The following is a 52,349-nucleotide window of genomic DNA, read 5'->3' as shown; positions in this document are numbered from 1 at the left end:
ATCCTGACGTCCCTTATGCCGAACTCGGTCGTGAACGGGTGAGCCGAGACGTCGAGCCTTGAGCGAACGCCAAGCGGGAAGCCGAACTTCTTGAGAATCCAGATGTTAACGCGCTCCATCTGCTCCTTCTCATACTTCTCCTTCTCAAGAGGGTGCTCCCTTGGAACTTTGCCCTCCTCCATTATCTTCTCAAGGAGGGGCTTGAGCTCCTTCTCCAGCTTGTCGAACATCCTCTCGACTTCTTTGGTGGTTAGTCCCTCCTCGAATAGGTCGAGCAGGGCATCGTAGGGCTCGTCCTCATAGCCGAGGTACTCGGCGGCGCGCTTCGCAAGGTCTATGATTCTGTCGAGCCACGGCTCAAACTTGGAGTAGTCGTTGCTCTTCTTTGCCTCCTCCCATGCCTTTGTTGCCTGGCTCGTTACCTCGCTCATCTCCCTGAGGAACTCGGGCGGGAAGGCCCTGCTTATCCTTATTTGCCTGTCGAGAACCCTCACAACGCCACGCTCGTACTCGTTGAGCTCCATGCCCTTAGCCTTCTCAACGAGCTCCACAAACTCCGGCTTGAGGAGGAACTCCTGGCTCAGAACGCTTAACTCGCCCTGGGCCACACTCCTCTCAAGGATTCCCTCCTTGGGCATGTTAACTTCCATGTCCCAGCCGAGAACGCTCTGGGCGTGACCGATGGCCCATATCCTCTTATACTTTTCAAGAATCTGCTTTACGGTCTCGTTCTGGAAAACCTGCTCCATGCTAATCACCACCTGAATTCTGGGAGCCTAACTTTTAAACCTTTTCGATGAGCATCTGAACGAGGGTTCGGAAACTTTTTACTACGTTCTTAATTGGAAAGAATTCAGTCATCGGATGAGCGCCCTTTCATAAGCGACGCAAGAACCGCGAGCAGAGCCACGAACCCAGGTCCGCAAATTCCGCGGGTCTTTTTCTCCCCACCGTTCTTGTTTTCTTCGAGACGAGCCGGCGTTTTGGAGGCACCCTTCTTCTCACAGAGGGTCACGTTAACGGGCACGGCGCTTTTTGAGAGCCTGTAGTATGTGCCCGTCGAGTTCATCTCAAGGTAGGGCAGAGTTATGTTCTTTGCGTATGAACCTCATTTAAGCGTGATTTGAACCGGAATGACCCCAGATTTTTTGATTATCAGGCTTGCACAGGGGTAATCCAACCGCTTGGCATCCTCAAAGGGGGATGCGCAGACCCCGTAAACGTCTGCCGGCTCCCACTTCTCAGATTGCCTCTCGTAATGCGTTACAATCCGCCACCCGTTTATCGAATCGGCGTTCTTCGCTTTCTTCATGAGCCCGGACCAGCTGACGTTGACGGGTTCAATGCAGAACTCCCTCGGGTCGAACAGATAGATTTTGTCCTCGTATTCATGCGTGCTCCAGTTGAAAACCGTGACGTTAAGATACCAGCTTCCGTTGACAAAGACCGCACCGTTGTAGTCCTCGAGGGACACCTCCTGAGTGGGGATGGCCCCCGTTAGGTTGAGAAGGTAGAGGTGGGAGCCGTTGTAGTAAAAGAGATACTCGTACCCCTCGAGCAACGTCAGCATGGTCTGATTACTGCAGTCGAAACCACCGGCAACGAGGAGCGGGGGGCAGTAGGGGACGAACGTAGCCAAAAAAAGGTGGATTATGGCATCCCTACCGCTCGAAACAACGGAGTAGCGGGCATTGATAACCTCTACCTCCCACGGCGGAACTGAGGATGCGTTAGCGACCGGGCCAACGTTAACTATTCTGACATTATCCGGGAACCAGAAGCCCGCCAGCCCCGTCACCAGCCTTGAGCCGTATTCAGTCCACGAGGTGGGGGTTGTGTTAACGTAGAGGAGCGTGACGTTCCGGATTTCGTTTTCCCGCATGAGGAGGAAGTAAAGGGGAAACTCCGAAGAATTTGCCAAGACAACCCTGCCATGGTAGAGCCGAGCGTTTTCCTCTGTATTGGCAATTGCAACGTCAACTGTTGGGATGCTTGAGTTTAGCGGGCCAAAGTCCTTTGGAACGACTATCCTCCAGCCGTTGAGCTCGCTAACAACATGGTTTTCTTCCAAGAGTTTGAACCAACTCGTTTTTACGGGAACAACGGAGAAATTCTCCGGGTCCAGCCGGTAGACAGCGCTATCCGTGCCCGAGTATGTGTAAGTTGTGACGTTGAGATACCAGCTTCCGTTTACGAAGGCAACTCCGGGAGAGCGGGCCAGGAGATAGGTAAAGTTCAGGAGGTAGAGGCGAGAACCGTTGTAGTATAGAAGATAGTGCCACTTTCCGAACTTTGCCAGTGAATCGTTTGGATAGTAGAGGAAGTCGTACTGATAAACGGACAGGGGAATCAACGCGACGGTTCCGTTTGAGATGACCGAGTATTTAACCTCATACACCACACCCGGGGCGTTGACGGAGTAAACTGCTGAAACCAAGGAAACAAATAGGAGGAATACAAAAACGTAGCCCACAGGCTTTGGCATTCTCACCACCTTCAGTTAGGGAAATCTATCTGTTGCCATATGCAAACAATTACTACGTATACAAAAACCTTTCGTCAATATACAACACATAAACTGGACAAAAAGTTCCAAAACAATCGAATTTGAGGAGAGGTAACCGGTTACAACTGCTTAAACCACGACCACTTAACTTAAAACTCAAAAGAACATAAGGCCCCAGTTAAGGGAGGGGTTGTAGAATGGTCGAGCTTGTTGTCCTCGGTCACGTCTCCATAGACACGATAGTGTTTCCAGACGGAAGAAGGGTAGACATGCCCGGCGGAGCGGCCGCGGCAGTCGCCACCTCGGCCTCCCTGGCAGGGGCGAAGGTTGGCCTGGTAACTAAAATCGGTGAGGATTTCCCGAGGGAATGGCTGGAAAAACTCTCCCAATACGTTGACATCAGGGGCGTTCAGGTTCTCCCGGGAAAGACCATCCACATCTGGGTGATTTACAGGGAAGATGGAAGCGTTGAGTCGCCGGTCGAGATTGGTGTCGCCGAGAATATGGGCGAAACACCGATTCCTGAGGAGTACATGGGGGCAGAGCTCTTTCATATAGCGCCGATTCCACCGGAAGAGCAGTTGAAGGCCATGAAAAGGCTGGAAGGAAAACGGGTAAGTCTCGATTTTAACCCGACATATTACGACGACTACAGAAGAAAACCCGCGCTGATGCGGGAGCTGGTTTCAAGGAGCGAGATAATCTTTCCGAACGAGAGGGAGGCAAAGCTGATAACGGGCCTTAACGAGGTCAAGAAATCGGCCGAGAAGCTGTACTCCTGGGGAGCCGACCTTGTTGTTATAACGCGGGGCGAGAAGGGGATTCTGGTTTACGACGGTGACTTCCATGAGTTTCCAGCACTGCCCGTTGAGGGCGAAATAGACCCAACCGGTGCCGGGGACGCCTTTGCCGGCGGTTTTTTGGCGGGGCTCGTTAAGGGAAAAAGGCTCGATGACTGCGTCAAGCTCGGCCTTACCCGGGCCAGGGAGGTTTTGAAAAAGAAGGGGAGCTGGAGCATCAGCGTCTAACTATTATGTAGAACAGAACGTAGAGAAGGACTATAAACACCGAGGCAACTGCGGTGTTGACAAGGCTTGGCACGTAGAGGGACAGCAGGTAGGCGAAGTAGTAAACCGGGATGGCCAGGAGCGTTCCGGCGAAGAGGACGTAGTAATGCTCAGGAGGAGCGTTCCTTAAGGTTAGATAGACTGATTCCACGTACTGTATACCAAAGATCAAAGTGAAGAGCCCAACGAACCCACCTATTGAACGGTAGACCAAAAAGAATCCGAGAGCCATTAGGGCAAAATAACCCGCCAGTTCCCACAGAGGCGTTAATAGGCTAAAAATTAACACAATCATAGTTTCTGGACTAATCCCAAAGTCGAGATAAGTGAAAAGAACAAAGAGAACAAAAAGTCCAGTAGTAAAAACATTCCTAAAAAACTTCCCTATCATTTACGGAGCACCTCCGCTATTGCCACCTTCAGGGGCTTCTTAACGTCCCAGTCTATTATAATCCCGTAGCCTGCAAGGTTCCTGAGCATGACCTTTCTCTTTAGCTGAACGAGTTCCATAGCTATTCTTTCCTCCTCGGTTTTAGGCTCATAGACGCTGTTTGGGTTCGGACTTATGACAACAACGCTGTAGCCATAGCGGGCAAGGGTTTTTAGAGCGTTTCTGCTCTCCTCTGTCAGGAGAGGAGATAGGTAAACAATCTGGGCCCTCGGGGGAAGGGAAGTCTTAACAAGATGTTCCACCTGGTAGGCGATGAAGTTGTTGTTGTCGGGCCTCGCGGTGCTCAGGAAATCAATGCATTTGAAGAAGTGCCTCTTGCCATAGTCAACGCGAACCCACAGCGGAACTCTCTCAGCTAAGAGGAGTCCAAAGCTCGTTCCATCGTTCAGGGCATTAAGCATAAGCGAAGCTGTGGCCCTGATTAGGTGGTCAAAAACGGGTTCGTTCATTCTCGAGGCATCGACGACAAAAACTACGTCAACTTTCCTCTCACTTTCGAATTCGTTGGCCATTATCTTCCCCGTTCTCGCGGTGGCCTTCCAGTTTATGACTTTAAGAGGATCGCCAGGCTGATACTCCCTGATAGCATGAAACTCGATGCCACCGCCGGTGAGAGGGGAAGGAAGTGGGCCTATCGTTATCTTGGTTCCCTTGGTTGAGTACGGTGTTTGAACTTCATACAGAACTGGAACGCCTACTATTTCGGTAAAGTGGTCAACAAATCTATCTGACGAGAAGAAGCCAAGGGGATCGCGATAGGAAACATTAAAACCCTCAAACTTATGGATTCCACGTTTAACTTTAACCTTGTATTTAAAAACGCCCTCTTCACAAGGTCTTAAGGAAAAGACCTTCTCTGGACTTCCAATCACCTCAAGTCCCGGCACAAGATCGTGAACGTGGAGGTAATCGACACGAAAGTCCGTTTTCACGTGGACCTCTACTTCAACCTCCTGCCCCTCAAGGAAGCGGTTGTGACTAACGACACGCCAGATTTCAACTTTTCCCTTTGGTTTGAAGAAGAGATACGAGACTGACAGGAGCGTCAGATAGGGTAGGACAAGGTAGACCAGATTCCACCGGAGAAGGAGAAACGAAAAGGTCGGAATAACCCAGAGGGCCACTAAATAGAGGGCCAGCTTTGATGTCGGGGAAACCTCCTGTTCCACGTGCTTTTCTAGCAGAACGATCGAAGGCTGGTACTGAAATCCTCCAAAGCCGAAAATTCTCATACTCACCCCTCACTCGAACTTGGGAACGGGAACCTTCTCGAGTAGCTTTTCCATGACGCTCTCCTGGGAAACCCTCGTGTACCAGAGCTCGCGCTTGAGGATTAGCCTGTGGCTCAGCGCCGGAACGGCTACGGCCTTCACATCGTCGGGAATCACGTAGTCCCTGCCCTCTATAGCCGCGTAGGCCCTGGACAGCTTCAGCAAGGCGAGGCTACCCCTTGGAGAGGCTCCTATCTCAACGCTCCTCTTGTCTTTTCTTGTAATGTCCACGATGCTGACGATGTAATCGAGTATGGGCTCGCTTATGTAGACGTCCTCAATTGCTTTTTGCATCTCTATGAGTTCCTCAGGAGTGACGACGGGCCTCACGTCGGCCTCGTCCTTTCTGCGCTCGATTCTCCTCCTGAGGATTTCCTTTTCCTCCTCAAACGTCGGATAGCCAACGCGCAACCTGACGAGGAACCTGTCCAGCTGGGCCTCTGGCAGGGGATAGGTTCCCTCCTGCTCTATGGGGTTCTGGGTCGCTATGACCACAAAGGGCTTGGGAAGTTCGTAGGTTTTTCCCTCAACGGTAACCTGCCGTTCCTGCATCGCTTCCAGTAAAGCCGACTGGGTCTTCGGCGGAGAGCGGTTTATCTCATCCGCGAGAAGGATATTGGTGAAGACGGGCCCCTTTCTGAACTCGAACTCCAGCGTTTTCTGGTTGAAGACTGAGACGCCAAGTATGTCACTGGGAAGCAAGTCGGAGGTGAACTGGACACGCTTGAACTCGAGACCAAGGGCTTTGGCAAAGCTCTTGGCCATCAAGGTCTTGGCGAGTCCCGGCAAGTCTTCAATAAGGATGTGGCCATCGGCTAGAATCGTTGTGAGTATCATTCTCAGTACGTTTCTCTTTCCCACTATAGCCTTACCGACTTCGTTGAGAACGAGGTTTGACTTTTCGTGGACATCTTCAATCTTCATTTAGCTCAGCCTCCAAAATTTTTAGGGCCTGCTTTAGGCCCTCGTAGGGATCGGGGGAAGAGTAAAAAGCCTTCAAAGCAGGGGGAGGATTTGAACGTAACTCTTGATAGCTGTATTTTCCATCGTAGAGAGTATAGAGTATCTCGAGGAGCTCTTCCTCGGCAAGCTTTCTCGTGCCCTTTTGAGCTCGTTTAACAATTACTAAAGCTCTCTCAAAATCAGGTTTAAGAGGATTAGTAGCAGGATTATTCCTCATTCTAGCTTGTTGAATGTGAACATCCTCGTTTAATAGTACAATTCCAAGGAACACTGCCAAACTGAATACTGCAATCCACCTGATGTAGTACTCTCCAGGAACGACTGAGAGAAAAATTAAGAACCCAGCAACCATTAGCCTGCCCTTGAACGTTTCAATCCATTTTGGCAATCTCACGGGCTTTCCCCCTCAGTCTGTTATAAATCTCAAGAGCTTTCTCAGCATCTCTCCACTCAATTCTTTCGGGGGCGTATTTTGCCTTCTCGAAGAGCTTCGCCAATTCAACAAAGGCCTCGTGCATGTATTTAACGTGCTCTGCATGCTCCCAGTGAGTCCAGCTCTCCCTATAAGGAATTCCAAGGCCTTCTAACCATAGGACGGCGTTCTTGTATATCTCAACTATAGCCTCCCTTGGGTTTGAGAACCTTTCAAGGCCGAACTCGTTCAGCTTCCTATCGAATTCAATTGCCTTCTCAATTTTTCTCTTTCTTTTAAGTTCTTCTTGACCAAGACGATAGTAATAATAGCCAAGATAAACCAGTCCAAGGAAAATCGGTAAAAGAAAAACTAGCCACAGGTGCGTTGCAATTGGATTGTTTAAAAATTTTGTCGTATAATTACCATTTCCTCCCCCTTCAATAAGAGGTCTCACAGGGGGAACAACAGAGGAATTATTTGAATTATTTAAAAGCGTTGTGTTGTTACCTCTGTAAATTGAGACATTGGTAACATTGTTATTGTTTCTAATACTTGCTGTTATCCTCATCATCATAATAACCCAGGACGTACTTAGGAGGGAGTTGTAAAACAAAAATAGAGCAATATCTCTAATTGACACTGCATCTCCAAGTTTAAGATTAACTCTACTTTCTGCTCCAGGTATATCCTTTACATAGAGAGCTAGAACTATAAAAATTAACAGGCCAACAAAAACACCAACAAATACTATGATTGTCAAAAAATCGAGAGCTATAGGGTTCTTCTTGTGCGGAGCTGAGAAGGAATAACTGTTCATTAGAAAAGACATCAAAATTACCGTTATTATCAGCAACACAATAAACTTGGCTCTAAGGGACATTTTAAGCCACGGGGCTTAGTAATAGGAGAAGTTTAAAAGGTTTACGGACAAGGAAAAACACAGGTGAGAACATGGAAAAACTTCCCAGGCTCTACGTGGAGGGAAGAAAGGAGGAATGCGTTGAAAACGGAAAAATAACGAGGGACTGTGTAATAATAGATGGCAACGTAGAAGTTTGGCTCAGAAAAGGCGATAAACTGCCGGGTTTCATCAGTGAAAACGCAAGGTTCCTGATAAAAGAGATTTACGACCGCTTTTACCTTTACGTTGACAGGACAACCAATAGAATGAACGCCGATGCGATACTGGTTCTCCCTGATGGAAGGACGAGGATTTACCTCAAAAGAGACGATGAGCTGATGCTCCTCCCAGTGGAGGGCTTTACAAAAACCCTGATAGCGAACGTTGGAAACCGAGTTAGAACCGGAGACGCCTTCGCGGCGGTAACAACAAGGAAGGGAGAAGTCCACTATCTGAAGCCCCCAAGGAACGGAACAGTAATTTTCATTGACGATGTGACCAACAGGCCCCACTACGTCTATTACATCCTCCCAGAGGAATGAACTCGTGAAACTTATCGTTCCTTTTTGTCTCCTTCGGGAGGATTCAAAGACTGGACAGGACACGGAACACGCAGACCAAAGAGTTATAAAGGGACGGAGTAAGTCTCCAGTGAAGCAATTTTGGAGTTGAAGGAAATGAAGGTTGAAGCTGGAGATTACGTTCTTTTCAACTACATCGGAAGGTTCGAGAACGGCGAGGTTTTTGACACGAGCATTGAAGAGCTCGCCAAGGAACACGGTATTTACGTCGAAGAGAGGGAGTACGGCCCTATGTGGGCCAGAATTGGCGTCGGCGAGATAATTCCGGGCCTGGACGAGGCCCTAATAGGAATGGAACCCGGTGAAAGGAAAACCGTCACGGTTCCTCCGGAGAAGGCCTACGGCATGCCGAACCCGGAACTCGTCATAAAGGTTCCCGTCGAGGAGTTCACCAAGGCCGGCCTCGAACCGCAGGAGGGGCTCTACGTCATGACTGACTCGGGAATAGCGAAGATTCTTGAAGTTAAAGAAAACCTGGTGTCTCTCGATTTCAACCACCCGCTGGCAGGAAAAACGCTGATTTTTGAAGTCGAGGTAATAGAGGTAAAGAAGTCAGAAGCCGATGTTGATGAGGGTAGCACCCTTGAAGATAACTGAGCCCATAGCAATAAGTAGAGCAGCATACTTCAGACCGGAGCTGTAGCTTCCTTCTCTTATTACACCTATTCCAAGTCCCGACACGAAGGCTTGAACTATAACAAAAAGAAATAGTATGTTCATTATTGACTGGACAGGGATATTCACTCCCGTCCCAGCACCTGCCATTGACGTCATTACCTTGGATACAATCCCAAGAATAAGGGGACCAACAAAGCCACTTGTCACTATAAAGAACATAGCCTGCATTCCTGTAGAAGCTTTCCTTTCCTGCTTTATTCTCAGGATTTCACGAACGTCATTACCAACAAAGACCAAGACATCACTCATTGGCGCACCTCTTTCAAGGGCCTCGATGATAATCATCATTGAGCGGTAGATTACCTGTGATTTTCTGTTTCGTATCGCAAAGGCTCTAAGAGCATCAACTGTTGAACGGCCTTTTTTTATCTCTGCAACTGTTTTCTTGAACTCTTCAGTAAGGGCACCAAATTTAGCAGTGGTGAGTTCTTCCAGTGCCTCTGAAAAAGAGATACCCGCTCTTAAAGAGCTGGCTAAGTAGAAGAAGGCATCTGGCAAGTTTCGTTCCATGTCTTCAATCTTTCTAATTGTTCTCCAGTAAGGATAAACAAAAGCCATTCCTATAAAGCTGACAAGGAAAGCAACAAAGCCATAAAAACCATTTACTATCAATGAAACAATAAGACTTAATATAATTCCAACCAAGAGAGATATCACTATATATTCAGCAGCTAGAAAGTTTATCCCGGCCGAATAGATATAAAGTTCATATCTCTTCAGATATTTTTCAGGAACAAGCTTCTCAACCACTGCAATTAATATTGTGGATACGCCTCTCCGGGCCAATAGTCTCACCTCGGCTCAGCCTTCTTTATCATATTGATTATTATAAGGGACAGTGCGGGGAAAGCAAAGATTAGTATGACAGCCAAGGTTTGGACGTTGAATATTAATTGGCGAGCCATTATTGATCCGGCAAGGACGCCAACAACAAACATAGTAGGCATAACGATGGTCATAAACATGTAGATAAAGGATATACCATTTATCTTTTGAACATATTCAACAAGTTTCATCCGGTATTCAAAGGAGAAATCCTCCGCAAGCTTGTAGAGTATCTCTGCAAGATTTCCACCAAACTTAACTGCTCTTAAAATTTGTTTAACAACTCTACTAACGTTTTCAGAAGCCATTTTTTCTTCAAATTTTGTTAGTGCGTCTTCAAATGATGAACCTGTTCTCATGTCTCTAAGGATCAACTCAAATTCTTCTGAAAGAACACCATAATCAGCTTTTGCGACAGAAAGTATGGCTTCTGCTATACCAACGCCCGCGCTAAGAAGTGATGCCATGTGACGAAGTGCATATGGAAGAGTTCTCTCTACTTCGGTAACCCTTCTCTTCCACACCATCTTAGGATACTGACGCATATAGAAAAATCCTCCAATAAACGCAAGAAGTCCAATGAGCAATGAAGTGTCTATGGGAATGTAAAGCAGGTATGCAAAAACAAAACCAAAAAAGCCAGATATCATGGCAACACCAAGCATGTAGGCAACGTATTTTTCCTTGGGCATGAATATACTCGCCCGGTAAAGATCCTGATCAAGACCTTTAATTGAATTAGTTAATGCCTCAACGGGCCCTCTAAAATATTTCAATATAGCCTCAGCAAGTCTATCTGAAAATGGCTTACTTATCTCCTCTTTTCTCCACTCTAATACTTCCTCAACGAGCTTTTCTCTTTCGCTCTGAATTCTCTCTTCTTCAACCTCCTTTTGAAGTTCCTTAAGGGCTCGAAGTCTTTCTTGGATAGACTTACCTCTAGGAACACGCCTGATGGGCTTTTCTGTGACCTCAATTGTTTTGCCACCGAGTTTTTCAAGGAATTCAATAAGACCCATAGCAACACCTCACATTAGTTGTTGAATTTGTTTACTGGTCTCAATACTGCTTTCAGCAGCTATTCTTTTCATAAGACCCTCCTCATCGATATAGAACTGTCTGATGTAATAGCCAACTTTGTCTATGCTTCTGATCCCATTTTCAATCATCCATTCGAGTATCAATTTCCTCTTTTCAATTTCGAGTTCTATTTCTCTCATGCTCATTCCAGTATGATGAGCCAGAGTGTTAAGAGTTCTACTAGGGACACCTGTTGGAACGAGCTCGTCCTTGGCAGGATCATACTTATAGAGCTTGTTTAGCTGTATGCTTTCTCCTTCTATCCCAGATACCTCTGCTATTTCGGTGACTCGTCTTATAGTGCCTTTCTTTCTACTGTGGAAACGAACCTGCATGATAATTATATCTAAGGCTGGTATCATAATTCTAGGTACGTTCATAGGAGGACTTTCTAATCGGACTATTGTCTCACGAGCACTGTTGGCGTGGATTGTTCCCATACATCCATCGTGGCCCGTGTTCATTGCAGTAAACATCGTTCTAGCCTCCGGTCCACGAACCTCACCGACGATAATCCTGTCGGGACGCATACGGAGTGTGTTCTTGACGAGGTCATCCATTGTAACCTCGCCCTTGCCTTCAAGGTTTGGTGGTCTAGTTTCGAGTCTTATCCAGTGTTCAACAGGCAACTGAAGTTCCGCAGTATCTTCAATGCTTATAACACGCTCACTCGGCGGTATAAACATTGCTAGAGAGTTTAGAGTAGTTGTTTTGCCCGAGCCAGTACCTCCCGCAACTAAAACATTGGCGGGTTTAACACCCAATCCATCAACAAACACCCAAAATAAAGCTGCTATCTCAGAGTTTATGGTTCCATATTTGATTAGATCAATTACGGTTAATGGATCCTTTTTAAATTTACGTATCGTTATTGTTGGTCCATCAAGACTAATGGGAGGTATTGTAGCATTAACACGGCTTCCATCAGGTAGACGTGCATCAAGGAGTGGACTTTGCTGGTCTATTCTCCTTCCAACCTCTCTAGCTATTCTCTCGATAATATTGAGTATTTCTTTTTCCTCAGGGAAAACAATGTTAGTTTTACACATGTTGAAGCGTCTATGCCACACATAAACTGGTCTGTTTGTTCCAATAACCATAATTTCTTCCAAATTGTCATCTCTCACAAGTGGGTCTAGCTTGCCATAACCTATCATTTGCTGAACTATCATGTCTGCAAGAACTTCTATCCTTCCCTCAGAATAATGGGGAGCTTCTTCTTTGATCATCTTTTTTACAGCATTGAGGAATATTCTCCTGCGCTCCTCAGGGTTAGGTATTGTAGTTGGATCTATCTGAATTTCTGTTATAGCCCTTTCTTTTATGCGCTTAAAGAGCTGTTGTTCTTCCTTACTGAGCTTTGGAAAACGAACTTCATAAATTGGGACAGGTTCACCTTTGACCTTAAGTATACGAACATTCCCATAGGCATCAAGAACTTTGCCTCTAGCAACGAAAGAAGGTTCATCGGGTGAAGACGTTCCGAGAATATCCTGCAAATTCGGAGAGAAACCTAGTGACGAACGAGATTGTGTAGATGACGAGGGCTCAGGTTTTGAAAGGATCTCACTAAGAAAATCAACACCAGTTTCCTTGGCTTCAGAAGAAGGGAGTGCTGTCAAGCTTGAGGAAGATTTTGATGGCATAGAGTCTGACTTGGGTTTTGAGATAGATGAGTTTGAAGCACTTCCAAGTAGAGAGCTTAACAAATCTGCTCCAGTTTCGGAGGGCATAGGCTCTGGAGTTTTTTTGGATATCTTTTTCTCAGATATATCATTCTTTTCACTGAGTATTGAACTTAGGACGTCCACACTACTCTCCTGAGTTTTTTGGTCATTATCTTCTTTTGAAACACTACCCAGTATCTCCTCTAAACTACCCCCCGAGGTTGATAGGGGAAGCGGTGGCTCTTCCTCTTTCTTTTTGAGAACCTTCTCAAGGGGATCTTCATTTCCCGAAAGTATTTCATCTATCCAGGAAAATCCCTCATCTTTTTTCTTTTTCTCTCCAAACACGAACTCTCACCGCCCAGAGTCATTATTCCAGCTAATTCTATAGGTTATATCAATCTTCTCTCCCATAAACACAACCCATACTGGGAAATTGGGACTATGATAAGATTTCGGACTAATCCTATGTGGAGAACTAACTTTGATGCCCGAGAGAAGTCTATCGGTAAGTTTAAAGAGATTTGTCTTGGGAGTTGTTGAATTAACAGGCTTTACTTGAGGGCTACCAACTCCCGAATATTCCCACACGAATTTCTTGAGGTAATCCTGATATGTCATTGTGAAGTTTGGCCTGTAATCATAGGTCTTCCCATTTAGAAAGATAACTGGTTGAACCACAGCAAAGAACACATGAAACATCTTATCCGTGCTGTTCATGTTAGGAATATTTGTAATTCTAAAGTCTACAAATCCATCATACTTTATCACACGGATATTCTTGTCCAAGATGGGAAACATCGAATGAATGCTGAGGAATATTGGTTTGTTTATGAGTTGCGGATAAATTGAACCACATATCAATTTATCAAGCCCACCGTTGTTGTTAACAACAGCACTTACCAAAGTGCCGTTTTCATAGGTAAGGCTTGTAAGTTTGCCTATATCACCACATGCTGATTTAAAATCTAGCAGAGGAACATAATACGATGAATTCTTAGTGATCTTGAAGTTTACAACAACGGTTTCATAAGGAGCTAGCCAGAAACCAACAAAGTAGTTTACAGATTTTGAAAGGAGCTCTCTAGATACGACTCTCTCAAGAGCCCCGGTAGATGTCCTGTAGTTGTAGAAGTATTCGCTTCCATTTCCTCGAAGAACCCTAAAATCATACCGGGGATTGACTAGAACATATTTTGGATAAGGGGCAGTGTTAACAAGCGTAACATTAATGTTCAACATTATTTCACCGCTAAGCCCAATGTTGTTATAGACAATCCCTCCTGGAAGAGATCCCGGGAGGGTATACTGCTGAGCTAGTGTGAATGCTGAAAATGAAACCAATAAAATTAACATTAAAAGAATGGAAAGGACTTTTTTCATCTTCACCACCTCACGTCGAAATCTTCGCTACATAGAGATACTGCTGATTTTGGAGTATATCTGGGACGAAAATTGATGGAACCTTAACTATTATAAGGAGCTCAGTGTTTGGGGGAAGAACCAACATATCCGATGACTGTTCTAAGCTCATAACTTTCCAACCGTAGCTTTGAAGAGCCTGCTTAACTTCATCACTAGCTTGTATTTTTCCTGCGGCTATCGCTTTAAGAATCTCTGCTAGGTTAACATTGTAGGAATAACTTGCTGAGGAACTTTGTGTAGAAGTCTGGGAGTTAGAGTAAGTATCTGAAACTGTAGTTCCGTTGGAGTACTGGAAATCTCCCGGATTGTAAGTCGACGCATGGTTTTCATTGTAAGTTGTTGACGCTGAAGATGTGCTTGAACTCGTTTGTGTTTGGGACTCACTCACAGATATCTGGCCCGCATTGGTCGGAAGAAGGACGAGTTCTACATAGCCCTGATTAACTATTTCACGATAAGATCCTTTGGTATTGTTTTTTGCAAAGAACATAACAGCATCTCCCGGCTTAAGGAATCCTCCAGCAATTCTGTCCCTTGGAAGGACGAGGGCAATCTCAACGTACTGAACCTTGTAGACCTTGTACTGTAGCAACTCTGTATAGCTCGTTATAGTACTCAGAATTGACTTGGCTTCGGCCTTAGATACGAGCTGTTTGTTTCCATCTTTCTCAAGTATGACATCGTTGCCAGGGAGATTGTCAATCTTCCAGAGGTAGTAGTCCCTCCAGAGGGACAGCAGATATGGGTCGGGATTTATGGAGTTTACCTCTTCGATGGTTTTGGCGTTTTGCACTTTCTCCTCCAAGGTCTTCATAGCTGAGATTACTTTCGCCCGGAGGCTATCAGGAAGGGGCATTGAAAGAAGTGGCTGGAATGCCATCTTGATTGCCTGAATCTTGGCCTGTTTAGTCTGATTCAGCTTCTTTTCATATGCTAATTTTTCCTGTTCTTTTACACACTCCTGATAAACCTGAACTGCCTTATCAAAGTATGTCTTAACGTTTATTGAATTGAGTTCACTAACACTATTGGCATTCTGAATTTTCTGGAGGAGCAGGCTTCTAATCTGAATTACCTTTTGGGCACATTCCTTATTGGAGAAATTATAATGGGAGAAGTAATAGTTGACTTCGTTAATCTTTTTGTTGCGGAGGTTCTTTAGCTCATTCGCACTTCTGCTCTGGAGATAAGAGTAAGCACCAACAGATATAATCAAAATGATAATGATCAGAATAGACGCGCCAATTAGAATTCTCTTACGCCTCTCCCTCTCGCGTATACTACTGATTGAGCGCGGTCTGCGCGGTGGCTTCTTCGGTGAAGCCGTCGGTGGTTTAACCGGAGGGCTCTCGGGTTCAGCCGTTACCTTCCCGAGCTCCCTCAAACGACGTATTTTCGCCTCTATATCCTCTGCCACTTTAAGCACCACCGTTATAGTTATCGCTAAGCCATTAAGGTCTCGAATAGTTTTTGAGCTTCAATCCTTATTTAAGTTTCGGTGAGAACATGGAACGGTTGGAAATAACAGCCAAAGAAATAAGAGGAAGATGCCCAGTCTTCAAAGTAGGCGACAAAATCGTTGTAGAAGGCCCAATGGTAAGACTTGAGGAAACCGATGCGATATGCACCCACGCCTTTGCATCCCTGTTGCCATACATAGTGGCACTGAGAAAGGGTATTAAACCGAGCGAGCTAGGCCTTGGCAGGGGAGATAAAGCCTACGTCCAGTGCCTCGACCCTGGGCCGCCGTACACAGACGGTGGAACCGTAATCTTCGAGATAACGGTGGTTAGGGATGAAGCAGAAGAAAGCGTGGCGAGTGGTAAAGGAGGTAATAGATGAGGCCGACCTTATAGTTGAGGTAGTCGACGCCAGGGACCCCATAGGAACTCGAAACAGAAAGCTCGAAAAGCTCGTCCAAGAGAGCGGGAAGCCACTCCTCATAGTCATGAACAAGGCAGACCTGGTTCCAAAGGAATGGGCAGAGGAGTACAAGAGGAGGAGCGATATACCCCTTGTCTTCATAAGTGCTCGAGAGAGGAAGGGAACTGGAATCCTGCGGAAGGAAATCAAAAAGCTCGCGAAACCTATCCTCGAGGAGCAGGGAAAAGTCAAAGTCGCCCTAATCGGTTATCCCAACGTGGGTAAAAGCACGATAATAAACACCCTCAAAGGGAAAAGGGCAGTCGGAACGGCCCCAATACCCGGCTACACGAAGGGAAAACAGCTCATAAGGCTCAGCAAGAGGATATGGCTCCTCGACAGTCCTGGCGTCGTTCCGATAGATGATTTCGACGAACTGGTTATAAAGGGTGGCTTTCCAGCGGATAAGATAGAGGAACCCGTAAAGCCAGCCCTAAAGCTCATTGGGAGAATTCTCGAAACGAGGAGGGAGGCGATAACCGAAAAGTTCGGCATAAAAGAGTTCGAGAGCGAGGAGGAGATACTGAGAAAGATCGGTGAAAGGAGGGGACTGATAAAGTCGGGCGGAGAGGTTGATTTGGAGGAAACGGCCCGCTGGCTCCTCCGCGAGTGGCAGACCGGAAGGTTTACACTCTTCGCGAGCGAGGAAGAAAGGGAGAGGGACTTCGTTTGGGACTTCGGGGAAATCCTTGATGAAGTTGAGAGAGAACTCCTCCTCGACCCGAGGAGAATCCTGTGGAAGTACGGGGACGAGCTGAGGGAGAAACTTGACAACCAGAAGCGCGTTGGAGTCAGGGAAATCGAAGGGGTAACGGTTGGAATAGCGACGGGCTTCAAGAAGTGCGACTCCGCCCTGAAGTTCCTCGAAGAGCTTACAGGAAGGAGCGTTTTAGCGGGCGAGTGCTTTGGGAAGAAGTGGAAGGGAGCGATAGCTGTTATGGACTAACTTCTCAGCGCTTTAATGACGTCGAGGCGGTTGAAAACCCTGTTCGTTATTACGACCAGGAAGACCGCGTAGAGGGCGTAAAAGCCAGTCAAGGGCGGAAGGACCTTTACGATATCACTGGGGCCGAGCTTGGCCGGAACGACCATGTCGCCGATGTACTCTCCAAGTTTCAGGCTTATGGGAAGCGCGAGCAGTGAACCGGTGACGAGCGATGGAACGGCCTTTTTGAGTAACCCTCTCCAAACATGGGAATTAGGAATCCCTATGGCTTTGAGCGTTGCGTAGACCTTCTCGCTGCCCTCAATATCAAGGTAAACCAACGCGAAGAGCGCAAAGAGGCTGATGAGAAATATCACAACCATAACGCTGTAAACCGCTGTTTTGAAGAGCTTTAGATTGTTCTCGGTCTGTCTCTTGAGGTCTTCCACGGTAATTGCTTTGAGTCCCTGAGCCGTCAGCCTCTCCTTCCACTCCTCAGGATTACTAACCTTCAGAAAGACCTCCTCATCTGGCACAAAGGAAACCTTCGGTAGGAAAATAGCCCTGCCATCGTAGAAGTTCATGTAGCTTATTCCCGCGACCCTGTACGTTCTCACCTCCCCGAGGAGTCTGACCCTGACGGTGTCCCCAACCTTAAGGCCAAGCTTTTTGGCAACGCCGAACTCGATAACTGCTTCGTCGGGCTTTTTGAACCATCTACCTGCTATAAGCGTTTTCTCGAAGCTGCTCGTGTAGTTGAGGAAGTAAATCTCGGTCGTTATTCCATTCACTTCCTGCCCGGAAAGGTAACCGGCTTTTTCGCCGGGCAATCCGGTGATTTTCGAGGGACTGCCCCAGGCCCACAGGTTGAAGGGGTAGTTAAAGCTGAGGTAGTTCTCGATTCCCCTGATTCCGAAGTAGGCCGAGGAAGACGCGAGGAAGACCATAAAGAAGACGAGGAAGAACCTCAGGGATGAGCTTTTCTTCGGGGTGAAGCGCAGGGCCTCGATTGGCTTGAGGCGAGAGACGTAGACGTAAGGTAAAGAGAGAATCAGAGCTATTATGAGAACTATAAGGACATCCCACCCCAGCGGATAGGTGTAGTTAGGTTTCAGGGGCATGAAATGTGAATTCATGTAGGCGTAGCCGAGCCAGATGCCAAGGGGAATCCCAATTAAATAGGCTAGAAGTGCAATGAACAGGTAGTCTCCGATGAATAGAAACGACACGAACGAATCGGGCAGTCCAAGGGCTTTCAGGATCCCAACTTCCCTCGTGTTTCCCCTCACGTGAGTTAATGATATCAAGACGATAATGAGCAGCGAAGCCCCGAGAAGGAGGTAAAAGAAGCTCATGGCGAAGTTCTCGACGCTCCTCATCGTGTCCATGTAGGGCGCTTGGCCTTTCCTGTAAACTGTAAAGTAAACAACTTTGGCATGCTTCATCAGGAAGTTCGAGAGGGCTTCCGTATCATTGCAGCGCATGAAAACGTAGAGGGAGCTTCCTTTCTCCCTCGTCAGGACTATGGGTTCACCCATGAGATAGTAGTACGACCCCAACACGGTGTATGTTTTTCCGTTGATCTGGATTTTATCGCCCCGCTTAGCTTCAGGAAAGGCCAGAACGTAAACGCCTTCAGGTGAACTCTGAACCTTGGGAACATCAAAGCGTCCGTAGCCGATTAAAGCGGTGTATTCCTTCCCGTTAAACTCGACCCTACTCTCGTTGAAGTAAAGGTAGTTGACGACCTCGCCAAAGCGGGTGAGGTTCTCAACGTTCACGCCTTGAACAATGAACTCAACGTTTCCAATCCGGGTGAAGTCGCTGACTGCCTTGGTGACGCTCCCAACACCGGCTAGAGTGAAGTTGACCCCGAGGCTCACAAAGAGGAACGTTATGAAAACGACGACAGCCGCTTTCTTCTCATGTTTAAGCTTTCTGAGGGTTGTTTTTAACCTCATGAACCTCACCGTCCCTGAGGGTTATCACGACGTCAGCAAAGCGGAAAAAGTCTCTCTCGTGAGTCGCCGCTATGACCGTAACGCCCTCCTCGCGGTTCACCTTCCTCAGAAGCTCCCAGATTCTAATTTTGTTCTCCCAGTCGAGGTTGGCCGTCGGCTCGTCGGCAAAGAGGTATCTTGGCCTGTTCGCTAAAGCTCTGGCTATCGCTACTCTCTGCATCTCGCCGCCACTCATGTGCTCGGGAAGTTTATTGGCTAGGTGCTCCGCGTTCACCAACTTCAAAAGCTCCCTCGCCCTCTTCTCGGGGTTCTCAACCTTCTTTGAGTACTTCATCGGAAGCAAAACGTTCTCAAGGCCCGTAAGATAAGGCACGAGGTAGAAGAACTGAAAAACGATTCCAAAGTTTTCGAGGCGGTAACGCCTCAGCTCCTTCTCCTTCAGCGAATGAATCCTGACGCCGTCAACGAGAACCTCGCCAGAAGTTGGCCCGTCGATTCCGCTCAGGATGTTGAGGAGCGTCGTCTTACCGCTTCCAGAGGGTCCGGCGATAACGTAGAACCGCCTGTCCTCGAAGGTCAGGTTTATCCCCTTAAGGGCCGTAACGTTGCCGAACTCGTAGTGCTTGGTCAGGTTGCGAACCTCAATCACGCGTCATCACCTTACAAACTGGAGTTAGATGAACTGAATTTAAAGTTTGTCACGAGTTCGTGCGATTTTCAGGAAAACGAACGCCGAGAGCAGAGAAAGGCCAACCCTAATCAGCCCGGCGATCCTAAAGGCATCCCACCCGTAAACGATTCCGAAAGCCCACCAAGGGTCCCATTCCGCTATAAGAAGATAAGCCAAGACAATCCCAGCAACGTTTCTTGTCTTCATGTAAACGAATGGGTAAAGGAGAACGAACAGGATTATATCACCGAGTGGAGGCATCTTCCCCGCGTTGAAGTAGTAGCTGTCGTAAACGAAGAGAAAGAGCGGCGGAACGATCAGCCAGAGCCTTCCGCACGGAGCTAAAACCTCGATTGGGAAGGCCATGAAAAAGGAGAAAGTGTAAATGGCGAAGAGCAGGTAGGAGAGGAATACCAAGGCAACGGATGTTTGAACGTGAAAGCCATGAAAGCTCCCCGCCTGAAGCTGGATGAGCGGACTCGGCAGAGAGAGGGCTGATGCAAGTAGGAAGCTCCTCCAGATTTCCTCCCTTCTGAAGCCGAAGTCGGCCTTTATTCCCAGGGATTTTGAGATGAAAAGGACGAAGGCAGGGGTTAGGGTCGAGAGAACGGCAACGCGGATGAGGAACTCAACCGTGTAGCTGTCAACGAAAAGCGCCTTGAGACCGTAGAGTATGAAGTAGCCGAGGAGGAAAATCGCAAGAATGAAAAGAAGCCTGCCCGGGCACGTATAAGTTCTTGGCAGGAACCTGCCTCTGGTTTCCATGAACTCCCCGTATTCCCTGCCCCAGTATTCCAGAAGTTCCTTCTCCTCCATCTCGGCGAGCCTTCCCCAGAGGGGAACCATGAGGAGCGAGACAGCTATTCCGGGAACGCTGGCAAAGAAGAGGGCAATCCCAAAGCCGAGGAACATGAAGGCCGAATAAAACGGATGTCTCACAAAGCGGTAGGGACCGTCCTTGAGGAGCTTCCCAAAGTCTTCAGGTCTGTCGTGCTTTTTTGGAAAGAGTGAGTGGACGTAGATAGCTATCCCTCCGGAGACGAGCATAATGACCAAACCAGTAAGGCTAAGAAATCTCCCTACCGTGCCCGTTATTGGGGGATAGTGGACTAGCGCAGAGATAACGGGAATCGTTGAGAAAACCAAAAAGACTAGCCTCCTGAAGCGCCAGGAGTTTCTCATGATGAAAAATTATTCATCAAAATACTTAAGGCTTACGACCAAAGCCTTTTAAGAGGTGCCAAAAAGCGCCGATTATGAGGCTAATCCTAACCACATCGAGGGGAATCGAAGATCTAGCCAGTGCTGAAGTTCGTTCACTGCTGGACAAAATTGGAGTTTCGTTTCGAGTGGAGGAGAAACCGCTGGGAGTTGAAGGAAGGGTTCTGGCGGAGGTAGGCGAGGCCTTCTATATTGATGAGAAGGGAAGGAAGAGGGAGCTTAGCGTTGCCACCTACCTCAACGAGCGCTCAAGGCTCCTCCACAGGGTTATCGTCGAGGTAGCGAGCGAGCGCTTCGAGGGGATAGATGAAGATGAACCTGAAGTGGCCCTCGGGAAAATCGGGGATTTTGTGGCTTCCCTTCCAGTGGAGCGCTTCGTAAAGGTGAGCGAGAGCTTTGCGGTAAGGGCCTTCAGAAAGGGAGAACATAAGATAACGAGCGTTGATGTAGCCAAAACCGTTGGAAAGGCAATATTCGAGCGCTTGGAGAGGTTTGGGAAGCCAAAGGTGAACCTCGACCACCCGGCGGTGATTTTCCGTGCAGAGCTGGTGGGGGAGGTCTTCTTCCTCGGGATAGATACAACAGGCGATTCATCACTTCACAAGAGACCGTGGCGCGTTTACGACCATCCCGCTCACTTAAAGGCCAGCATAGCGAACGCGCTCATAGAGCTTGCAAAACCTGATGGAGGTTCCTTCATCGATCCCTTCTGCGGTTCCGGAACGATTCCAATAGAGCTTGCCCTTAGGGGCTATGAAGGTAGAATAATCGGCCTTGAGAAGTTCAGAAAACATCTCCGCGGAGCGGAGATGAACGCCGTCTCAGCTGGCGTTTATGAGAAAATAGAGTTCCTTCTCGGCGATGCGACGAGGCTGAGCGAATACGTTGAGAGCGTTGACTTCGCCGTGAGCAATTTGCCCTATGGCCTCAAAATCGGGAGGAAGAGCGCCATTCCAAAGCTCTACATGGACTTCTTTTCCGAACTCGCGAAAGTTCTCGAAAAGCGCGGTGTCTTCATAACGACGGAGAAGAAAGCTATAGAGAAAGCTATGGAAGAGAACGGCTTTGAAATCGTTCATCACCGCTTAATCGGCCACGGCGGGCTGATGGTTCATACCTATGTGATAGAATGAATCCAAAAACTTTTTCAAGTTGTATTTCACATATTTTTAGGGGGGTATCATGAGGAAGCTCACAATGGTCGTTTTAATCCTCGGGTTGGTGGCTTTTATCGGCTTGGGCGTGAACTACTTCGTTTCCCACTACGGGAGCATAACCTACCAGTGGAAGGCCAATCTCATCAACTACAGGGAATACCGTCTCCTCGGAAACTCGACGCTCAACGGCTACGTAAAGGCTAACGGCGAGATAAGCGTGTATATCCTGACTAAGGAAGACTTCGGGAGGCTCAAAAAAGGTGAGCCCTTCAAGTATTACAAAGCCTGGGAGCACGTAAAGGCGGTCGAGTTTAATAACGTGAAAATCCCGGAGGGGGATTACCTCCTCGTCGTCAAAAACGAAGAAAAGGGCATGCAGTGGATTTCGGTCAAGCTAGTGGATAAAAGAGAAAACTAGCAGAGTATCGAGCCCTCGCTCAGAACATCGAACTCGACCCTTCCAATGCCTTCTATCCACGCCTCAACTCTATCGCCGTGCCTGAGCGGGCCTATTCCGGCCGGCGTGCCGGTAGCTATTATATCCCCGGGTTCGAGCGTCATTATCGAGCTTATGTATTCAATCAGCTCCGGAACCTTGAATATCATTTCGCTCGTCCTTCCGAGCTGTCTGAGCTGGCCGTTTACCTTCAGGCCGATTTCAAGGTCGTCTATTCTGAGCTCCCTCCTATCAACGATTCTCGGCCCAACGGGTGCGAAGGTGTCGAAGCCCTTCGCTATCGTCCATGGGAGGCCCTTTTCCCTGGCCTCGGCCTGCAAATCCCTCGCGGTGATGTCGAGGAGTATGGTATAGCCGAGAACGTAATCCATGGCCTTCCCGGCCGGAACGCGCCTTGCGCGCCTCCCTATTATAACTGCCAGCTCGACCTCATGGTCCACCCTTTTGCTCATTCTCGGGAGGATTATGGGCTCTCCGGGGCCGATTAAGGCCGAAGGAGGTTTGAGAAAGAAGACCGGCCTCTCAGGAACATCGCTTCCCATCTCCCTCGCGTGCTCGGCGTAGTTTTTAGCCAGGGCAACTATCTTGCTCGGACGGAGCTCGTAATAGGTGTCGCGAAACGGTAGCCTGACCATGTAACCACCGTTCTGGATTGATGAGAAAGAAATTAAACCTTCCCCTACAATGGGCAAAGGTAATAAGGAAGGACGCCAAAGGACAAAAGGTGGTTGTATTGCGGAAGGTTCTCGTTAAGGAGAGCGGAACTTTCGCGGTCCTTGCGATTGTAATATTTGCCATCATCTTCATCTGGGTCGCCATCGGAATGGTGAGCTTCGTCCCAAGCTGGTTCGCCCTTCTCTTTCTGGCAATGCCCGTTCTGTTCATCCTCATCGCCCTTGCAAGGGGAACGAGCATCTTCACAGGCAACAAGAAGGCCTCGGCGCTCTTCGAGGGCTCCGAGGTCTCTGAGAGAGTAATCACGTTTCCCGAAGAGCTCGAATACGAGACCGGCAGGGTTTTTCTTGAGGGCTACTGGGTAAGCACGGGGCGGAGCAGGAGCTACCACGTGAAGAGGAAGTTCGAGGCCAAGGAACGGGGAAAAGGACTCTCCCTGGAGTTCCTCAACGAGAAGTTCAGGACCCTTGTCCTCAAGGACGGAACCGGAACGGTAGAAGCCCCGGCCGTTAGAATCCTCAGCGAGCCCTACAGGGACGTTCTGCTGATTTTTCTAACGAACGAAGGCGAAATCAAAGGAAAGGCCACAATAAACCTGAGTGAAGGGGAAGACGTGGCGACAGTTGTCTTCAGGGGAGAGGGAAAGCAAATAGCCGGCACAGTTCAGTCCGAGCTCTCAAAGGCGAGGAAGGTGAGGATTGAAGTCGGCTCAGGAAAGGTCTGGAAGAAGATAGCGGAAGGGCAGAACTTTGATTTCACGTTTTCGCCCCTCTCGGAGGAGAAGACCGTTATCTTCGCCAGCTATAGGATGGTAAGCCCGCTCTCACTCGTCAGGGGACTCTGGAGGGACTCGGCCGTTCTCGGCCACGGAACCTTTGAGCTGAAGGCTGTTCTGGACATTCCGCTAGCGAGGGACGTCGTTGAAACGGCCGATTTTACGGTCGAGCTAGGGAAGGAGGAAAAAGAGTTCGAGGAGGACTGGGGCCCCTGGGATTAGCGGAGCGGTTCGGGAATGGCTTTATCCCACTGCTCCCTGGCCAGCTCTCCGGTGTACTTGAACTTCTCGACCTTCTTTTCTGCCTCTTTCCTCTTCTTCTGGTGCTCCTTGAGGAACTCCTGAACCTTCTTGATGAGGTAGCGCTTGCACTCACCACAGGTCAGCTCGCCGGCCTTACAGGCTCTATAGCGCTCCATGAGCTTCTTGTCATCGGGTTCAAAGAAAATCTCCAGCCACTTGAAGACGACGCACTTCTCCGGGTTTCCACCCTTCTCGCGTTGCTCCTTAAGCGTTGGCTGGCCACCGGTTAAGGCGAACTTCCATATTTTTTTGCCGGCCTCCCCCGGATCGTCGGTGAGGTAAACGGCTGTTTCCGGCTTGCTCGCGCTCATCTTCCCCTCAAGACCCGTAAGGGGTGGGACGAACTTGCTGTGGAGAGCAGCTGTCTTGTAGTAGCCCAAACTTTCCGCGAAGTCCCTCTGAAGTCTCCAATAGGGGTCCTGGTCTATGGCCGCCGGAATCAGACAGCGCTTCTTCTCGAAGAACGTTGGAGCGGCCTGTATAGCTGGATAGAAAATCATGCCAATCTTGCTCTGCTCGTTGAAGCCAAAAACGGCTCTCGCCATCGAGAAGTTTATCTTCTTCGCTATGGGAAGGGCCATCTCGTATATCTTCGTGAACTCGCTGTCCTGGAAGATGAAGGTTTTATCAGGGTCGAAGCCAACCGCTATAATATCCAGAATGTTTTCGTAGGCCCAGCGCTTGGTTTCCTCGAGGGTTAGGTTCTTGAAGAGGAACTTCTCGTCGTCGGTTATCTGGATGTAGAGGTTAACGTTAAACTTCTCCTGGAGCCATTTGGTCGCGTAAAAGGGAATGATGTGGCCTATGTGCATCGGCCCGCTCGGTCCCCGGCCGGTGTATAGGAAGAAGCCCCTCCCGTTCTCGTAATCCTCAAGGATTTTGTCGTAATCCCTGTGGGAGAAGAAGAAGCGCCTCCTGAAGTAGATTGGGAGCTCGCTACCTGTTAGCTTCGCGGTTTTTTCCAGCAGTTCGTCCGTCAAAGGACTCGTTCCAAACTGCTCTATGAGCTTGTCGTAGTCCACCATGCCCTCAACGTCCCAAGGGGTAACCTTAAACTCCAATTCCAACACCTCCGTTTCCAGTGGAAATGAAACTCCGAACTAAGGCGGAGCAGAAGAGTTTACTAGAGCCAAAAACGACCACCGCGCATGGGGAGTAAAATGACGGGAAGGAATTTAAAGTTTTTGGAAGAGCCGATGATATGAAGGGAGAAACCGAGGGAACGTTGCTGGCGTTCCTGGTTCTCGTGCTCCTCGGAGTTGAACCCGTCATTATAAAATCCAATCCGGTCAATCCACTTGCCTTTGCCTCCCTTTCGGCCATCTTCGCCTCGCTAATCCTCTGGCCCCTCCTGCTGGTCCGCGGGCATGTGGAAGAAATCCGGAAAAGCCCCGGGGAGCTGAAGAAGGCTTTCCTCACCGGCCTCTTCGCTACTGCTATAGCTTATTCACTCTTTTCCTACGGAACCCGGATGAGCACGGCGATAAACTCCGCAATACTAACGCGTTTTGAGGTCTTCTACTCCTTCCTAATCTCGTGGTTCCTCCTGAGGGAAAGGATAACTGGAAAGGCCGTTATCTCTGCAGGGGCCTAATCGCGGGCGTTTTTCTCGTCGTTGCACAGGGAAAAAGGCCGGAACTCCTAAAGGGAGACGTCTTGCTTCTCCTGACTCCCCTCTTCTGGCAACTCGGACATTCCATAGCGAAAAGAACCGCCTATTCACCACTGACGATAGCCACTCTGAGAAACACCTTCGGGGGACTTGTCTTCCTCGTTCCCGCCCTTTGGATTGGCTTCGCATTCACAAAACTGGCCCTCGCGGAGGGCGTTATAATAGCCCTGACCCAGAGCCTCTAGTATTCGGCGATAGCGAGAATCAACCTCTCCAAGGCCACCGCCATACTGACCCCGGCCCCGGCTTTGACCGTTCTTATCTCCACGCTGTTCCTCGGCGAGGGCTTCACTCTCTACCATCTGGCTGGCCTAACCTTAATAACCGCCGGGACGCTCATTTTGAGCGGTGAAAAGAGCGGGGTGAGGGAATGAAGGTGGTAATCCTCGGCTCAGGTTCCTACAGTGGAACTCCAAAGCCCCTCTGCAACTGCGAGAACTGCTCGAGGGCCCGGATTAACCCGGCCTTGAGGAGAACGAGGTTCTCGCTATATTTTGAAAAGACGCTGGTTGACCCGAGTCCCGACTTACACTACCACCTAGAGCGCTTAAACAGGAAAATTGAGCGGGTTCTGATAACCCACGGCCACTTTGACCACGTCTTTGGACTACCGGAGCTTCAGGTTTTCAGGAAGGTTGAGTTCCACTCGAACGGTGAGACCCTCGAAGTTGCAAAAAGCCTCTCAAGGCTGGCCTTTGGGAGCGAAAGCCTGGAGGGGCATGAATGGAACTACAACGAACTGAAATTCTGGGAAAATACCAAAGTGGGAAGGATGAGGCTCGTTCACTTTCCGGTTGTTCACACCGTAAAGGCCGGGGGCTTCGTCATATGGATTGGGGGAAAGAAGATAGCGATAACTGGAGATACAGGACCCGAAATCCTGGGGGATGAAAGGGCCCTAAAGCTTATGGAAGGGGCGGATTTGCTAGTGGCAGAGATGACCCACAGAAAAGCCATTCCCGGCTCCCACCTTGGCGTTGAGGAGGCAATAGAGCTCGCAAAGAGGGTCGGGGCCGATTACACTGTCTTCGCCCACATAAGCCACAGCAACTACCCCCACGAGGTGCTGGAAAAGAGGTTGAGGGAGGCAAAAGTAGAGGGGGAAGTCGCGAGGGACTTCACGTGGGTTGAGGTTTGAGAATACTAGTTAATACTAATTCTTGTGTACAGACGAAGGAGAGTTGAAAAACGAGACTTTTAGAGGAGTTCTCGCGAGGAAAAGAGCAAATATTTGTCATATTTGAAAACAAACCGAAAACAAACCAAGGGAGTACAACTTCAAACTCCTCTCGAGGAAAGTTTCAGAGTTCGTAAGCCTTAACGTCAAGATAAAAGGGCGTTCAGTCTCTTTTTGCCCTTTTAAGGAAGAAGACCAGGGAAAGGGTCTTCTGATTCTGGACAAGTTTTCGTATTTCATCAAAAAAGAAGCCAGGATTCTGAGAGAACTTTCCAATAGCAATTGGGGAGAACAAAGATTTGAACACACTCATAGTTGTGTCAGGTTCGTACGTTTCCCTCCTTGAAAGAGAGTTCTTCAGCTATTCGAATTCCATCTACGGGAGAAGCAACGCGAACATCAAGGTTACCTCCTTCAGTTCAGGCACATGATGGAGTGGTCTAACTCACAAAGAAGATTGAGGATCTGGTAAAAATCTACGCGGTAACGAATGGTACACCGAAATACATTGAGTTTTTCAGGGGAAAAACGTCGAGGAAGAAATTAAGGCCAACTTCTTCAACTCTTCCACATTCATATTCAGGGAAGCTACGGCCCTGCTGAGCGAGAAACTGAGGGAGCTTTCCACTTACTTGGCAATTCTAGAAGCGATAGCGAGAGAGGAAACACGAGAGTAACCCAGATAGCTAACTTCTGTTACCATACCTGAGGGTTTTTGAGCGAGCTAGGCATAGTCAGAAAAGTCACTTCCCTTTCAGGGAAGAGGGGAAGCTATGAGATAACTGACAACTACTTCCTAATTCTGGTCAAGATTTGTGAACCCCTATTACGAGGAAATAGAGGAAACTTCATGGACGCCACCATCGAGGACTTCGAGATGAACTTCAACACGTTCCTTGGAAGACCCTTCGGGGCATCGCGAGGGAGTTCCTAATGGAGGTCAATCAAAAGAACCTTTGCCCTTCCGCTTCACGAAGATTGGAAAGTGTGACACAAGGGTGAGAAGATTGACATTGTTGCTTTGAAGGAAAGGGGAAAAGAAAGCCCTTCTCGTTTAGGTGAAGTGGAAAGAAGTTGAGCAAAAGGGAGGCAGAAAGGATTCTAAGCTGTCTCAGGAAAAAGGCTAACCTTGTGGGGTTTAGTGACTACGAAGAACACTTTGGAATAGTCGCGAAGAGGATAAAATGTAAGAAAAAACCTTAGGCTGGTCTTCGATTTAAAGAATTTTGAAATTTTGAAAAAGGTGTTCACACAAAAATGTGAAAAAGTAGCAAACATCAAAGGGGGATATCCTCCTTGGAGAGAATTCCCTCAACATCCCATTTTTCTTTCTTTGCTCTGTTAGAGAGGAGTTCGAACCAGCTCGCCATTAATTGGGCCGCACTGACTTTCTGACCAAGATAGTCGATGTCCTTCTTTTTGCTTTTAAAGGTCATCCAGAAACGTGCCTCTTTGGGATTGTCCCAGCCTTCAAGATAAAAGCCGTCGTAATCCACCCGAAGGCTTGATCCTGAAATTAAGCCTTCCTTGACAGAGACCCTTTTTATCGCATAGTGGGGCAGTCCCGCAAAAATGACGTATATTTTCTTGCCACGTATCCCCCTACTCGTCCACATGGTGAAGATGTAGAGCCTCTTATCCGCTAATAAGACCTCTGCATCGGCCGTTTCCATTTTCCACTCCGGAGGGGGATAACGAACACCTGAAAACGTGCCAAATTTAATATAAAAGCCAACAGGAATAGTTCTTATCTCAGGCCAAGATCCAACAGGCCCCATGTTAAAAGGCGCATCTTCATCCTCTTTCATAATGTTTGCAAGTGCTTCCATGTACTCAGAATGTAACTGTTTTAATGCCTCCCTCTCAAGGAGGCCCTTGCCACCCCGGATAAAAAGGTTTATGCCCATCCCTTCTCCCTCCGGGTATTTATAGATTTCCCTTCTCCCGAAGGGTAATATATCTAGTGCAAATAAGAGGGTGGGCCGACATCATCAAACATCAAAACCAAACTCAAAACAGTGAGAAAATGGAGACCATCGAAGCAGTTTACGAAAACGGCGTGCTGAAGCCCAAGAAAAAGCTCAATATTCCTGAGAAGAGCGAAGTCAAGGTGAATACAATCCCAAGGAAAATTTCCGAGAGGACATTCGGAGTTGTAAAGCTCAGCAAAGAGGAAATTGAGGTGATTATTGAGGAGATTGAAGATGAATAGTAAGGACAACGTTTTCTTTGACCCGCGAGTTCTACGGCGTAGAAAAATCGCCACGTTCGATGATGACTTCAAAATGGTAATTGGATTCCAGATATTGAGAAAGTGAAGAAGAAAGGAATTCAAAGCCTTCCGTTCTCCCTCAGCCACTCGCCGTACTTAACGAGGGCGTAGACAGCGTCGACAGCATCTTCGGTGGTTTCATAAACGGGGATTCCCTTGAGCTCGATGTTCCTGGCCATCTTGTGCGGGTAATCTCCACCCGGAGCAACGAAGACAATCGGCTTGCCGTAGGCCTTCATCCTCTCCATGGCGTCGATTATGCCCTCGTCCAAAGCCGGGCTCTGGAAGAGCGCTATAACAACAAGAACGTCAACGTTCTCATCCTCTAAGGCGTAGCGCATCGCTATCTCATACCTGCTCGACGGGGCATCGCCTATGACGTCAATCGGGTTCTTGTAGGCCATATGGGCGGGAAGCTTTCCGGCCTCGATGTCCCTCTTAAACTTCTCTATGGTTTCCTCGCTCAGCTCGGCAAGTTTCAGGCCACGCTCGAGCAAACCATCACTCATCATGACTCCGGCTCCGCCACCGTTGGTAACTATCGCAACGCGGTTGCCCCTGGCCGGCTTCTGCATGGCCAAGGCCTTGGCGTAGTTGAAGAGCTGTCTCATGGTTTTTGCCTCAAGAACTCCGCTCTGCTCGAAAGCGGCCCTGTAAATAGCGTAGGAACCCGCGAGGGAACCAGTGTGAGAAGCGGCCGCCTTAGCCCCGGCCTCGGTCCTTCCGCTCTTGAGTATGACGACGGGCTTCTTCAGGGTGACCTTCTTAGCCGTCTCAAGGAACTTCCTTCCGTCCTTAACTCCCTCGATGTAGCCGGTTATAACGCCGGTCTTCGGGTCGTCGCCGAGGTAGGCCATGAAGTCGCTCTCATCGAGGTCGGCCATGTTTCCGAGGCTTATGAACTTGCTCATGCCTATCTTCTCCCTGGCCGCCCAGTCGAGGATTGCCGCTCCAAAGGCACCGCTCTGGCTCATGAAGGCGACCTTTCCAAAGGGCGGTCTCGCCTGCCTTTCCGGCGGGTTGAAGTTACAGTCAAAGCCGTTCTCGAGGTTGGTAACACCGAGACAGTTCGGGCCGACAAGCCTTATGCCCCACTTTTTAGCCCTTCTCACGAGTTCCTCCTCAAGGTCTGCCCTTCCGGCCTCCTTAAAACCGGCCGAAATAACTATGGCCCCCTTAACGCCCTTCTCACCGCACTCGTCTATAACATCCGGCACGAACTTGGCCGGGACCGCTATGACGGCAACGTCAATCTCATCGGGTATGTCCTTAATGCTCCTGTAGACCTTAAACTTCTTGCCGTTTACCTCTATTTCCCCGCCCTTAACGTTCACTGCGTAAACTTTCCCGTTAAAGCGGAGCGTCATGGAGCGCATTATGGCGTTTCCAACCTTTCCGGGAACGTGGGAAGCGCCTATAACAGCCACGCTCTTCGGATAAAACAGAAAGTCCAGCTGTGGAGCCTCCACGATGACCACCTCCGAAGGTTTTTCGGTCAGGGCTATTTAAGACTTCCTAAATTGGACGTTTTATCCATAGACTTTAAAAGCAGATGGCTTTACATATATAAAGATACCGGAACGGAAAAGGTTAAAACACTTTAGCGTTTAAAGGAACATTGGAGCGTTAAGACTAGGTGATCGTGATGTCTAAGGTGAAGGTAATAACCGACCCAGAGGTAATAAAGCTGATGCTAGAGGACACAAGGAGAAAAATATTAGCCCTCCTCAGGAACAGGGAGATGACGATTTCACAACTCAGCGAGATTCTCGGAAAAACTCCGCAGACGATATACCACCACATCGAGAAGCTCAAGGAGGCTGGGCTGGTAGAGGTCAAGAGGACCGAGATGAAGGGAAATTTAGTTGAGAAGTACTACGGAAGAACCGCTGATGCGTTTTACATCAACCTCTACCTCGGCGATGAAGAGTTAAGATACTTCGCTCGCTCAAAGCTCAAAACCAAGCTCGACATCTTCCGGACCCTTGGATATGAGTTCGACGAGGGCGAGCTCCTCAATGTAATGGACGAACTCCTCAAGAAGGAGCACGAATACAAAACGGAGATCTCGAAAGAAATTGAAGAAAAAGAAAATGAGCTCAAAGACTTCTCCAACGAGGACATAATCCACGCTATAGAGTGGCTCGCCATTGCAAGAATGGGACAAGATGAAGAAAGCATTAAACTTATCAAAAAATTAGGTGAACTGCTTAAGAAGTGATTGCCATGGCACGTGGAATAAGACTTCTCGTTCTTGATGTTTTAAAGCCTCATCAACCAATAGTCACAGAACTCGCTCTTGGACTCAGTGAACTTGAAGGAGTGGAAGGAGTGAACATAACCCTGGTAGAAATCGACAAAGAAACTGAAAACGTCAAAATAACGATTGTCGGGGACAACCTTGACTACGATGAAATCGTTAGAACTATTGAAGAATTTGGAGGTGTTGTCCACAGTATTGATATGGTTGCCGCAGGAAGAAGGATAGTTGATGAAGAGGAGACACCCCAAGACAAACTGGAGGAATATTAACGGTGAAAGAAGTTATTATAATCACACAGGCTGAAAAGGTTAGAATTTTGTCCGATGAAACAAGATTTAAAATCCTTCAGCTCCTCAGGCAGAGACCAATGACAATATGGGAGCTCAGCATGGCGCTTGGAAAGGACAGGACAACTATATACCGCCATATTAAGGCTCTGGAAAAAGCCGGTTTTGTGGAGGAACTTGGAAGTGAGGGCAACGAGAAGCTCTATGGAAGAACCGCTAGACTGTTTCTAGTAAAAGCAGAACCAGACGAGAGCATCGAAGACTTTCGGCAAGATTATCTTTCAATCGAAGCAGAGAGGATAGTTCAAATCTTAGAAAAGGCGGGGATTAAGATTCGAGACAAAAAAAGACTCAAAGATATCGTGAAAGAAATTCTAAACGAGATAGAGATTAATTCTCAACCAATCATTAGGCAAATCTCGGAAGCAAACGTCGAGATGAGCGAAATAGAGCTCTTCCACTTCCTCAACGTGCTCGTTTTCCTTCAGAGTTGCGAACTCTGCGAAAAGGCAGAAAAAGTCAAAGAGCTGATAGAAATCTAAAATTCCTCTACCCATTTTACCGCCTTTGGGATTCTCTTTATAATCTCTATTGCTGTGAAGTTTTCGCCGAGCTCCTCCGCGGTAAGGTCACCAGCGAGTCCGTTCAGGAAAGCTCCGACCGACGCCGAGCGGAGAGGTTTGTTTCCAAGGGCCAGCAATGCCCCCACAAGACCCGCCAAAACGTCCCCGGTTCCGCCGGTTGTCATGCCCCTGTTTCCTGTTCTGTTATACTTCCAGGTTTTTCCATCGCTTATCACGTCGTAGGGCCCCTTAAGGAGAACCACACCGCCGATTTCTTCACTTTTTGCCCTGACGAGTTCAGCCCGCTCAAGAAGGCTTTCCGGTGGTTTAACGCCGAAGAGAACCTTGAACTCGCCGGCGTGGGGTGTTAAGACGAAGGTCTTGCCCCTTAGGATGTCCAAGCCCCCGGCCACTGCCTTGAGGCCGTCGGCATCTATCACCATCGGCCTCTCACAACGCCTCACGAACTCCCTGACGAGCTCCTTTGTTTCATCTTCAAGGCCCATTCCCGGACCAATCACAACGGCATCGACCTTCTCGGCCAGCTCAAGCAGGCCATTGAGGTGTTCAATTGAGAAGTTCTCACCATCGAAAGGCCGTAGAATCAAATCGGGGTCCGTAATTTTCCCGGCAGGCAGGGAGGGCATGGCCAGATAAACCAAATCGAGAAGGTAGGAAGCGGCTTTGGAGGCCAGGTATGGAGCACCGTAGTAGTTCTCGCTCCCGCCGATGACGAGGAGTTTACCGTTCTGACCCTTGTGCTGGCCCCTCTTTCTGAGCGCAAACCTGGCATCACCGGGCCCAACGAGATGGTAGAGCTCCCGCGGGTAGCCTATCTTAACCACAACGCGCTCAAAGCCCTCATATTCCTCCTTGTCCCACTGGAAGGTAACCGCGAAGTCCGCTTTAACGCGGATTTGGGAGGGATAACCGCTCGGGAGGTCTATGCTGACTATTTTCGCTCTTCCAGCGTACTCGTTTATCTTCTCTATTGCCGAGCGTATCGGCTCCCTCGGCTCACCCTTTGTGCCAGCCCCGAGGAGGGCATCAACGATGACGTCGTAACCGCTGAGGTCGAGGTTCCTTATGTAGGCCGAGTCCTTGAGGACTTTGATTTCCACGAAATCGAGCCTCTTGAGTATTTCCCAGTTGTGTCTCGCTTCCTCACTCCTTATCTTAACCTCATCGCCGACCAGGAAGAGAGTTACCTCATTATCGAAGCTCAGGTGTCTCGCCGTAACAAAGCCGTCCCCGCCGTTGTTGCCGGTGCCGGAGAAGACCGCTATTCTAAGGCCCTTCCCAAAGCGCTCCTCTATCGTCCTGGCAACGCCAGAACCGGCGTTCTCCATGAGCTGGAACGGTGAAATGCCGAGCCACTTCGCGTTGATATCCCATACGTAAACGTCCTCGATGCGCATGGTATCACCGATAAAAATTAGAGTGAATGCGGTAAAAACCCATCGCTAATTCTCCCCGCCCGTAACGTAGTAAATCATGAGGGACATGAGCATCATTGCCAGGCCGGAGAAAATTACAATGTCGTCAAGATTACCGATCGGGGAGCCAAGGGGGTCAAACTCGCAGTAGTTCGTTGTGGCACATATGACTGGCCGAAGCGAGTAGTAGAGTATCCAGAATCCGATGACGAAAAAGAAAGTCATAACCACGAAGAGCTTTCGAAGGAGGTCATATTCCCTGCTTGAGGTCATTTTTCAGCCTCCTTCCAAGGCATTCAATTACACCCCAATTTCTCATCTCATGACATATAAGTCTTACGATTGTTAGTTGAACGGACTAAAAGGTGGAGAAGCAACAAAAGGGAACCGTACCAGAGAAAAACCAAGAGAAGAAAAGACATCATTTCGGCATAGGCCTTTGAGAGTGACACCAGGGCGTAGGGAAACTCAAGAAAAACCGCAAGAAAAACGTAGATTTTCAAAAGGTGCCTCGAAAATGGCCTGTCAACAAACACCGCAAGAACGAGCTCCAAGAGGGCCATAAAAGCAATGTAGCCAATCCAGAGCTTCATGGACACAGCCTCAAAGACGGGAAAGTTGTACATAACAACCAAATAGAGGGGATACGAAAAGGAAAAGAGCCTGAGAAAGAGCCTTACAGACAGGATAAGCCGGAGGTAATAGCTCAACTCCTCCATGAGTCTATCTCCCGAGAACTTTAAGGGCCTCCCTGTATGAGTCCTCAGAGTAGAGCACCAAATAAACTCTCTCGACGCTCCTTGCTTCCTTTGAAAACTCCTCAACGACCTCTTTAAACGTCCTCACTACCTCGTCAAGCGGACAGCCGTAGATGCCGGCACTTATAGCCGGGAAGGCTATGCTTTTAACCCCAAGCTCCTCCGCCTTTCTCAGAGCGCCAAGGATTGCCCTTTTCAGTTTCTCCCGTTTGTCTTCGTCCCAGAGTCCGCCACAGTAGGGGCCAACCGTGTGGATAACGTATTTGATTCCGTACTTTTCGAGCCTCATCGGGGGAGTAACCACAACCTCGCCGTGCTCGATGAAGTTCTTTCCGAGCTGTTCCCTCATGGCTTTCTTGCTTATTCGAATGTACTCGGCAACGTTTCCGGCGGCCGCTTTTGCTATCGCGTAGGCAACGCCGCCGCCGTGCTCAAGATAGCGGTTTGCCGCGTTCACTATAGCCTCCGCAGGAAAGCGGGTTATGTCTCCCCTAACGACCTCAAGCATTGCCCTCACCGATGATGTTCTTCAGGAGCGTCCTTTCGCGCTCAGAGAGGAACTCATCGCTCCCAACGATAAAAACCGTTGCATCGTTCATCAGGGAATAGTCCCTCAGAGAAGAGAGGAACTTCAAAACGCTGGGAAGGCCGTTCTCAAGGACGAGGTAGTCGAGGCCATCAATGACAACGATTGGCTTTTTCCCCGCGCTTTTTGCCTCTTTCATAAACTTAACCGCCATGTCAAGGATTTTTGGGAGGTTTGTCGGCGAAATTGCCCGCTCATCGCGAATGTTTGTTATCCAGAACCAGTTAGGGGAATCACGGGGGGTTCTTGAGAAGACGAGGGCCGATGGGAGGACGTTCTCCGGAAGAGAAGAAACGAGGAAAAGACCGGGCTTTTCATCGAGGTTTGAATCCTCAAGAGAACCTATCGAGAAATCACCCACAAAAGAACTTCTCATAAAGACCCTAACTGACTCAAAGGCTAGAGAAACACCAACAAAAGCATGAACATACCTGATATTTTGAGAGTTAACGAACAGAGCAAGAAAAACAATACTCCCAAAAACGCCCTGAAGAACAGACATTACTAAGAATCTTCTCTGCCCATAGAAACCTAGAAAAACCCCTGACAACACAATCCAAAGACCAATGAGGAGATAAGCGTACGTCCCGTGCTCAGGATACGTTAAGAACACAAACAGAACAGGGACTATTGAGAGATAAACTAAGCTTCGAGCTGTTTCGTTATCCAGAGTGAGCTCCCTGATTGCCTCAATGTTACCCGCCCATAGGAAGGCCGAGAAAAAGGCCAGGCCCACGATATGAACTGCTCTGTCAGATGAGAATACCGGAACGGACAGGCTCAGCCATGCAAGTGAATAATAGAGAAGCGCCTTCCGGCCCGTAAGGTGGTGGTTGTAGAAGAGAATAACGTAGGAGATGAGAAGCGCAACGCCGAATACAAGGTCAAGATAGTTCACGCGCCACCTCCTCCGCCTTGCTTAGTATTTTCTCCTCGTCCAGCGTAAGAACTTCGCGGTCGAGCATTAAAACCTTTCCGTCAACTATCGTCGTCTCTACGTCGTTGCCGTTGGCCGAGTAAACGATGTGACTCACGATGTCGTTAATGGGCCTCAGGTGGGGTTTGTTGAAGTCGAAGACGACCACATCGGCCAGATAGCCGGGCTTTATAACGCCGGCGTTGAGGCGGAGCGCTCTGGCACCGTTGAGAGTGGCCATTCTGAAGACTGTCCTAGAATCCGCCACCGTGGGATCAAGGTTGTGAACCTTGTGGAGTAAAGCGGCGAGCTTCATCTCCTCAACCATGTCGAGGTTGTTGTTGCTGGCGCTCCCGTCGGTTCCCAGACCGACGTTAACTCCAGCATTAAGGAGCTTTTGAAGGGGCATGACACCGCTCGCTAACTTCATGTTGCTTCCCGGGTTGTGAGCAACTGTAACGCCGTTCCTCGCGAGTATCTGCACGTCCCTGCTGTCCAGCCAGACGCCGTGGGCTATTATCACGTCGCTTCCAAAGAAGCCTATCTCGTCGAGCAGAACGACCGGACTTTTGCCGTAGCGCTCCTGAATCTTGCCGAGCTCGGCCATCGTCTCGCTCACGTGTATGGTTATCAGTTTACTGTGCTCATCCGCGAGCTTTCTGACCTCCTTCAGAAGGGCTATCGAGCAGGTGTACGGGGCATGGGGTCCGAAAACGAAGTGAATTCTTTCCGAGTTGAGGCCTTCTATTGCCTCCATCTCCCTGAGCGCTTCCTTCAGTTCTTTCTCCGTTCTATCGGGGTCGCCAAGGTCTATCATGCCGTAGCTTAGGTAGCCCCTTAGGCCAGAATCGAGGACGGCCTCAGCGACGGCATCCATCTGGAAGTACATGTCGAGGAAAGTCGTCGTCCCAGTCTTAATCATTTCAAGCGCACCAAGGTAAGCGCCGGCCTTTATGTGCTCCCTTGTTAGCTTGGCCTCCCTCGGCCAGATGTGCTTTTCCAGCCACTCCATGAGGGGCAAATCGTCGGCCAAACCGCGGAAGAGGCCCATTGGGGAATGCGTGTGAAGGTTCACGAAGCCCGGGGAAACGACCTTACCCGTTGCATCTATGACAGTCTCGGCGGACTCGTTGATGCCCTTCTTGACCTCGACGATTCTGTTTCCCTCAATTAGAACGTCGGCCTTAACGACCTCCAGGTTCTCGCCGTAGATGACGTAACCGTTCCTTATGAGAATGCTCACTCCAGCCACCCCCTTTTAAAGGGGTGTGTTTACTGGAAGGGTTAAAAAGGTTTCACCGATTAAAACCAAGAAGGGAGAAGCCAGAAAAGCTCACACGAACATAGTCTTAAGTACATCAGCACAGCCACACTTCCGCTCCTCCGGAATTCTCGGGATTGCCTTTTTGAGGAGCTCCTGAACCTTGTAGTTGTTCTCGGCCATGACCCTGAGCACTTCCTGAGCATCAACAGGCTTCTCGGCCCAGACGTCGTAGTCTGTAACCGTTGCGATGTTAACGTAGCACATTCCAAGCTCGCGAGCGAGGTTAACCTCTGGAACGAGCGTCATGCCTATTATGTGGGCGTACTGCCTGAACATGAAGCTCTCCGCCCTTGTAGAAAAGCGCGGGCCTTCAATGCAGACGTAGGTGCCCTTTTCGTGAACCGGAAAGCCGAGCTCCTTGGCGGTCTCGTAGAAGATTTTCCTCATCTCCGGGCAGAACGGGTCGGCCATCGAGACGTGGGCCACCTTAGGACCGTTGTAGAAGGTGTATTCCCTCTTCTTGGTGAAGTCTATGAACTGGTCAGTTATGACGATGTCGCCCGGCTTGTATTCCTCGCGGAGTGAGCCGACGGCGGTAACCCCTATAACCCTCTCGACACCGAGCTCCTTCAACGCCCAGATGTTCGCCCTGTAGGGGACCTCATGCGGTGGAAACTCGTGGTGCTTGCCGTGTCTCGGTATAAAGGCCACCTCTACACCGCCAATTTCGCCTATTTCCACTGGAGCGGACGGCCTGCCGTACGGTGTGTGAACCTTAACGGTCTCCTTCGGCTCGAAGACGCCATAAACCCCGGAACCGCCTATGATGCCTATCCTTGGCATGGTCATCACCATGTTAACTGCTTGCTCCACTCATATAAGGGTTGCCGTTCCAGTGGAAATAAAGGGCGGAAACTTTAATAACCTTCGGGAACTAAATACTCCCGGAGGTGAGGGCATGGAAAAGCCGGTAAAGCTCATCCTGCCGGAGATAAAGAACCCTATACTCATCGAAGGTTACCCCGGAATAGGACTGGTCGGCCACATAGTCGGTAACTTCCTGGCCAAAGAGCTCGGAATGGAGATGATAGGCTACGTTGAAAGCCCCTTCCTACCGCCGATGAGCATAGTCCTCGAAGGAAAGCCCAATCCACCGCTCCGCTTCTACGGTAAGGACAACATAATAGTCGCTGTCGCTGACATCTACGTTCCCCCGACGCTCGTCAACGAGATAGCGAAGGAACTCGCGGGTTATCTCAGCGACATGAACGCCCAGAAGGTCATCTCCATAGGGGGCATAGGCATAGGGTTCTTCAAGGAGAAGATGGAAGTCTGGGGTGTTGGAGCGAGGGAAGAGCTCAACAAGGAACTTGAGGAGGCGGGAGCGAAGATACTCCAGTACGGCTCGATTATGGGAATGAGCGGGAAGCTCCTCTGGGAGGCCGGAAAGAAGGGCCTTAACGCATACGTTCTGCTCGGGGAGACCTTCGGCGACAGACCGGACCCAAGGGCGGCCGCCAACGTCATAGAGGTCCTGAAGAAGCTAACGCCCATAGACGTTTCAACGGAACCGCTCATCAAGGAGGCAGAGATGATAGAGGAACAGCTCAGGAAGATGCACGAGCAGATGGAACAGGCGAGAAAGAAGGAGATGAAGCAGTACGAGAGCATCTACCTGTGAGGTGAGAGCATGGAGGCAGTAATCCTCTCGGGAATAGCGAGACGCGTTCTGGATGAACTTCTCAGGAACCCCTACAGAACGATAGAACTTAGAAGCGCGAGGAACGTTCTGGCCATTGAAGAGGCCCTCAACGAGGCCCTCAAGGTCTTCCTGACATACGACCCATTCGAGGACGTTTCAGCCGGAACCGAAGGTCTGCTCGCTGAACTGCTTGAGGCCAAGGAGATAGACACGAGAATTCCCTGGGAGGAAAGCGATGAGAGGGAAATGACAGTCTGCAGGGCAAGGGTAAAGCTCATAGGTCTCGGCAGGGTTGTCGAGGTCGAGAGAAGGGACGGAATCCTTGTTGCCAGAGTAAGGGAGCTCTTCCCCCACGAGATGAGCATGGGCTAAAAGAGTCTGAGCTGTTTTCCCCTGGACCTTTTGTCCCTTTTCGGGGGTTCCAGCTTTCTGAACTCCAGCCCCTCTTTTTCCAGGAGCTTTTTGGCTCCAGATGTTAGAGAAGGTGCGACGAGGATTCCCCGGACGTTTTCATGCTCCTCCTTAAGTGTCTCAACGTAGCGCTTGAGCTGACTCACCGCGTGTAAATCTGCCCTCCTGCGCTTAAGCTCCAGAACTACGATGTTTCCTTCCTTATCAACGCCGAGGACATCGACGATGCCGTGCTTTATGGGTTTCTCCCGGTAGAGTGGCCTAAAACCGGGCTCGATAGCCTCCGGGTTTTCAAAGATTAACTCCGCCATCTCCGCCTCGCTTCCAGTCAAAGCCAGCTCCTCGTAGTCCTCGGCGTGGAAGACCGTGATTAGGTAGACCTCCTCAAGCTCGACCTCAAGGGTTTCCCTCGGCTTTCTCCTGACCGAGACCAGAACGGGCTTTTCCTTCAGCTCGAGGCGGACAACACTTCCGGGCGGTTGCCAGTTTACCGGCTCCCTCTTCCTGCTCTGGTGAATCAGGAATGAACCGTCTGGCTTGACAATTATTACTCTGTCACCCGAACCGAGCTCACTCTTCGCCCGGCCCTCGTAGTGAACTTTACAGCGGGCAAAGATTGTGAGCATGCCCTCGGAGGAGATGGCCGAGTCGAGGAGGAGCTTTATTTCCTCTGGAGAGGGGTTGGTTTTAAACTCGACTTTGGGCATGGGGTGTGGATTGTCGGGAGAGATATAAAAAGTCAACGGAGAATCCGGAGGAATACCACGAGCAGGGTGCGGGCGATGAACACAATAATCGGCAGGAGGAGCAGAAAACCCAGTTTCCTGTTCTTGGGGTAGAGAAACATTCCAACGAGACTGTAAATGACATTCAGCCCTGAGAGCAACAGGAAGCACCTATACGCTGTTCGCTGGCCGTAGAAGTTCAGAAGGGGACGTATTACCTCGACACGAACATCAAAATAATTTGCAACCAAGCCCAGTGCGAGCAAGGAAGACAGGGAAACCAGCGAACCGAGGAGTATCACCCTGGAACCCGGCGAGGATTCCTTCCCGACAAAACGGGCGTAGAGGAAAAGGGGAAAGTCGATAAACAGAACGGCCACCGATAAAAACACGGGGATGCAAATCATCACGCATTGCACAGCCAGGTTGAGGAAATAAACCACTCCCTTTTCAATTCCAAATCCAAGGACCGCGGTGCTGAAAACACCCCACATTGCCACAATGTTAAAGATATCCCTCGTTGAGTCACCGATGATTTTTGGGTCGGCTTCCTCCAAAACCCTCGGTAGCTCTCTGAACCTAAACCTGTATCCCGCTTTTCTCAGAAGTCTTCCAACAAAGAGGGCAACAATAAACAGAGTTATCAAATAGAAACCGCAGTAATCATCAGCCAAGAGGTATTGAAATTCTCCCGACTAATATCGTGAGGAGGACGAATGTAGAACAGAACCCACATAAAAACCCACATTATCAAGGGAGCCGTTACAGCTTCCAGCACAAGCCTTTTTCCAGATTTCATCCCTTCCCCCTTAGAGACTCAGAAATTTGACCTTAAAAATGCTCCAGATGACAAAGAGCATGGCCACCGCAAGTGAAAGCAAAACAACAGCGAGAATTTTCCTCCCAATCCTACGCGAGAGATAAACCCCAGAAAGCCGAAGAGAGTGTTTAAGATTGATAGAATCAAAAAGCTTACCCGATAGCGAAAGCCCGGGCCACATAAAACTCCTAAAAAGAAAGGCTGAAAATCAGAGGAAAACTTCAGTCCTCAACGCCCCTCTCGGTTATCCTGAAGACGGCCTCTCCCTCGGGAAGGTGCGGGCTGTCTATCAGCCTAGCAACCCTCTTTCCTGCCTTGCCCTTCCTGAGGTAAATCCTGAGCGTCGCACTGTGTGCCAAAATGTGACCTCCAACGGGCCTCGTCGGGTCGCCGAAGAAGGCATCTGGCTTCGCCTGAACCTGATTGGTGACGAAGACCGCTATGTCGTAGAGGTCGGCGAGGCGGTGTAAATCTGAGAGGTGCTTGGCCAGCTTCTGCTGTCTCTCCGCAAGGCTACCCCTTCCGACGTACTCGCTCCTGAAGTGGGCCATGAGGGAATCAACGACGAGCAACTTAACGGGCCTGTCCGTTGAGGCCTTCTCCTTAATTATTTCCTCCGCCTTCTCGACGAGGAGCATCTGATGGTTGCTGTTAAATGCCCGGGCAACGTAGATGTTCTTGAGGGCTTCATCGGGGTCTACACCGCGAGCCTCGGCTATCTGCTTTATTCTCTCGGGCCTGAAGGTGTTCTCGGTGTCGATCCATATGACGGAACCGCCAAGACCGCCCTCCTCGGGGGGCTTTTGGACCATAACTGCGAGGGTATGGGCCAGCTGCGTCTTTCCACTGCCGAACTCACCGAAGACCTCGGTTATGGCCTGCGTTTCGATTCCACCGCCGAGGAGCTTGTCGAGGCTTTTGCTTCCAGTGGAAATCCTGCCTATTGTCCTTCTCTTCTCCATGTACTCATCTGCGCGCATGAAGGTTCCGATGTTGGCCGCTTCCCTAGCAGCTTGTATTATCTTGAGCGCGGCGCCTTCACTTATCCCCGCTATCTCCTTGAGCTCGAGGGGGGAAGCAACTGCTATGGCCTCGATGGTGTCGTAACCGGCCTCGCGGAGCTTTTCAGCGGTGGCAGGGCCGACGCCGGGCAAATCCTCAAGGGTTCTGATTTCTTTCTCCTTCTTCTTTGGTGATGAATGTGAGCTTCCGGCTATTTCAAGCTCCTCGAACTCCTCAAGCTCCTTAACCTCTTCAACCTTCTTCTTGGCCATAAGACTCACCTAAATACCTTTGTCGGGAGTAAAACTGTGGGGTTAATATACTTTTTGCCCACCCCATCTCAACGACCAATCTTTTAAGGCTTTCGCCCGTTTCGAAAAACAAACTTTATAATGGCCCCAATTTTACTGAAAAGCCCAGAAAAAAGAAAACTACCTGCAATGGGCGTTTTTATCAAAGTTTTCCAGTGGAAACAGAGCCTCTCAGAACTATCAGTTTCGCCCCGCGAGGGATCGGCTCCTCAAGGGGAGGGTTGAGGACTGGCCGGTTGTGGTAGTAACCAAGGAGGAAAACGTTCTCCCTTTCCTTGAGCTCACGGAGGGCCTCTATATAAGGTCTGCCCCAGAAGGCGTTTCCGTCCATAACCGCAACATCGTAGCCCCTTACCGAGCTGGTTATGTCGTCGATGACGTCAACAACTTCAGGCTCAAAAATCGAACTGGCCAAGAGCCTTCCGGCGAGGCTCCTGCTCACCACAACCCTATCGGCCCCCGCTCCCCTCAGGAGCTCGACGCTGTCCTCACTCAGAACCTCAACGAAAACCTTGGCCTTTGACATTCTCTTAACCATCAAGGTGACGAAAACGGCCTTGGAGTCGTCCTCAAGGGCCAGGATTACGTGGGAGGCCCTATCAACCCGGGCCCTCTCAAGGGTTTCCCTGCTCGTGGGGTCGCCGATTAAAACTTCCACTTCCTCTGGAAGCTCTACCCGCTTGCGTTCCTCTTCATCTGGAAAGACCACGACTATTGGGGCAAGCTTCAGTTCACCGCGCTCGATTGCACCGAAGAGCTCGTTTACGCACGTTGAAACGCTACTCCCCCGTCCGATTACGAGGTAATGGTTGGAGTACTTAACACGGTGCATACCCATCATCCTCCTGAGAGAAGAAGAGATGAAGTTCTCAGCGAGGAGGGAAACAAGGGCGGTAAACGTTGATATTCCAGCAACGGCGGCAATCATCGCAACTATCCTTCCGGCTTCAGTCCTGGGAGTAACGTCGCCGTAGCCAATCGTCGCCATCGTTATTACCGCCCAGTAGAAGGCCGTGAAGAAATCCACGTTCTCAAAATAGGAAAACGCCACCGCGAACACCAAAGCGAGTCCAAGCACTGAAACGGCTATCTGCATCAGCCGGTTACGGCTCACCTTAACCTTCATGCGCAAAAGCCGTCTCACCACTGGCACCGGGAGCATGGGTTTCATTTCCACTCGAACCTTAAAAAGATGCTCCCAAGACGGAACCATCCATTGGTGTTCTTAAAGATACTACAGGCGACAGTTTTTCCAGTGGAAACAAAGGTCTTTTTCGATGAGCATCGAAAAGACCCCCCAGAGTTTCATTTCCACTGGAACCCACTTTCGGAAAATGGACGGTTTTGAGAGAGTAGATAAAGGTAATGAGAATTCAGGTGAGTTGTTTAAGTACGTAGCTGTTGAATTGTTCATTGTATTTGGCTAGTTCTTATTAAGTCGTTCAGAATTATCCTGTTTTATCTTCTCATTTTAATCGTTTGTTCATCAAAAGATATAAAAACCGGCGCTGATATAAAGAATGGGAGCCTTTTATCAACTTTGAGTCGGTCTTATGATGGGAAGCCATCAGAACCCTGTTCCACTGGAAACAAAACTCTGGGGGGGATATGCTCTGTTTAACTTTTATTAAATTGCAACTGGTATTGTTTAACTATTCTGCACTTTAAAGCGCACTAGTGTCCTTTGTTGGCTGTCCATTTATGTTCATTTCCCTTTCAGTGGAAATAGGTAGACCTAATTTCTTTCTAGTTTCCAAATACAAAATCTTGTGTACATTCGTGTGCATTTAACTTTCTCGTTTCCTATGGAGGGGCAAACCCTTAATTTGTCACCGCCCTATTTCAGCTGGTGGTTCCAATGGAAGTCCTGGAGAAGGTTCTCGAGTGGTTGCGCTCCGGCAACGACGATGCGAACGACATCGTTGACCTGCCCTGGACCGTCAAGCAACTCGAGCCCAACCTTTACATGGCCGAACATCCGAGGATGCCATTCACCCTGCTGGTTTCCTTTGGTGACGGTTTCATCCGTTTGCTCGCTCCCATGGGGCTTGAGACCTTCTCGATGACGAAGGACGAGAAGCTCAAGGTCTACCATGCCCTCCTGAAGCTGAACGCTGAGATAAACCTGATGAAATTCATCCTCATGGGTATGAACGACGACGTTTACCTAGCAGTGGACCTTGATTCCTCGACGCTGGGGAAGAAGGAGTTTAACGACGCCCTCTCAGCCCTTCTGTTCGGCCTTCTTTCGGCCGTCTCTGCCCTGGGGCTTGAGAGTGAGTTTGAGAACCTCCTCAGGGAGCGCGTGCTTGCCATGGTCTACGAGAGGCTCAGAAAAGGCGCCAGCAGGGAGGAACTCCTGGAGTTTCTCGTCTCCAAGGTGGGAATGCCGAGAAAGGAGGCCCTGGCTCTGTTGTCAGAAGTCCTTCCAGAGGAAGACGAGAGGGGTTATTTCTGAGACCAACCCTCCGATGCGTTGGCTGTCTTTTTACATCTTCCTGTTCAACAAGGCATATAAACCCGAACTCCGCAGTTGCTATGCTTTCCACTGTATCCTGTGCTTCCGGTGGAAATCTGGGAGAAGCTCCCAAAATCCGGGCAAATGTTGAAAAATATTCAAATTATCCTCATATTGAATGTCATTTCATTACGCCTATAGCGTCTCTCTCGGCGGTAATCCCTGAGGGGTGTATGATTTCCTGTGGAGATGGGAGCCATGGGCAGTGACGACTACCTGACCTCGATATTCGAGAAGTACCTTCACGCCAAGAAGATATTCAAGAACAAGGAAGTGCTCAGGCACAGCTATACTCCAAAGGAACTCCCTCACAGGCACGAGCAGATTGACGAACTCGCTCATATCCTCGTTCCAGTTCTCAGGGGGGAAACGCCCTCCAACGTTTTTGTTTACGGTAAAACCGGCACGGGTAAAACCGTGACTGTAAAATTCGTTACCGAGGAGCTCAAGAAGATATCGAAGAAGTACAACATTCCAGTTGAGGTTATCTACATCAACTGTGAGATAGTCGACACCCACTACCGCGTTCTTGCAAGAATAGTGAACCACTTCAAGGCGGAAAGCGGTGTGGAGGTTCCCCTCGTCGGCTGGCCCACCGATGAAGTCTACGCCAAGCTGAAAGAGGTCATAGATGCGAAGGAGCGCTTTGTTATAATCGTTCTGGACGAGATTGACAAGCTCATTAAGAAGAGTGGCGACGACATCCTCTACTCCCTGACGAGGATAAACACGGAGCTGTCGAGGGCGAAGGTGAGCATAGTCGGTATCTCAAACGACCTCAAGTTCAAGGAATATCTAGACGCCCGTGTTCTCTCGAGTTTGAGCGAGGAGGAGGTTGTTTTTCCGCCCTACGATGCCAACCAGCTCAGGGACATTCTAATGCAACGTGCCAAGGAGGCCTTCTATGAGGGTGTCCTCGATGACGCCGTCGTCCCGCTCTGTGCGGCCTTAGCGGCCAGGGAACACGGTGACGCGAGGCGCGCTTTGGATTTGCTCCGCGTTGCCGGTGAAATAGCGGAGCGCGAGGGGGCAAGCAAGGTAACTGAAAGACACGTCTGGAAGGCGCAGGAAAAGATAGAGCAGGACACGATGGAGGAGGTCATAAAGACCCTTCCGCTCCACTCGAAGGTCCTCCTCTATGCAATAGTTATGCTCGACGAGAACGGCGAGTTGCCGGCGAACACGGGCGATGTTTATTCCGTTTACAAATCCCTCTGCGACCACCTCGACGTGGAGCCCCTCACTCAGAGGCGCGTGAGCGATTTGATTAACGAACTCGACATGCTTGGAATCATCAACGCTAAGGTCGTCAGCAAGGGACGTTACGGGAGGACAAAGGAGATACGGCTGAACGTTACCCCCTACATGGTGAAGAACATATACCGCCACGATGAACAGGTTAGGAGCCTCCTCACGCTGACCCTCTCCCGGCAGAGGAGGTTGTTCTGATGTTAATCGAGGATTTAATCAAGAACAAGTATCTGATAACGCCATCGGCCTACTACCTCCTCGAACCCCACTACAAGAAGGACTTCACCCTTGCCGAGCTGATTAAGTTTGCCAAGGCCAGGGGAACCTTCGTTGTTGACTCCTCACTCGCTGAGGAGTTTCTCGTGGAGAAGGGCATTGTTTCCACTGGAGAACCAGTTGGGCAGGTCTCCGATGGGCTCGAAACGGAAGGGCCTTTGGAAGGCTCTCTCAGTGAAATCTCTAGAGAAATCGGTGAAACTCCTGAAACATCCGTTTCTGAGCCCGTTTTTACAGAAAAGCCATCTGAACCGGAGCCTTTTGAGACAGTAGAATCCGGTGAAGAATCGAGTTCTATTTCCACTGGAGATGTGTCTGAGTTCGAGTCCCCAGTTCCTGTTTCTACGGAAAATAGCGATGAGCTTTCCGAATCTTCCGACGAGACCTCTATTTCCACTGGAACTGGCGTGGATTTGGAGCAGTCTGATGGCCTTTTTGTTGATAAAGAAGCTTCCAGTGAGGATGTTTCAGGGGAGGAGAGTTTTATTTCCACTGGAACCTCTGAACCCGAGAGTCCCGAAAACGATGTCATGGAGCTATCGGGGTCGGTATTAGAAAACCCCTCTGGGGAATGCCTTCCACTGGAAGGTGAGAATGGCTACGGAAACGGCTATCTTGATAGCGAGGAGTACTACGAAAATGGGAACGGTGTGAAGCCGAAAATAGTTTACGGCGACTACGGTGTTCCGATAGCTTACGTTGGAGAGGACGTTGAGGGCGAGAAGAGCTATTCGACCTACGAGAACGTCGTGATAAAACCCAGGGAGGGCTTCCACTACCGTGCAAAGGAAATCCCCGACGAGTGGGAGGTAACCTTTGACGTCAAGAACGTGAAGTTCGAGGCTCCCAGGGTGAAGAACGCCGCGAGCAAGGAGGGCGAGATAATAATCCAGGCCTACTCGAGCTATTTCAAATCGAGGCTCAAGAAGATGCGCAGAATCTTTCGCGAGAACCCCGAAATCGGGACGGTCATAGACATCGCGAAGCTGAGCTACGTCAGGGACGACGAGGTTACGATAATCGGCCTTGTTAACAGCAAGAGGGAAACGGCCAAGGGCTTTATGTTCGAGGTCGAAGACTCCACTGGCAGAATCAAGGTCTTCCTCGGAAAGGACAAGGAGGGCTCTTTAGACGCTTACAACGCGATAATGCCCGATTCGGTCGTTGCATTCCGCGGTCAGCCCGGCAGGGGTATTTTCTTCGCCAACCGCGTTTTCCTCCCGGACGTTCCCAAGTTCAGGCGTGAAAAACCGCCCCTCGAGGAGAAGGTCTACGCCGTTCTGCTGAGCGACATCCACGTCGGTTCAAACAAGTTCTGCGAGAAGGCCTTTGAGAAGTTCCTTGAGTGGCTCAACGGCGAGGTCAACAGCAGGGCCGAGGAAGAGCTCGTGAGCAGGATTAAGTACATGATACTCGGCGGTGACGTGGTTGATGGTGTAGGCATTTACCCCGGCCAGTACAACGAGCTGGAAATCCCGGACATCTTCGACCAGTATGAGGCCTTAGCCAACCTCCTCCGCAACGTTCCCGAGCATATAACAATGTTCATCGGTCCAGGCAACCACGATGCCGCGAGGACGGCCCTTCCACAGCCGGGCTTTTACGAGGAGTACGCAAGGCCGATATACAAGCTCAAGAACGCCGTCATAATAAGCAATCCAGCTGTGATAAACCTCCACGGCAGGGAGTTTCTCATTGCCCACGGAAGGGGAATCGAGGACGTGGTTGACTTCATACCCAAGAGGAGTCACCACAGGCCGGCCGAGGCAATGGTCGACCTCCTCAGGCTTAGGCACCTCGCGCCGACCTTCGGCAACAAGGTTCCCATAGCTCCCGACCCGGAGGATACCCTCGTCATAGAGTCCGTTCCCGACCTCTTCCAGGCCGGTCACGTCCACGTTATGCAGTACAAGATTTACAACGGCGTCTTCGTCATAAACAGCGGAACCTGGCAGGCCCAGACCGAGTTCCAGAAGATGGTGAACATCGTTCCTACCCCTGCGCGGGTTCCCATAATAGACGTTGAAACGGCCCGTTTGAGGGCGGTTGTAAGCTTTGAGCAGTTCTGCGAGGGTGTTTAATGCTAAAAGAGCTAAAAGATTTAAACTCCTTTGGAAAGACCTTAGGGGGGTTATGCGGATGAAAAATACACAAGCTTTGGTAGACATCTTGGTGTGGATAACCGAAGGAGAATATACTTCAAATGAGATGAAACTATTTGAGGATGCAAAACAATTATATGAACTTCAACTTGCTAAGATGGAATTTTTGAACTTCTCTAGCGATCTTGACGAGTTCATTAAGAGGACAGCATACTTTGAAGAAGTTTTCGGTAAGAAAAGTTGGCACTATTACATAAGTTCTGTGAAGGGAAAGGGCCAAATTGGGCATACGAATCAATACATGACTCATTGGTTTTATCCGTATAAAGGCAAGTTTCATGGGCAGATGGTTAAGGCACTCATAAACTTTGCAAACGCTAGGAATTCGGATGTGGTTCTTGATCCATACCTCGGCTCTGGAACTACCCTTATAGAAAGCTCCCTCTTGGGTCTCCCGGGTAAAGGCGTCGAAATAAACCCGGCCCTTGCTATAATCTCCCAGATAAAACTTGACTCTTTGGGCATTTTGTACCCAGAGCTCTCCAATGTGTTAACCCCCACTTTAGTGAACGAGGCCTTTAAATATTTTAAGAACCTCAAAGTTCAACCTAATTCAATAAAACCAACGGTTGAAGAGCATCTTAATGCAAGGGAACTCCTTGAACTGCTATGGGATTCGTATTTTCCCAGATCCTCACTTCACGAACTCCCCTTTGAGTGGCGTAACTTTCTAATGCTAGTATACCTTCACGCACTTTCTGACTATACTTATCTAAAAGGGACCCGAAAAGAAAAGTCCCTTCAGGAGTTCTTCCATGAGAATCTTCAGGAATATCTTAAAACAATTGAGGGTACTTATAATGTGAGACAGAAGCTCGATATAGAGCTTGGTGATTATGATATCACAATCGGTTCGACACTCAATCTTCCCTATCCGGATGAAAGTGTTAAAGCAATAGTGACTTCACCTCCCTATAGCATTGCATTGGACTATATTAAGAATGATGAACACCTTTTGAAGTACTTTGGAATAGATATCAGTGCTCTGAGGGACCAGATGATAGGTTTAAGGGGCAAGGGGAAAGAAAAACTTGTGTTGTATGAGAGGGATTTAAAGCGCAGTGTTGGGGAGATGATCCGGGTTCTGAAACCCGGCGGATGGGCAGTCATAGTCTTGGGTGATATAAGCATTAACGGAATACGCACGAACTTTAAAGACAAGATACTTAACTGGGGTATTGAACTCGGTTGTTCTGAAGTCTTTGCCCTTGAAAGGGCAATCCTAGGAGGATTTGCAAGGCTTAGGTTTGAGTATTTGATATTCCTAAGGAAGTGATATCATGAAGGAAGTCACTAAAGAAAAAATCTGGACTTACCTTGAAGGGTTTATGCAGGGACTTATCAACAAATATGACCCCCAAGTTATCAAGGACGAAGTTCTTGAAAAAGCGCTCTTCGACCCCGAGAAAGGAAATTATAAGCCGTTCCATATGGCTTTGATCCCCAAGGAACTTCTCCGCATTCAAAGTTTTTTCAGATCATTTTCAACTTCACTCGGGCAGGGTGTTTTTGAGTATATAGCCAAGATTATCGCAGAAGATAGTGGTAAGTGGGAAGTTGTAAAGAGAAATTCAGCTTTTGAAGCAACAGCTTCCCTGAACGTGGAAAGTTTCGTTGACAGGTTCCTTGAAGACGTTGTTACCGGGCGGGTGAAGCCGTACCCGGTAGATATCCCAAAGCCTCAGGATTCATCCACTAAGAAAATCGTTGTTGATCTTTATCTCTACGATGGAAAAACCCATTATTTCATTGAAATTAAGTCACCAAAGCCCAACAAAGATCAAACAAGACGAACCAAGGAGAAGTTTTTGTATCTTCTCGCAACGTATCCCAGTTCAAAAACCTATTACGGAATGCCATATAACCCATTTGGAGAAGAGAAATCCCGATATCGTTGGAGTTTCACAAGCATGTATTTCGACATTCAGAACGAGGTTTTAATCGGTTCTGAATTTTGGGATTTTATCGGTGGATATGGGACATACAATGAACTTCTTGAATTGTTTAAGGAATTTGGCGAGGAGAAAGGAAAAGAGATAACCGGGAGGCTTATCCGGGCTCATTCCGGAGGGTGAGCAAACATGGAACTCTACTCCTCCGAGATGAAGGCCTACTTCGAATCCCTCCAGCGCGAGATTGACAGGGCCTATGAGATAGCGAGAAAGGCCCGTGAGCAGGGTAAGGACCCGAGTCTGGACGTTGAGGTCCCCCAAGCTACCGACATGGCCGGGCGTGTTGAGAGCCTTGTTGGGCCCAAGGGCGTTGCCGAGAGGATTAGGGCTCTGGTTAAGGAATACGGTAAAGAGCTCGCGGCCCTCAAGGTCGTTGATGAAATCATTGAGGGCAAGTTCGGTGACCTGGGGAGCAAGGAGAAGTACGCGGAACAGGCCGTGAGAACAGCCCTCGCGATACTCACCGAGGGAATAGTCTCAGCTCCTCTGGAAGGAATAGCCGACGTTAAAATCAAGCGCAACACCTGGGCCGACAACAGCGAGTACCTCGCGCTCTACTACGCCGGTCCGATAAGGAGCTCGGGCGGAACGGCCCAAGCGTTGAGCGTCCTCGTTGGCGACTACGTGAGGAAGAAGCTCGGTCTCGACCGCTTCAAGCCGAGCGAGGAGCACATAGAGAGAATGGTTGAGGAGGTTGACCTCTACCACAGGGCCGTCACGAGATTGCAGTATCATCCTGAACCCGATGAAGTAAGGCTGGCCATGAAGAACATCCCCATCGAGATAACTGGTGAAGAGACTGATAAGGTTGAGGTGAGCCACAGGAACGTTCCCGGCGTTGAGACCAACCACCTTCGCGGTGGAGCCATCCTCGTTCTTGCGGAAGGTGTTCTTCAGAAGGCCAAGAAGCTGGTTAAATACATAGACAAAATGGGGATAGAGGGCTGGGACTGGATAAAGGAGTTCGTCGAGGCCAAGGAGAAAGGCAAGGGCACGGAAGATTCCAAATCGAGTGAATCCAAGGCTGAAGATTCGGGAATTACTGAGGAAGTGACCGAGAAGGTCGAGAAGGGCTTCTACTACGAGCTCTACGAGAGGTTTAGGGCCAACATCGCCCCGAACAAGAAGTACACCAAGGAGATAATCGGCGGCAGGCCCCTCTTTGCCGAGCCTTCCACAAACGGCGGTTTCAGGCTGAGGTACGGCCGTTCCCGCGTTAGCGGTTTCGCCACGTGGAGCGTCAACCCTGCCACGATGATAATCCTCGACGAGTTCATAGCGATTGGAACCCAGATGAAGACGGAGAGGCCCGGAAAGGGCTGTATCGTGACTCCAGCGACCACCGTCGAGGGGCCGATAGTCAAGCTCAAGGACGGCTCGGTGATTAGGGTCGACGACTACGAGACGGCTTTAAAGGTCAGGAACGAGGTCGAGGAGATTCTTTACGTTGGGGACGCTCTGGTTAACTTTGGCGACTTCGTGGAGAACAACCAGACGCTTCTTCCGGCGAACTACGTTGAGGAGTGGTGGGTTCAGGAGCTTGTTAAAGCAATTGAAGAACTGTACGAGGTCGAGCTGAAGCCTTTCTCAGACAATCCCCGTGAGGCCGTTGAGGAGGCCGCTGATTACCTTGAGATTGACCCGGACTTCCTTGAAAACCTCCTCCGCGACCCGCTTCGGGTGAAGCCGAGCGTTGAAATGGCAATTCACCTCTCAAAGGTTCTGGACATTCCACTCCATCCATACTACACCCTCTACTGGAACACCCTCACCCCGGGGGAAGTTGAGGAACTCCAGAGGGCTTTGGTGAACGCTCAAATCGAGTGGGACGAGTTCAGGAAGCTAAAGTTCGCGAGAAGGGTAATACTCGACAACGACAAAACCATAAAGCGCTACCTTGAGCTCCTCGGACTTCCGCACCGGCTTGAACGGACGGAAGACAGGAGGAAGGTAATCGTAATCGATTACCCATGGAGTGCCGCGCTCTTAACGCCCCTCGGCAACCTCGAGTGGGAGTTCAAGGCCAAACCTTTCTTCACGGTCATCGACATTATCAACGAGAACAACAGGATAAAGCTCCGCGATAGGGGAATAAGCTGGATTGGGGCCAGAATGGGTCGTCCTGAGA

Annotated in this window: 53 protein-coding genes and 2 pseudogenes; 24 read left to right on the top strand and 31 right to left on the bottom strand. The window is 49.4% G+C overall.

Annotated elements, in window-relative coordinates; translation table 11 throughout:
• From MVG27_RS01950 to MVG27_RS01940, 3 genes and pseudogenes are all read right to left on the bottom strand, one after another.
• A pseudogene (locus tag MVG27_RS01950) lies at window positions 1-749 on the bottom strand (carboxypeptidase M32); the annotation flags it as partial.
• Between the two features lie 104 nt (window positions 750-853).
• Window positions 854-1,069, bottom strand: a complete 216-nt coding sequence (locus MVG27_RS01945; protein ID WP_297551012.1) for a hypothetical protein — start codon at window positions 1,067-1,069, stop codon at window positions 854-856.
• Between the two features lie 39 nt (window positions 1,070-1,108).
• Window positions 1,109-2,485: a hypothetical protein gene (locus tag MVG27_RS01940; protein ID WP_297551014.1), complete on the bottom strand. Its 1,377-nt coding sequence runs from the start codon at window positions 2,483-2,485 to the stop codon at window positions 1,109-1,111.
• Between the two features lie 218 nt (window positions 2,486-2,703).
• On the opposite strand from MVG27_RS01940, the gene MVG27_RS01935 reads away from it, so the two are divergent.
• The gene (locus tag MVG27_RS01935) at window positions 2,704-3,534 is read left to right on the top strand and encodes a carbohydrate kinase family protein (protein ID WP_297551016.1); all 831 of its coding nucleotides are present in this window, start codon (window positions 2,704-2,706) and stop codon (window positions 3,532-3,534) included.
• Here the strand turns inward: MVG27_RS01935 and MVG27_RS01930 are convergent.
• From MVG27_RS01930 to MVG27_RS01910, 5 genes are read right to left on the bottom strand one after another with little or no spacing between them, the layout of a single operon-like run.
• Window positions 3,524-3,964: a hypothetical protein gene (locus tag MVG27_RS01930; protein ID WP_297551018.1), complete on the bottom strand. Its 441-nt coding sequence runs from the start codon at window positions 3,962-3,964 to the stop codon at window positions 3,524-3,526. The genes MVG27_RS01935 and MVG27_RS01930 overlap by 11 nt on opposite strands.
• Window positions 3,961-5,256, bottom strand: coding sequence for a DUF58 domain-containing protein (locus MVG27_RS01925; RefSeq protein WP_297551020.1), 1,296 nt, complete (start codon window positions 5,254-5,256; stop codon window positions 3,961-3,963). Before MVG27_RS01925 ends, MVG27_RS01930 begins: the two co-directional genes overlap by 4 nt.
• A 9-nt stretch (window positions 5,257-5,265) precedes the next feature.
• Entirely contained in the window at window positions 5,266-6,219 is a 954-nt protein-coding gene (locus tag MVG27_RS01920) for a MoxR family ATPase (RefSeq protein ID WP_297551022.1), read from the bottom strand.
• Window positions 6,209-6,652 (bottom strand): hypothetical protein, encoded by a 444-nt coding sequence (locus MVG27_RS01915; RefSeq protein WP_297556030.1) that lies wholly within the window; start codon window positions 6,650-6,652, stop codon window positions 6,209-6,211. The genes MVG27_RS01920 and MVG27_RS01915 overlap by 11 nt, the downstream gene beginning before the upstream one ends.
• Complete coding sequence (locus MVG27_RS01910) at window positions 6,630-7,529, bottom strand: DUF4129 domain-containing protein (RefSeq protein ID WP_297551026.1); 900 nt, start codon at window positions 7,527-7,529, stop codon at window positions 6,630-6,632. The genes MVG27_RS01915 and MVG27_RS01910 overlap by 23 nt, the downstream gene beginning before the upstream one ends.
• A 95-nt stretch (window positions 7,530-7,624) precedes the next feature.
• Here MVG27_RS01910 and MVG27_RS01905 point away from each other — a divergent pair, with 95 nt between their 5' ends.
• Together MVG27_RS01905 and MVG27_RS01900 are read left to right on the top strand one after the other, a co-directional pair.
• Window positions 7,625-8,116: a DUF2118 domain-containing protein gene (locus MVG27_RS01905; RefSeq protein ID WP_297551028.1), complete on the top strand. Its 492-nt coding sequence runs from the start codon at window positions 7,625-7,627 to the stop codon at window positions 8,114-8,116.
• Window positions 8,117-8,251: 135 nt separating this feature from the next.
• Window positions 8,252-8,752, top strand: a complete 501-nt coding sequence (locus tag MVG27_RS01900; RefSeq protein ID WP_297556028.1) for a peptidylprolyl isomerase — start codon at window positions 8,252-8,254, stop codon at window positions 8,750-8,752.
• On the opposite strand, the gene MVG27_RS01895 is transcribed toward MVG27_RS01900, so the two are convergent.
• The 5 genes from MVG27_RS01895 to MVG27_RS01875 are packed head-to-tail and all read right to left on the bottom strand — an operon-like array spanning window position 8,708 to window position 15,247.
• Complete coding sequence (locus MVG27_RS01895) at window positions 8,708-9,628, bottom strand: type II secretion system F family protein (protein ID WP_297551032.1); 921 nt, start codon at window positions 9,626-9,628, stop codon at window positions 8,708-8,710. The genes MVG27_RS01900 and MVG27_RS01895 overlap by 45 nt on opposite strands.
• Window positions 9,625-10,677: a type II secretion system F family protein gene (locus MVG27_RS01890; RefSeq protein WP_297551034.1), complete on the bottom strand. Its 1,053-nt coding sequence runs from the start codon at window positions 10,675-10,677 to the stop codon at window positions 9,625-9,627. The genes MVG27_RS01895 and MVG27_RS01890 overlap by 4 nt, the downstream gene beginning before the upstream one ends.
• Window positions 10,678-10,686: 9 nt before the next feature.
• Window positions 10,687-12,753: a CpaF family protein gene (locus MVG27_RS01885; RefSeq protein ID WP_297551037.1), complete on the bottom strand. Its 2,067-nt coding sequence runs from the start codon at window positions 12,751-12,753 to the stop codon at window positions 10,687-10,689.
• A gap of 6 nt (window positions 12,754-12,759) precedes the next feature.
• On the bottom strand, window positions 12,760-13,794 hold the full coding sequence (locus MVG27_RS01880; protein WP_297551039.1) for a hypothetical protein: 1,035 nt from the start codon (window positions 13,792-13,794) through the stop codon (window positions 12,760-12,762).
• Window positions 13,795-13,798: 4 nt separating this feature from the next.
• Window positions 13,799-15,247, bottom strand: a complete 1,449-nt coding sequence (locus MVG27_RS01875) for a DUF515 domain-containing protein (RefSeq protein ID WP_297551041.1) — start codon at window positions 15,245-15,247, stop codon at window positions 13,799-13,801.
• An 89-nt stretch (window positions 15,248-15,336) separates the two neighbouring features.
• On the opposite strand from MVG27_RS01875, the gene MVG27_RS01870 reads away from it, so the two are divergent.
• Both MVG27_RS01870 and MVG27_RS01865 read left to right on the top strand, forming a co-directional pair.
• The gene (locus tag MVG27_RS01870) at window positions 15,337-15,672 is read left to right on the top strand and encodes a TIGR04076 family protein (RefSeq protein ID WP_297551043.1); all 336 of its coding nucleotides are present in this window, start codon (window positions 15,337-15,339) and stop codon (window positions 15,670-15,672) included.
• A complete protein-coding gene (locus MVG27_RS01865) occupies window positions 15,626-16,699 on the top strand; it encodes a GTPase (protein WP_297556026.1) in 1,074 nt (357 codons plus the stop codon). The genes MVG27_RS01870 and MVG27_RS01865 overlap by 47 nt, the downstream gene beginning before the upstream one ends.
• Here MVG27_RS01865 and MVG27_RS01860 read toward each other — a convergent pair.
• From MVG27_RS01860 to MVG27_RS01850, 3 genes are read right to left on the bottom strand one after another with little or no spacing between them, the layout of a single operon-like run.
• Window positions 16,696-18,639, bottom strand: coding sequence for an ABC transporter permease (locus tag MVG27_RS01860; RefSeq protein WP_297556023.1), 1,944 nt, complete (start codon window positions 18,637-18,639; stop codon window positions 16,696-16,698). The two genes, MVG27_RS01865 and MVG27_RS01860, sit on opposite strands and share 4 nt — an antisense overlap.
• On the bottom strand, window positions 18,608-19,288 hold the full coding sequence (locus MVG27_RS01855; RefSeq protein ID WP_297556020.1) for an ABC transporter ATP-binding protein: 681 nt from the start codon (window positions 19,286-19,288) through the stop codon (window positions 18,608-18,610). The genes MVG27_RS01860 and MVG27_RS01855 overlap by 32 nt, the downstream gene beginning before the upstream one ends.
• 39 nt (window positions 19,289-19,327) lie before the next feature.
• Window positions 19,328-20,491 (bottom strand): methyltransferase, encoded by a 1,164-nt coding sequence (locus MVG27_RS01850; protein WP_297556017.1) that lies wholly within the window; start codon window positions 20,489-20,491, stop codon window positions 19,328-19,330.
• A 74-nt stretch (window positions 20,492-20,565) separates the two neighbouring features.
• On the opposite strand from MVG27_RS01850, the gene trm14 reads away from it, so the two are divergent.
• Entirely contained in the window at window positions 20,566-21,663 is a 1,098-nt protein-coding gene (gene trm14, locus MVG27_RS01845) for a tRNA (guanine(6)-N2)-methyltransferase (protein WP_297549020.1), read from the top strand.
• Between the two features lie 49 nt (window positions 21,664-21,712).
• A complete protein-coding gene (locus MVG27_RS01840) occupies window positions 21,713-22,105 on the top strand; it encodes a hypothetical protein (protein WP_297549018.1) in 393 nt (130 codons plus the stop codon).
• On the opposite strand, the gene MVG27_RS01835 is transcribed toward MVG27_RS01840, so the two are convergent.
• Window positions 22,102-22,779 (bottom strand): fumarylacetoacetate hydrolase family protein, encoded by a 678-nt coding sequence (locus MVG27_RS01835; RefSeq protein WP_297549016.1) that lies wholly within the window; start codon window positions 22,777-22,779, stop codon window positions 22,102-22,104. The two genes, MVG27_RS01840 and MVG27_RS01835, sit on opposite strands and share 4 nt — an antisense overlap.
• A gap of 89 nt (window positions 22,780-22,868) precedes the next feature.
• Here MVG27_RS01835 and MVG27_RS01830 point away from each other — a divergent pair, with 89 nt between their 5' ends.
• Complete coding sequence (locus tag MVG27_RS01830) at window positions 22,869-23,816, top strand: hypothetical protein (protein ID WP_297549014.1); 948 nt, start codon at window positions 22,869-22,871, stop codon at window positions 23,814-23,816.
• Here the strand turns inward: MVG27_RS01830 and MVG27_RS01825 are convergent.
• On the bottom strand, window positions 23,813-24,964 hold the full coding sequence (locus MVG27_RS01825) for a tryptophan--tRNA ligase (RefSeq protein WP_297556014.1): 1,152 nt from the start codon (window positions 24,962-24,964) through the stop codon (window positions 23,813-23,815). The genes MVG27_RS01830 and MVG27_RS01825 overlap by 4 nt on opposite strands.
• A gap of 134 nt (window positions 24,965-25,098) precedes the next feature.
• Here MVG27_RS01825 and MVG27_RS01820 point away from each other — a divergent pair.
• The 4 genes and pseudogenes from MVG27_RS01820 (at window position 25,099) to MVG27_RS01805 (ending at window position 27,949) form a co-directional block, all read left to right on the top strand.
• Window positions 25,099-25,943, top strand: a pseudogene (locus MVG27_RS01820) (DMT family transporter).
• Complete coding sequence (locus MVG27_RS01815) at window positions 25,940-26,707, top strand: MBL fold metallo-hydrolase (protein ID WP_297550340.1); 768 nt, start codon at window positions 25,940-25,942, stop codon at window positions 26,705-26,707. Before MVG27_RS01820 ends, MVG27_RS01815 begins: the two are co-directional and overlap by 4 nt.
• Before the next feature lie 754 nt (window positions 26,708-27,461).
• Window positions 27,462-27,680, top strand: coding sequence for a hypothetical protein (locus tag MVG27_RS01810; protein ID WP_297550338.1), 219 nt, complete (start codon window positions 27,462-27,464; stop codon window positions 27,678-27,680).
• Between the two features lie 140 nt (window positions 27,681-27,820).
• Window positions 27,821-27,949, top strand: a complete 129-nt coding sequence (locus MVG27_RS01805) for a hypothetical protein (protein WP_297550336.1) — start codon at window positions 27,821-27,823, stop codon at window positions 27,947-27,949.
• 74 nt (window positions 27,950-28,023) lie between these two features.
• Here the strand turns inward: MVG27_RS01805 and MVG27_RS01800 are convergent, their stop codons facing one another.
• A complete protein-coding gene (locus MVG27_RS01800; RefSeq protein ID WP_297550334.1) occupies window positions 28,024-28,653 on the bottom strand; it encodes a hypothetical protein in 630 nt (209 codons plus the stop codon).
• A 119-nt stretch (window positions 28,654-28,772) separates the two neighbouring features.
• On the opposite strand from MVG27_RS01800, the gene MVG27_RS01795 reads away from it, so the two are divergent.
• Window positions 28,773-28,958, top strand: a complete 186-nt coding sequence (locus MVG27_RS01795) for an antitoxin family protein (RefSeq protein WP_297550332.1) — start codon at window positions 28,773-28,775, stop codon at window positions 28,956-28,958.
• 119 nt (window positions 28,959-29,077) lie between these two features.
• Here the strand turns inward: MVG27_RS01795 and MVG27_RS01790 are convergent, their stop codons facing one another.
• On the bottom strand, window positions 29,078-30,487 hold the full coding sequence (locus MVG27_RS01790; RefSeq protein ID WP_297550350.1) for a CoA-binding protein: 1,410 nt from the start codon (window positions 30,485-30,487) through the stop codon (window positions 29,078-29,080).
• Between the two features lie 176 nt (window positions 30,488-30,663).
• Between MVG27_RS01790 and MVG27_RS01785 the strand changes: the two genes are divergently transcribed.
• From MVG27_RS01785 to MVG27_RS01775, 3 genes are read left to right on the top strand one after another with little or no spacing between them, the layout of a single operon-like run.
• Window positions 30,664-31,239 carry a winged helix-turn-helix domain-containing protein gene (locus tag MVG27_RS01785; RefSeq protein WP_297550330.1) on the top strand — a complete coding sequence of 192 codons (576 nt, stop codon included), beginning with the start codon at window positions 30,664-30,666 and terminating at the stop codon, window positions 31,237-31,239.
• A 5-nt stretch (window positions 31,240-31,244) separates the two neighbouring features.
• A complete protein-coding gene (locus MVG27_RS01780) occupies window positions 31,245-31,550 on the top strand; it encodes a DUF211 domain-containing protein (RefSeq protein ID WP_297550348.1) in 306 nt (101 codons plus the stop codon).
• 2 nt (window positions 31,551-31,552) lie between these two features.
• A complete protein-coding gene (locus tag MVG27_RS01775) occupies window positions 31,553-32,110 on the top strand; it encodes a winged helix-turn-helix domain-containing protein (protein ID WP_297550328.1) in 558 nt (185 codons plus the stop codon).
• Here the strand turns inward: MVG27_RS01775 and MVG27_RS01770 are convergent.
• The 7 genes from MVG27_RS01770 to MVG27_RS01740 form a co-directional block, all read right to left on the bottom strand.
• Window positions 32,107-33,549, bottom strand: a complete 1,443-nt coding sequence (locus MVG27_RS01770; RefSeq protein WP_297550325.1) for an NAD(P)H-hydrate dehydratase — start codon at window positions 33,547-33,549, stop codon at window positions 32,107-32,109. The genes MVG27_RS01775 and MVG27_RS01770 overlap by 4 nt on opposite strands.
• Before the next feature lie 45 nt (window positions 33,550-33,594).
• Window positions 33,595-33,840: a hypothetical protein gene (locus tag MVG27_RS01765; RefSeq protein ID WP_297550324.1), complete on the bottom strand. Its 246-nt coding sequence runs from the start codon at window positions 33,838-33,840 to the stop codon at window positions 33,595-33,597.
• 47 nt (window positions 33,841-33,887) lie between these two features.
• Window positions 33,888-34,286, bottom strand: coding sequence for a hypothetical protein (locus MVG27_RS01760; RefSeq protein WP_297550322.1), 399 nt, complete (start codon window positions 34,284-34,286; stop codon window positions 33,888-33,890).
• Between the two features lie 4 nt (window positions 34,287-34,290).
• Window positions 34,291-34,833, bottom strand: coding sequence for a [protein ADP-ribosylglutamate] hydrolase (locus MVG27_RS01755; protein WP_297550319.1), 543 nt, complete (start codon window positions 34,831-34,833; stop codon window positions 34,291-34,293).
• Window positions 34,826-35,809 (bottom strand): DUF835 domain-containing protein, encoded by a 984-nt coding sequence (locus MVG27_RS01750; RefSeq protein WP_297550317.1) that lies wholly within the window; start codon window positions 35,807-35,809, stop codon window positions 34,826-34,828. Before MVG27_RS01750 ends, MVG27_RS01755 begins: the two co-directional genes overlap by 8 nt.
• Window positions 35,796-37,070 carry an amidohydrolase family protein gene (locus MVG27_RS01745; RefSeq protein ID WP_297469062.1) on the bottom strand — a complete coding sequence of 425 codons (1,275 nt, stop codon included), beginning with the start codon at window positions 37,068-37,070 and terminating at the stop codon, window positions 35,796-35,798. The genes MVG27_RS01750 and MVG27_RS01745 overlap by 14 nt, the downstream gene beginning before the upstream one ends.
• A gap of 90 nt (window positions 37,071-37,160) precedes the next feature.
• Window positions 37,161-37,934, bottom strand: coding sequence for an S-methyl-5'-thioadenosine phosphorylase (locus tag MVG27_RS01740; RefSeq protein WP_297550346.1), 774 nt, complete (start codon window positions 37,932-37,934; stop codon window positions 37,161-37,163).
• Between the two features lie 115 nt (window positions 37,935-38,049).
• On the opposite strand from MVG27_RS01740, the gene MVG27_RS01735 reads away from it, so the two are divergent.
• Both MVG27_RS01735 and MVG27_RS01730 read left to right on the top strand, forming a co-directional pair.
• On the top strand, window positions 38,050-38,772 hold the full coding sequence (locus MVG27_RS01735) for a proteasome assembly chaperone family protein (protein WP_297469057.1): 723 nt from the start codon (window positions 38,050-38,052) through the stop codon (window positions 38,770-38,772).
• Between the two features lie 9 nt (window positions 38,773-38,781).
• Entirely contained in the window at window positions 38,782-39,165 is a 384-nt protein-coding gene (locus MVG27_RS01730; RefSeq protein ID WP_297469054.1) for a DUF473 domain-containing protein, read from the top strand.
• Here MVG27_RS01730 and nucS read toward each other — a convergent pair.
• The 4 genes from nucS to MVG27_RS01710 form a co-directional block, all read right to left on the bottom strand.
• On the bottom strand, window positions 39,162-39,911 hold the full coding sequence (gene nucS / locus MVG27_RS01725) for an endonuclease NucS (protein WP_297550315.1): 750 nt from the start codon (window positions 39,909-39,911) through the stop codon (window positions 39,162-39,164). The genes MVG27_RS01730 and nucS overlap by 4 nt on opposite strands.
• A gap of 32 nt (window positions 39,912-39,943) precedes the next feature.
• On the bottom strand, window positions 39,944-40,576 hold the full coding sequence (locus MVG27_RS01720; protein ID WP_297550313.1) for a hypothetical protein: 633 nt from the start codon (window positions 40,574-40,576) through the stop codon (window positions 39,944-39,946).
• A gap of 394 nt (window positions 40,577-40,970) precedes the next feature.
• The gene (gene radA, locus MVG27_RS01715; RefSeq protein ID WP_297550312.1) at window positions 40,971-42,023 is read right to left on the bottom strand and encodes a DNA repair and recombination protein RadA; all 1,053 of its coding nucleotides are present in this window, start codon (window positions 42,021-42,023) and stop codon (window positions 40,971-40,973) included.
• Window positions 42,024-42,204: 181 nt separating this feature from the next.
• Window positions 42,205-43,224 (bottom strand): ion channel, encoded by a 1,020-nt coding sequence (locus MVG27_RS01710; RefSeq protein ID WP_297556010.1) that lies wholly within the window; start codon window positions 43,222-43,224, stop codon window positions 42,205-42,207.
• A 696-nt stretch (window positions 43,225-43,920) separates the two neighbouring features.
• Between MVG27_RS01710 and MVG27_RS01705 the strand changes: the two genes are divergently transcribed.
• The 6 genes from MVG27_RS01705 to polC all read left to right on the top strand — a co-directional run.
• Entirely contained in the window at window positions 43,921-44,520 is a 600-nt protein-coding gene (locus MVG27_RS01705) for a DNA-binding protein (protein ID WP_297550344.1), read from the top strand.
• A 249-nt stretch (window positions 44,521-44,769) separates the two neighbouring features.
• A complete protein-coding gene (locus tag MVG27_RS01700) occupies window positions 44,770-46,029 on the top strand; it encodes an ORC1-type DNA replication protein (RefSeq protein WP_297469093.1) in 1,260 nt (419 codons plus the stop codon).
• The gene (locus MVG27_RS01695; RefSeq protein WP_297550307.1) at window positions 46,029-48,188 is read left to right on the top strand and encodes a DNA-directed DNA polymerase II small subunit; all 2,160 of its coding nucleotides are present in this window, start codon (window positions 46,029-46,031) and stop codon (window positions 48,186-48,188) included. Before MVG27_RS01700 ends, MVG27_RS01695 begins: the two co-directional genes overlap by 1 nt.
• Entirely contained in the window at window positions 48,163-49,545 is a 1,383-nt protein-coding gene (locus tag MVG27_RS01690; protein WP_297550305.1) for a DNA methyltransferase, read from the top strand. Before MVG27_RS01695 ends, MVG27_RS01690 begins: the two co-directional genes overlap by 26 nt.
• Before the next feature lie 4 nt (window positions 49,546-49,549).
• On the top strand, window positions 49,550-50,344 hold the full coding sequence (locus tag MVG27_RS01685; RefSeq protein WP_297550302.1) for a TdeIII family type II restriction endonuclease: 795 nt from the start codon (window positions 49,550-49,552) through the stop codon (window positions 50,342-50,344).
• A gap of 6 nt (window positions 50,345-50,350) precedes the next feature.
• Window positions 50,351-52,349, top strand: a 1,999-nt coding sequence (gene polC / locus MVG27_RS01680; RefSeq protein ID WP_297556007.1) for a DNA polymerase II large subunit, incomplete at its 3' end; no start/stop codon positions are given.

It is taken from the genome of Thermococcus sp., assembly GCF_027011145.1.
In the GTDB taxonomy this organism is placed as follows: Archaea; Methanobacteriota_B; Thermococci; order Thermococcales; family Thermococcaceae; genus Thermococcus.
This window is presented reverse-complemented; position numbering and strand designations above follow the sequence as displayed.

Coding starts and splice junctions, on each gene's coding strand:
- MVG27_RS01700 (WP_297469093.1), top strand. CDS start 44,770: ATGGGAGCCATGGGCAGTGACGACTACCTGACCTCGATATTCGAGAAG.
- MVG27_RS01850 (WP_297556017.1), bottom strand. CDS start 20,491: ATGAGAAACTCCTGGCGCTTCAGGAGGCTAGTCTTTTTGGTTTTCTCA.
- MVG27_RS01685 (WP_297550302.1), top strand. CDS start 49,550: ATGAAGGAAGTCACTAAAGAAAAAATCTGGACTTACCTTGAAGGGTTT.
- MVG27_RS01795 (WP_297550332.1), top strand. CDS start 28,773: ATGGAGACCATCGAAGCAGTTTACGAAAACGGCGTGCTGAAGCCCAAG.
- MVG27_RS01925 (WP_297551020.1), bottom strand. CDS start 5,256: ATGAGAATTTTCGGCTTTGGAGGATTTCAGTACCAGCCTTCGATCGTT.
- MVG27_RS01740 (WP_297550346.1), bottom strand. CDS start 37,934: ATGCCAAGGATAGGCATCATAGGCGGTTCCGGGGTTTATGGCGTCTTC.
- MVG27_RS01945 (WP_297551012.1), bottom strand. CDS start 1,069: ATGAACTCGACGGGCACATACTACAGGCTCTCAAAAAGCGCCGTGCCC.
- radA (WP_297550312.1), bottom strand. CDS start 42,023: ATGGCCAAGAAGAAGGTTGAAGAGGTTAAGGAGCTTGAGGAGTTCGAG.
- MVG27_RS01760 (WP_297550322.1), bottom strand. CDS start 34,286: ATGGAGGAGTTGAGCTATTACCTCCGGCTTATCCTGTCTGTAAGGCTC.
- MVG27_RS01755 (WP_297550319.1), bottom strand. CDS start 34,833: ATGCTTGAGGTCGTTAGGGGAGACATAACCCGCTTTCCTGCGGAGGCT.
- MVG27_RS01860 (WP_297556023.1), bottom strand. CDS start 18,639: ATGAGGTTAAAAACAACCCTCAGAAAGCTTAAACATGAGAAGAAAGCG.
- MVG27_RS01800 (WP_297550334.1), bottom strand. CDS start 28,653: ATGGGCATAAACCTTTTTATCCGGGGTGGCAAGGGCCTCCTTGAGAGG.
- MVG27_RS01815 (WP_297550340.1), top strand. CDS start 25,940: ATGAAGGTGGTAATCCTCGGCTCAGGTTCCTACAGTGGAACTCCAAAG.
- MVG27_RS01710 (WP_297556010.1), bottom strand. CDS start 43,224: ATGCTCCCGGTGCCAGTGGTGAGACGGCTTTTGCGCATGAAGGTTAAG.
- MVG27_RS01695 (WP_297550307.1), top strand. CDS start 46,029: ATGTTAATCGAGGATTTAATCAAGAACAAGTATCTGATAACGCCATCG.
- MVG27_RS01940 (WP_297551014.1), bottom strand. CDS start 2,485: ATGCCAAAGCCTGTGGGCTACGTTTTTGTATTCCTCCTATTTGTTTCC.
- MVG27_RS01905 (WP_297551028.1), top strand. CDS start 7,625: ATGGAAAAACTTCCCAGGCTCTACGTGGAGGGAAGAAAGGAGGAATGC.
- MVG27_RS01780 (WP_297550348.1), top strand. CDS start 31,245: ATGGCACGTGGAATAAGACTTCTCGTTCTTGATGTTTTAAAGCCTCAT.
- MVG27_RS01865 (WP_297556026.1), top strand. CDS start 15,626: ATGAAGCAGAAGAAAGCGTGGCGAGTGGTAAAGGAGGTAATAGATGAG.
- MVG27_RS01935 (WP_297551016.1), top strand. CDS start 2,704: ATGGTCGAGCTTGTTGTCCTCGGTCACGTCTCCATAGACACGATAGTG.
- MVG27_RS01930 (WP_297551018.1), bottom strand. CDS start 3,964: ATGATAGGGAAGTTTTTTAGGAATGTTTTTACTACTGGACTTTTTGTT.
- MVG27_RS01840 (WP_297549018.1), top strand. CDS start 21,713: ATGAGGAAGCTCACAATGGTCGTTTTAATCCTCGGGTTGGTGGCTTTT.
- MVG27_RS01900 (WP_297556028.1), top strand. CDS start 8,252: ATGAAGGTTGAAGCTGGAGATTACGTTCTTTTCAACTACATCGGAAGG.
- MVG27_RS01705 (WP_297550344.1), top strand. CDS start 43,921: ATGGAAGTCCTGGAGAAGGTTCTCGAGTGGTTGCGCTCCGGCAACGAC.
- MVG27_RS01770 (WP_297550325.1), bottom strand. CDS start 33,549: ATGCGCATCGAGGACGTTTACGTATGGGATATCAACGCGAAGTGGCTC.
- trm14 (WP_297549020.1), top strand. CDS start 20,566: ATGAGGCTAATCCTAACCACATCGAGGGGAATCGAAGATCTAGCCAGT.
- MVG27_RS01920 (WP_297551022.1), bottom strand. CDS start 6,219: ATGAAGATTGAAGATGTCCACGAAAAGTCAAACCTCGTTCTCAACGAA.
- MVG27_RS01890 (WP_297551034.1), bottom strand. CDS start 10,677: ATGGGTCTTATTGAATTCCTTGAAAAACTCGGTGGCAAAACAATTGAG.
- MVG27_RS01730 (WP_297469054.1), top strand. CDS start 38,782: ATGGAGGCAGTAATCCTCTCGGGAATAGCGAGACGCGTTCTGGATGAA.
- MVG27_RS01765 (WP_297550324.1), bottom strand. CDS start 33,840: ATGACCTCAAGCAGGGAATATGACCTCCTTCGAAAGCTCTTCGTGGTT.
- MVG27_RS01870 (WP_297551043.1), top strand. CDS start 15,337: ATGGAACGGTTGGAAATAACAGCCAAAGAAATAAGAGGAAGATGCCCA.
- MVG27_RS01785 (WP_297550330.1), top strand. CDS start 30,664: ATGTCTAAGGTGAAGGTAATAACCGACCCAGAGGTAATAAAGCTGATG.
- MVG27_RS01835 (WP_297549016.1), bottom strand. CDS start 22,779: ATGGTCAGGCTACCGTTTCGCGACACCTATTACGAGCTCCGTCCGAGC.
- nucS (WP_297550315.1), bottom strand. CDS start 39,911: ATGCCCAAAGTCGAGTTTAAAACCAACCCCTCTCCAGAGGAAATAAAG.
- MVG27_RS01735 (WP_297469057.1), top strand. CDS start 38,050: ATGGAAAAGCCGGTAAAGCTCATCCTGCCGGAGATAAAGAACCCTATA.